The organism is Marinobacter sp. DUT-1, from assembly GCF_050379415.1.
Taxonomy (GTDB): domain Bacteria; phylum Pseudomonadota; class Gammaproteobacteria; order Pseudomonadales; family Oleiphilaceae; genus Marinobacter.
In genome coordinates this window covers 341,040-398,244 of record NZ_JBNRLS010000004.1, presented here as the reverse complement: position 1 = coordinate 398,244, position 57,205 = coordinate 341,040, and the positions used below count along the sequence as shown (strand labels likewise).

50 protein-coding genes (1 of these 50 running past the window's edge) are annotated in these 57,205 nt (G+C 59.9%); 34 read left to right on the top strand and 16 right to left on the bottom strand.

Annotation, left to right across the window (positions count from 1 at the left end; genetic code table 11):
• Nucleotides 1–129 precede the first annotated feature (129 nt).
• From cysM to ACQUTG_RS15025, 5 genes are all read left to right on the top strand, one after another.
• Complete coding sequence (cysM, locus tag ACQUTG_RS15045; protein WP_428920190.1) at nt 130–1,023, top strand: cysteine synthase CysM; 894 nt, start codon at nt 130–132, stop codon at nt 1,021–1,023.
• Nucleotides 1,024–1,046: 23 nt separating this feature from the next.
• Nucleotides 1,047–2,396, top strand: coding sequence for a 23S rRNA (uracil(1939)-C(5))-methyltransferase RlmD (gene rlmD, locus ACQUTG_RS15040; protein ID WP_428920189.1), 1,350 nt, complete (start codon nt 1,047–1,049; stop codon nt 2,394–2,396).
• 58 nt (nt 2,397–2,454) lie between these two features.
• Entirely contained in the window at nt 2,455–4,692 is a 2,238-nt protein-coding gene (gene relA, locus ACQUTG_RS15035; RefSeq protein ID WP_428920188.1) for a GTP diphosphokinase, read from the top strand.
• Nucleotides 4,689–5,540, top strand: coding sequence for a nucleoside triphosphate pyrophosphohydrolase (mazG, locus tag ACQUTG_RS15030; RefSeq protein WP_428920187.1), 852 nt, complete (start codon nt 4,689–4,691; stop codon nt 5,538–5,540). Before relA ends, mazG begins: the two co-directional genes overlap by 4 nt.
• 136 nt (nt 5,541–5,676) lie before the next feature.
• Complete coding sequence (locus ACQUTG_RS15025; RefSeq protein WP_092004802.1) at nt 5,677–6,021, top strand: pilin assembly protein; 345 nt, start codon at nt 5,677–5,679, stop codon at nt 6,019–6,021.
• 77 nt (nt 6,022–6,098) lie between these two features.
• Here ACQUTG_RS15025 and ACQUTG_RS15020 read toward each other — a convergent pair whose 3' ends face one another.
• On the bottom strand, nt 6,099–6,332 hold the full coding sequence (locus tag ACQUTG_RS15020; protein WP_428920186.1) for a hypothetical protein: 234 nt from the start codon (nt 6,330–6,332) through the stop codon (nt 6,099–6,101).
• A gap of 103 nt (nt 6,333–6,435) precedes the next feature.
• On the opposite strand from ACQUTG_RS15020, the gene ppc reads away from it, so the two are divergent.
• From ppc to ACQUTG_RS14995, 5 genes are all read left to right on the top strand, one after another.
• Complete coding sequence (gene ppc, locus ACQUTG_RS15015; protein ID WP_428920185.1) at nt 6,436–9,081, top strand: phosphoenolpyruvate carboxylase; 2,646 nt, start codon at nt 6,436–6,438, stop codon at nt 9,079–9,081.
• Between the two features lie 44 nt (nt 9,082–9,125).
• Nucleotides 9,126–10,496, top strand: coding sequence for an HDOD domain-containing protein (locus ACQUTG_RS15010; protein ID WP_428920184.1), 1,371 nt, complete (start codon nt 9,126–9,128; stop codon nt 10,494–10,496).
• A gap of 206 nt (nt 10,497–10,702) precedes the next feature.
• The gene (gene adk / locus ACQUTG_RS15005) at nt 10,703–11,356 is read left to right on the top strand and encodes an adenylate kinase (protein ID WP_113861058.1); all 654 of its coding nucleotides are present in this window, start codon (nt 10,703–10,705) and stop codon (nt 11,354–11,356) included.
• Between the two features lie 30 nt (nt 11,357–11,386).
• On the top strand, nt 11,387–12,085 hold the full coding sequence (gene tsaB / locus ACQUTG_RS15000) for a tRNA (adenosine(37)-N6)-threonylcarbamoyltransferase complex dimerization subunit type 1 TsaB (protein ID WP_428920183.1): 699 nt from the start codon (nt 11,387–11,389) through the stop codon (nt 12,083–12,085).
• Between the two features lie 3 nt (nt 12,086–12,088).
• The gene (locus ACQUTG_RS14995) at nt 12,089–12,907 is read left to right on the top strand and encodes a class I SAM-dependent methyltransferase (RefSeq protein WP_428920182.1); all 819 of its coding nucleotides are present in this window, start codon (nt 12,089–12,091) and stop codon (nt 12,905–12,907) included.
• Between the two features lie 5 nt (nt 12,908–12,912).
• Here ACQUTG_RS14995 and plsB read toward each other — a convergent pair whose 3' ends face one another.
• Complete coding sequence (plsB, locus tag ACQUTG_RS14990) at nt 12,913–15,384, bottom strand: glycerol-3-phosphate 1-O-acyltransferase PlsB (RefSeq protein WP_428920181.1); 2,472 nt, start codon at nt 15,382–15,384, stop codon at nt 12,913–12,915.
• Nucleotides 15,385–15,525: 141 nt separating this feature from the next.
• Here plsB and nudC point away from each other — a divergent pair, with 141 nt between their 5' ends.
• Nucleotides 15,526–16,353, top strand: a complete 828-nt coding sequence (gene nudC / locus ACQUTG_RS14985; RefSeq protein WP_428920180.1) for an NAD(+) diphosphatase — start codon at nt 15,526–15,528, stop codon at nt 16,351–16,353.
• Nucleotides 16,346–17,203: a glutamate racemase gene (gene murI, locus ACQUTG_RS14980; RefSeq protein ID WP_428920179.1), complete on the top strand. Its 858-nt coding sequence runs from the start codon at nt 16,346–16,348 to the stop codon at nt 17,201–17,203. The genes nudC and murI overlap by 8 nt, the downstream gene beginning before the upstream one ends.
• On the opposite strand, the gene ACQUTG_RS14975 is transcribed toward murI, so the two are convergent.
• The 4 genes from ACQUTG_RS14975 to ACQUTG_RS14960 all read right to left on the bottom strand — a co-directional run bounded on the left by ACQUTG_RS14975 (nt 17,181) and on the right by ACQUTG_RS14960 (nt 23,293).
• The gene (locus ACQUTG_RS14975) at nt 17,181–18,188 is read right to left on the bottom strand and encodes a DUF2156 domain-containing protein (RefSeq protein WP_428920178.1); all 1,008 of its coding nucleotides are present in this window, start codon (nt 18,186–18,188) and stop codon (nt 17,181–17,183) included. The two genes, murI and ACQUTG_RS14975, sit on opposite strands and share 23 nt — an antisense overlap.
• A 42-nt stretch (nt 18,189–18,230) precedes the next feature.
• A complete protein-coding gene (locus ACQUTG_RS14970) occupies nt 18,231–18,884 on the bottom strand; it encodes a class I SAM-dependent methyltransferase (RefSeq protein WP_428920177.1) in 654 nt (217 codons plus the stop codon).
• 231 nt (nt 18,885–19,115) lie between these two features.
• Complete coding sequence (locus ACQUTG_RS14965) at nt 19,116–21,290, bottom strand: EAL domain-containing response regulator (protein WP_428920176.1); 2,175 nt, start codon at nt 21,288–21,290, stop codon at nt 19,116–19,118.
• Nucleotides 21,287–23,293 carry an HDOD domain-containing protein gene (locus tag ACQUTG_RS14960; RefSeq protein ID WP_428920175.1) on the bottom strand — a complete coding sequence of 669 codons (2,007 nt, stop codon included), beginning with the start codon at nt 23,291–23,293 and terminating at the stop codon, nt 21,287–21,289. Before ACQUTG_RS14960 ends, ACQUTG_RS14965 begins: the two co-directional genes overlap by 4 nt.
• A 208-nt stretch (nt 23,294–23,501) precedes the next feature.
• Here ACQUTG_RS14960 and ACQUTG_RS14955 point away from each other — a divergent pair, with 208 nt between their 5' ends.
• The 4 genes from ACQUTG_RS14955 to ACQUTG_RS14940 all read left to right on the top strand — a co-directional run bounded on the left by ACQUTG_RS14955 (nt 23,502) and on the right by ACQUTG_RS14940 (nt 29,543).
• Entirely contained in the window at nt 23,502–24,815 is a 1,314-nt protein-coding gene (locus ACQUTG_RS14955) for a MinD/ParA family ATP-binding protein (RefSeq protein WP_428920174.1), read from the top strand.
• 232 nt (nt 24,816–25,047) lie between these two features.
• Nucleotides 25,048–26,589: a fatty acyl-CoA reductase gene (locus ACQUTG_RS14950; RefSeq protein WP_428920173.1), complete on the top strand. Its 1,542-nt coding sequence runs from the start codon at nt 25,048–25,050 to the stop codon at nt 26,587–26,589.
• A gap of 299 nt (nt 26,590–26,888) precedes the next feature.
• The gene (gene acs / locus ACQUTG_RS14945) at nt 26,889–28,838 is read left to right on the top strand and encodes an acetate--CoA ligase (RefSeq protein ID WP_428920172.1); all 1,950 of its coding nucleotides are present in this window, start codon (nt 26,889–26,891) and stop codon (nt 28,836–28,838) included.
• 39 nt (nt 28,839–28,877) lie between these two features.
• Nucleotides 28,878–29,543 carry a LuxR C-terminal-related transcriptional regulator gene (locus tag ACQUTG_RS14940; RefSeq protein WP_113861070.1) on the top strand — a complete coding sequence of 222 codons (666 nt, stop codon included), beginning with the start codon at nt 28,878–28,880 and terminating at the stop codon, nt 29,541–29,543.
• A 113-nt stretch (nt 29,544–29,656) separates the two neighbouring features.
• Here ACQUTG_RS14940 and ACQUTG_RS14935 read toward each other — a convergent pair whose 3' ends face one another.
• Nucleotides 29,657–30,640: a D-2-hydroxyacid dehydrogenase gene (locus ACQUTG_RS14935; protein WP_428920171.1), complete on the bottom strand. Its 984-nt coding sequence runs from the start codon at nt 30,638–30,640 to the stop codon at nt 29,657–29,659.
• 366 nt (nt 30,641–31,006) lie between these two features.
• Between ACQUTG_RS14935 and ACQUTG_RS14930 the strand changes: the two genes are divergently transcribed.
• The 3 genes from ACQUTG_RS14930 to ACQUTG_RS14920 all read left to right on the top strand — a co-directional run bounded on the left by ACQUTG_RS14930 (nt 31,007) and on the right by ACQUTG_RS14920 (nt 33,100).
• A complete protein-coding gene (locus ACQUTG_RS14930) occupies nt 31,007–32,233 on the top strand; it encodes a pyridoxal phosphate-dependent aminotransferase (RefSeq protein ID WP_428920170.1) in 1,227 nt (408 codons plus the stop codon).
• A 9-nt stretch (nt 32,234–32,242) separates the two neighbouring features.
• Nucleotides 32,243–32,434: a CPXCG motif-containing cysteine-rich protein gene (locus tag ACQUTG_RS14925; protein ID WP_092004739.1), complete on the top strand. Its 192-nt coding sequence runs from the start codon at nt 32,243–32,245 to the stop codon at nt 32,432–32,434.
• Between the two features lie 93 nt (nt 32,435–32,527).
• Nucleotides 32,528–33,100: a DUF1439 domain-containing protein gene (locus ACQUTG_RS14920; protein WP_428920169.1), complete on the top strand. Its 573-nt coding sequence runs from the start codon at nt 32,528–32,530 to the stop codon at nt 33,098–33,100.
• 133 nt (nt 33,101–33,233) lie between these two features.
• Here ACQUTG_RS14920 and ACQUTG_RS14915 read toward each other — a convergent pair whose 3' ends face one another.
• Nucleotides 33,234–34,493, bottom strand: a complete 1,260-nt coding sequence (locus ACQUTG_RS14915) for an aspartate aminotransferase family protein (protein ID WP_428920168.1) — start codon at nt 34,491–34,493, stop codon at nt 33,234–33,236.
• Between the two features lie 44 nt (nt 34,494–34,537).
• A complete protein-coding gene (locus ACQUTG_RS14910) occupies nt 34,538–35,692 on the bottom strand; it encodes an isocitrate/isopropylmalate dehydrogenase family protein (RefSeq protein WP_428920167.1) in 1,155 nt (384 codons plus the stop codon).
• A gap of 193 nt (nt 35,693–35,885) precedes the next feature.
• On the opposite strand from ACQUTG_RS14910, the gene ACQUTG_RS14905 reads away from it, so the two are divergent.
• Both ACQUTG_RS14905 and ACQUTG_RS14900 read left to right on the top strand, forming a co-directional pair.
• Nucleotides 35,886–36,650, top strand: coding sequence for an EAL domain-containing protein (locus tag ACQUTG_RS14905; protein ID WP_428920166.1), 765 nt, complete (start codon nt 35,886–35,888; stop codon nt 36,648–36,650).
• 34 nt (nt 36,651–36,684) lie between these two features.
• Nucleotides 36,685–37,041 (top strand): hypothetical protein, encoded by a 357-nt coding sequence (locus ACQUTG_RS14900; RefSeq protein ID WP_343815533.1) that lies wholly within the window; start codon nt 36,685–36,687, stop codon nt 37,039–37,041.
• Nucleotides 37,042–37,160: 119 nt separating this feature from the next.
• Here ACQUTG_RS14900 and ACQUTG_RS14895 read toward each other — a convergent pair whose 3' ends face one another.
• Complete coding sequence (locus ACQUTG_RS14895) at nt 37,161–38,054, bottom strand: LysR family transcriptional regulator (protein WP_428920165.1); 894 nt, start codon at nt 38,052–38,054, stop codon at nt 37,161–37,163.
• A 141-nt stretch (nt 38,055–38,195) separates the two neighbouring features.
• Here ACQUTG_RS14895 and ACQUTG_RS14890 point away from each other — a divergent pair, with 141 nt between their 5' ends.
• From ACQUTG_RS14890 to ACQUTG_RS14870, 5 genes are all read left to right on the top strand, one after another.
• On the top strand, nt 38,196–39,416 hold the full coding sequence (locus tag ACQUTG_RS14890) for an acyl-CoA dehydrogenase family protein (RefSeq protein ID WP_428920164.1): 1,221 nt from the start codon (nt 38,196–38,198) through the stop codon (nt 39,414–39,416).
• Between the two features lie 413 nt (nt 39,417–39,829).
• A complete protein-coding gene (locus ACQUTG_RS14885) occupies nt 39,830–40,651 on the top strand; it encodes an SDR family oxidoreductase (protein ID WP_428920163.1) in 822 nt (273 codons plus the stop codon).
• A gap of 30 nt (nt 40,652–40,681) precedes the next feature.
• A complete protein-coding gene (locus ACQUTG_RS14880) occupies nt 40,682–41,746 on the top strand; it encodes a phosphotransferase family protein (protein ID WP_428920162.1) in 1,065 nt (354 codons plus the stop codon).
• Nucleotides 41,746–42,435 carry a histidine phosphatase family protein gene (locus tag ACQUTG_RS14875; RefSeq protein WP_428920161.1) on the top strand — a complete coding sequence of 230 codons (690 nt, stop codon included), beginning with the start codon at nt 41,746–41,748 and terminating at the stop codon, nt 42,433–42,435. The genes ACQUTG_RS14880 and ACQUTG_RS14875 overlap by 1 nt, the downstream gene beginning before the upstream one ends.
• Nucleotides 42,436–42,452: 17 nt before the next feature.
• Nucleotides 42,453–43,223, top strand: coding sequence for an SDR family oxidoreductase (locus ACQUTG_RS14870; RefSeq protein ID WP_428920160.1), 771 nt, complete (start codon nt 42,453–42,455; stop codon nt 43,221–43,223).
• Between the two features lie 123 nt (nt 43,224–43,346).
• Here the strand turns inward: ACQUTG_RS14870 and ACQUTG_RS14865 are convergent, their stop codons facing one another.
• Nucleotides 43,347–44,222 carry a DUF6279 family lipoprotein gene (locus tag ACQUTG_RS14865; RefSeq protein ID WP_428920159.1) on the bottom strand — a complete coding sequence of 292 codons (876 nt, stop codon included), beginning with the start codon at nt 44,220–44,222 and terminating at the stop codon, nt 43,347–43,349.
• Nucleotides 44,223–44,361: 139 nt separating this feature from the next.
• Between ACQUTG_RS14865 and ACQUTG_RS14860 the strand changes: the two genes are divergently transcribed.
• Together ACQUTG_RS14860 and ACQUTG_RS14855 are read left to right on the top strand one after the other, a co-directional pair.
• Entirely contained in the window at nt 44,362–44,610 is a 249-nt protein-coding gene (locus tag ACQUTG_RS14860; RefSeq protein WP_428920158.1) for a DUF2798 domain-containing protein, read from the top strand.
• A gap of 151 nt (nt 44,611–44,761) precedes the next feature.
• Nucleotides 44,762–46,168, top strand: a complete 1,407-nt coding sequence (locus ACQUTG_RS14855) for a DUF4397 domain-containing protein (RefSeq protein WP_428920157.1) — start codon at nt 44,762–44,764, stop codon at nt 46,166–46,168.
• 49 nt (nt 46,169–46,217) lie between these two features.
• On the opposite strand, the gene dacB is transcribed toward ACQUTG_RS14855, so the two are convergent.
• Nucleotides 46,218–47,789: a D-alanyl-D-alanine carboxypeptidase/D-alanyl-D-alanine endopeptidase gene (gene dacB / locus ACQUTG_RS14850; RefSeq protein WP_428920156.1), complete on the bottom strand. Its 1,572-nt coding sequence runs from the start codon at nt 47,787–47,789 to the stop codon at nt 46,218–46,220.
• 314 nt (nt 47,790–48,103) lie between these two features.
• Here dacB and ACQUTG_RS14845 point away from each other — a divergent pair, with 314 nt between their 5' ends.
• Genes ACQUTG_RS14845 through ACQUTG_RS14830 form a run of 4 tightly spaced genes read left to right on the top strand, consistent with a single transcriptional unit; the run spans nt 48,104 to nt 51,060 of the window.
• Nucleotides 48,104–48,580 carry a hypothetical protein gene (locus ACQUTG_RS14845; protein WP_428920155.1) on the top strand — a complete coding sequence of 159 codons (477 nt, stop codon included), beginning with the start codon at nt 48,104–48,106 and terminating at the stop codon, nt 48,578–48,580.
• A 35-nt stretch (nt 48,581–48,615) separates the two neighbouring features.
• Nucleotides 48,616–49,386, top strand: a complete 771-nt coding sequence (locus tag ACQUTG_RS14840; RefSeq protein ID WP_428920154.1) for a glutathione S-transferase N-terminal domain-containing protein — start codon at nt 48,616–48,618, stop codon at nt 49,384–49,386.
• A gap of 37 nt (nt 49,387–49,423) precedes the next feature.
• Nucleotides 49,424–50,356, top strand: a complete 933-nt coding sequence (locus ACQUTG_RS14835; protein ID WP_428920153.1) for an aldo/keto reductase — start codon at nt 49,424–49,426, stop codon at nt 50,354–50,356.
• Nucleotides 50,353–51,060, top strand: coding sequence for a hypothetical protein (locus ACQUTG_RS14830; protein WP_428920152.1), 708 nt, complete (start codon nt 50,353–50,355; stop codon nt 51,058–51,060). Before ACQUTG_RS14835 ends, ACQUTG_RS14830 begins: the two co-directional genes overlap by 4 nt.
• Here ACQUTG_RS14830 and dkgB read toward each other — a convergent pair.
• The gene (dkgB, locus tag ACQUTG_RS14825; RefSeq protein ID WP_428920151.1) at nt 50,990–51,799 is read right to left on the bottom strand and encodes a 2,5-didehydrogluconate reductase DkgB; all 810 of its coding nucleotides are present in this window, start codon (nt 51,797–51,799) and stop codon (nt 50,990–50,992) included. The genes ACQUTG_RS14830 and dkgB overlap by 71 nt on opposite strands.
• Nucleotides 51,800–51,923: 124 nt before the next feature.
• Here dkgB and ACQUTG_RS14820 point away from each other — a divergent pair, with 124 nt between their 5' ends.
• Nucleotides 51,924–52,337, top strand: a complete 414-nt coding sequence (locus tag ACQUTG_RS14820; protein ID WP_428920150.1) for a GFA family protein — start codon at nt 51,924–51,926, stop codon at nt 52,335–52,337.
• 3 nt (nt 52,338–52,340) lie between these two features.
• Here the strand turns inward: ACQUTG_RS14820 and ACQUTG_RS14815 are convergent, their stop codons facing one another.
• Entirely contained in the window at nt 52,341–53,423 is a 1,083-nt protein-coding gene (locus ACQUTG_RS14815; RefSeq protein ID WP_428920352.1) for a PQQ-dependent sugar dehydrogenase, read from the bottom strand.
• A 264-nt stretch (nt 53,424–53,687) separates the two neighbouring features.
• On the opposite strand from ACQUTG_RS14815, the gene ACQUTG_RS14810 reads away from it, so the two are divergent.
• Complete coding sequence (locus tag ACQUTG_RS14810; RefSeq protein ID WP_428920149.1) at nt 53,688–55,868, top strand: TonB-dependent siderophore receptor; 2,181 nt, start codon at nt 53,688–53,690, stop codon at nt 55,866–55,868.
• On the opposite strand, the gene ACQUTG_RS14805 is transcribed toward ACQUTG_RS14810, so the two are convergent.
• Complete coding sequence (locus ACQUTG_RS14805) at nt 55,862–56,662, bottom strand: (2Fe-2S)-binding protein (RefSeq protein WP_428920148.1); 801 nt, start codon at nt 56,660–56,662, stop codon at nt 55,862–55,864. The two genes, ACQUTG_RS14810 and ACQUTG_RS14805, sit on opposite strands and share 7 nt — an antisense overlap.
• Nucleotides 56,649–57,205: the 3' end of a Fe(3+)-hydroxamate ABC transporter permease FhuB gene (fhuB, locus tag ACQUTG_RS14800; RefSeq protein ID WP_428920147.1), read on the bottom strand. It continues 1,474 nt past the right edge of the window; 557 of the gene's 2,031 nt are visible here — the last part of the coding sequence; its start codon lies beyond the right edge, outside the window — the gene reads right to left on this strand; it ends in the stop codon at nt 56,649–56,651. Before fhuB ends, ACQUTG_RS14805 begins: the two co-directional genes overlap by 14 nt.

Below are 57,205 nucleotides of genomic sequence, written 5' to 3'. Positions count from 1 at the left end.
CTGTCCCGGACCAGGCAGAAAAAGTACAGGTTATAGCCGCCGGTCATGGATATAGCGAGAAGCTGTATTGGGATGCCGGGGCCATAACGCGTATGATTCGGAGCCAAAAGTGTACCACAGGGTTTTATTATGAATTTCCCCACCATTGAAGATTATGTTGGCCATACCCCGTTGGTCCGCCTTCAGCGCCTGCCGGGCGACACCAGCAATGTCATCCTGGCCAAGCTTGAGGGCAACAACCCTGCCGGCTCGGTGAAGGACCGGCCGGCAATCAGCATGATCCAGGAGGCCGAGCGCCGTGGCGAGATCAAACCCGGGGATACCCTGATTGAGGCCACCAGTGGCAACACCGGAATCGCCCTGGCCATGGCGGCGGCGATCAAGGGCTACCGCATGGTGCTGATCATGCCGGCCAACATGAGCGAGGAACGGCGGGCCTCGATGCGTGCCTACGGTGCCGAAATCATTACCGTCAGCAAGGAAGAGGGTATGGAAGCGGCCCGCGACCTGGCCCTGGCGATGGAAGCCGAAGGCAAGGGCAAGGTGCTGGACCAGTTCAGCAACCCCGACAATCCGCTGGCCCACTACCGCACAACCGGCCCGGAGATCTGGGAGCAGACCGAAGGGCGCGTGACTCACTTTGTCAGCTCCATGGGTACCACCGGAACCATTATGGGCGTTTCCTGCTATCTCAAGGAACGTAACCCCGACATCCGGATTATCGGTCTGCAGCCTAAGGAAGGCGCTTCCATTCCCGGTATTCGTCGCTGGCCCGAGGAATACCTGCCGAAGATCTACGATGCCAGTCGCGTGGACCAGGTGCTCGATATCGGGCAGGAAGAAGCCGAGGACACCATGCGTGCTCTGGCAGCCCGGGAGGGCATTTTCTGTGGGGTGTCCTCCGGTGGCTCGATCGCAGCGGCCCTGAAGTTGTCAGAGCAGGTTGAAAACGCCGTGATCGTGGCCATTATCTGTGATCGCGGTGACCGTTACCTGTCAACAGGTGTCTTTCCCGGCGCCTGAACCAGCCAGTAAGAGATTTCAGTATGAGTAGAAGACGCAGGAAGGCTCTGCCCAAGGAGCCCGTGCGCTGTGTGATTGAGTCCCTGAGCCACGACGGCCGGGGCATTGCCCGTAATGACGGCAAGACCCAGTTCGTCGACGGCGCGCTGCCCGGCGAGACAGTGATGGCGAAGATGGTTTCCACGCGCAGCAAATTCGACGAGCTGCGCACGCTGGAGGTGCTGGAAGCGTCATCCGAGCGCCAGAAGACTCCCTGTGAGTTTGCCGACCTTTGCGGCGGCTGCAGTCTGCAGCACATGAGCGGCGATGCCCAGATCCGGTTCAAGGAAGACACCCTGCGCCAGCATTTTGCTCATTTCGGGGGCATCGAACCGGAAGAATGGGTGGCGCCCATGCGTTCCGGGGCCAGCCTCGGCTACCGGCGCAAGGCCCGCCTGGGAGTCCGGTTCGTCAAGGCCCGGGAGTCCGTGCTGGTGGGGTTCCGGGAGAAGCGCAACAGCTTCCTGACCGATATTGACCGTTGTGTGGTTATGGATCCGCGCATCGGCGAGCGCATTCTGCCGCTGCGCGAGCTGCTGCACAGCATGGATGCCTTCGACCGTATTCCCCAGGTCGAGGTGGCCTGCGGTGACGACATGGCAGTCATGGTGTTTCGCAACATGGATGAACTCAGTGCCGGGGACCGGGAAAAGCTCATCGCCTTTGGCCAGGCCCATGACTTGCATATCTACCTGCAGCCCAAGGGACCGGATACCGTGCACCGGATCTGGCCGGAATCGGCGGGTCGGGACGATGAGCGGCTGAGTTACCGCCTGGACGAGTTCGATCTGACCATGCAGTTTCATCCCATGGACTTTACCCAGGTCAATGCAGGGATTAATCGAAGCATGGTACACCGTGCCGTGGAGTGGCTGGATGTCCAGCCGGGCGAGCGCGTGCTGGACCTGTTCTGCGGGCTGGGCAATTTCACCCTGCCGCTGGCCCGTCGTGGTGGCCAGGTCGTCGGCGTCGAGGGTGACGAGGCCATGGTGGTGCGCGGCCGGGAGAATGCCGAACGCAATGGCCTGGACAACGCGACTTTCCACGGCGCGGACCTGCATGGCGATTTTACCGGTCAGTCCTGGGCAAAAGAGGGCTTTGACAAGGTCCTGATCGATCCGCCCCGCTCCGGTGCGGAGGAGATCTGCAAATATCTGACGGCGTTCGGCGCCCGTCGAATTGTCTATGTCTCCTGCAACCCGGCAACCCTGGCCCGGGATGCGGGCGTCATGGTACGCAATGGCTACCGCCTGGTACGCGCCGGTGTGATGGACATGTTCCCGCACACCACCCATGTGGAGTCTATCGCCCTGTTCGAGCGGGCCGATCGCTGAACAGGATTGAGCGCGGGCAGGGATGTCCGCGACAACGAACAGGAACAACAAGACCGATATGGTAAAAGTTCGCGAAGATTATGCTGTAACGGGTGACGGCGAAGTCGACATCGAACGGTGCGTCAGCCACATCGCCTCGCAAACCCATCTCGAAGACGTTGACCAGTTCCGCCGGGCCTGTGAGAAATCGGCCGAGATCGATCTGCAGGCCTTCCGGGAAGACCGGCTGTGGGCGCCAGGCTCCAGCAGTTTCCGGATCGGACTGGAGATGGCCCAGGTGCTGGCGGAGCTGCACCTGGATCAGGCCAGTCTGGTCGCCGCCATCCTCTACCGGGCAGTGCGCGAGGAGCGGGTACCGCTGGAGGAAATCCGCAAGGAATTTGGCGATGAAGTGGCGGGGCTGATCAACGGTGTCCAGCAGATGGCGGCAATCTCCTCCATCCACCACCCGCTCAAGGGTAATGTGCTGGGCCAGAGTGAGGGCCAGCTGGATAACGTGCGCAAGATGTTGGTCACCATGATCGATGACGTGCGTGTGGCCCTGATCAAGCTGGCAGAGCGGACCTGTGCCATCCGGGCGGTCAAGAACGCGCCGGAAGAGAAACGCATGCGGGTCGCCCGGGAAGTTTTCGACATCTACGCGCCCCTGGCACACCGCCTCGGTATCGGTCACATCAAGTGGGAGCTGGAGGATCTGTCCTTCCGTTACCTCCACGAATCCGCCTACAAAAAGATTGCCAAGCTCCTGGACGAGAAACGCCTCGATCGGGAGGGCTACATCCGCCGGGTGATCGAAACCCTGCAGACGGAGCTTCGGGCCTCCGGCATCGAGGGCGAGCTCTCCGGCCGGGCCAAGCACATCTACAGCATCTGGCGGAAGATGCGCCGCAAGGGCATCGACTTTTCCCAGGTCTATGACGTGCGCGCCGTACGTATCCTGGTGCCCGAGGTGCGGGACTGCTATGCCGCGCTGGGGATCGTGCATTCGCTCTGGCGCCACATTCCCAACGAATTCGACGACTACATCGCCAATCCGAAAGAGAACGGCTACCAGTCGCTCCATACTGCGGTGATCGGGCCCGAGGGCAAGGTCATGGAAGTGCAGATCCGGACCCACAAGATGCATCAGGAAGCGGAACTGGGGGTCTGTGCCCACTGGCTGTACAAAGGTACCGACAAGCACAACAAGTCCACCGGTTACGACGCCAAGATCAACTGGCTGCGCCAGGTGCTGGAGTGGCAGGAAGAGCTGGGCGATCTGTCCGGTCTGGCCGATCACCTGAAGTCCGATGTGGCTTCGGACCGGGTGTATGTGTTCACCCCGGAAGGTCACGTGGTCGACCTGCCACAGGGCGCGACGCCGGTGGATTTCGCCTATCGGGTGCATACCGAAATTGGCCATGCCTGCCGGGGTGCCAGGGTCAACAGCCGGATTGTCCCGCTGACCTATCCGCTGAAGACCGGGGATCAGGTATTTATCCTCACCTCCAACAACCCGGCGCCGAGCCGTGACTGGCTGAACCCGAGCCTTGGCTATATCCAGACCTCCCGGGCCCGGGCCAAGGTGACGCACTGGTTCAAACAGCAGGACCGGGACCGCAATATTATCGACGGTCGCGCCATCCTGGAGGACGAGTTCAAGCGCCTGTCCCTGTATGACGTGGATCTGGAGGAGCTGGCCCGGAAAGTGAACTGCCATAGCTCCGCCGACATGTTCGCGGCAGTCGGGGCCGGGGATTTGCGCCCGACCCACGTGGCCAATGTGGCGCAGCAGATGCTGGAGCCCCGGTCCGCCCAACTGGGCCTGAAGCTGACCACCCAGCGCAGAAAGCCCTACGACACCGAATCGGATATCCAGATTCTCGGGGTGGGCAAGCTCAAGACCCAGGTGGCGAAATGCTGTAAGCCCCTGCCCGGGGATGCCATTGGTGGTTATATCACGGTGGGGCGGGGGGTGACCGTGCATCGCCAGGATTGCCTGACCTTCCTCAATCTCCGGGAGTTCGAGCCGAACCGGATCATCGAGGTGAACTGGGGCGGCAAACCGGCGGCGGTCTATCCGGTGGATATCGAGATTGAGGCCTACGACCGTTCGGGATTGCTGCGGGACATCACCCAGGTACTCTCTGCCTCCAAGAGCGATGTGCTGGCATTGAATACCCAGACCAACAAGGACGAGAATACCGCGACCATGACCGTTACCGTGGAAATCTCCAGTCTGGAGCAGCTGGCGCGGTTGCTGGCGCAGATCCGTAACCTGCCAAACATCATCGACGTGAGGCGCAAGCGCGGATGAGCTACACCATTGACGATCTCAAGACGCTGATGGCCCGTCTACGGGACCCCGAAACCGGTTGCCCGTGGGACACAAAGCAGACCTACGGCACCATCGTACCGCACACCATCGAAGAGGCCTACGAGGTGGCAGATGCCATCGAACGTGGTGACTACCCCCACCTGAAGGACGAGCTGGGCGACCTGCTGTTCCAGGTCATCTTCTATGCCCAGCTCGGGCGGGAGGACGGCCACTTCGATTTCGATGCCATTGTCGATCACCTGGTGCGCAAGCTGGTAAGGCGTCACCCCCATGTCTTTCCCGAGGGCACACTGGAGAGCCGCATTGACCCCGATAACCGGCCCGGTGAAGCCTGGATCAAGGAAAGCTGGGAGCGCATCAAGGCCGAAGAGCGTGCCGACAAGCCCGAGACCGGGGAGTCGGTCAGTCGCCTGGACGGCATCGCCCGCACCCTGCCGGCCATGGCCCGGGCAGAGAAGCTCCAGCGTCGGGCCGCCCGCCACGGTTTTGACTGGCCGGACATCTCGCCGGTGTTTGACAAGCTCCACGAGGAAATCGATGAACTCAAGGAAGCCTGGCAGGACGCCGAGACTGGTACCGGTGATCGTGATGCTGTCGAGGATGAACTGGGGGACCTGCTCTTTGTCTGCGTCAACCTGGCACGGTTCATGAAGGTAAATCCGGAGCAGGCCCTCAAACGCACCAATCATAAATTCGAGTCCCGGTTCCGGGCCATCGAGCAGGTGCTGGCGCAGGAGGGTCGCGACATGGACGAGGAGTCCCTCGAGGCGCTGGATGCCATCTGGCAGGCGGTAAAAGGCGTCGAGAAGGATCGCTCCGGGCACTGAGGACCTGTCTCCGGTAAGTACAATCCGTTACCAATCCGGTGGTTCCCAAACCCGAGGCTTCGTCTACACTTCCGGTAACGGACGCACGACTTCAGTGCGCCGGATGCTATCAATAAGATGCAGGAGTGCAGGCACCATGAAAATCAAAGATCTGGTCAACTACTGGGATAAGCACGCACGGGGACGGCTGACCCGAGACGCCTATTTTATGGCGCTGTCTGACCAGCATCACAAGCGACTTGAGAAACTTGCGGCGCTCTATCCGATGAAGTCTCCGCAAGACCTGATGCGGGATCTCATTTCCGCAGCCCTGGATGAACTGGAAACCAGCTTTCCGTATGTTCAGGGTACCCGCGTGGTGGCTTACGATGAGGATGGGTTCGAGATCTACGAGGATCAGGGGCTGACCCCGAAGTTTGTCAGCCTGAGCCAGAAGCACATCCAGCGCCTCAAGGCCCGCCAGCTGGAATCTGTGGCCTGACCACGGGAAGAGTTCCAGCCTGAGTTGCTTTTCCGGAGTGGTGTTCCCGCCACTCCGGCACAACTGCCTGCCCCTGTTTATTTATCCTTGCTTTCCAGCCTGTCCTTGATCGGGCTCTGACGCACCAGGTCGTCCAGAGCAGCGCCGATCATGTCATTCAGAATGTCGGCCTCGGTACGATCCGGGTACAGTTCCGCCAGGGCGGCAATCCTGGCAGCATCCTCCAGCGGCAAACGGAGGTTGTAGTCGTGGGTGCGTTCCACGGGCTCTTTATCCTTCTCCCAGTGCTTGGGAAGATCAGTTACTTTCATGAATACTCCTTGCGACCACAAGCGGTTACGCCAATAGACTTTCTCGGCTGATTCTTAGTATCGTAAGTTTACTTCGCCTCCGTCAATTCAAAAGGACGTCAATGTGACTGAGCTACATCCGGATCTGCGCGAAAACGTACGCATGCTGGGCGAACTGCTGGGGCAGAGTATCCAGCGTTACCCCGGCCAGCACTGCTATGACCTGATCGAGGAAATCCGGGCGGCGGCGAAAGCCGATCGCCGGCAGGAAAGCGGCTCCGGCCAGCGACTGGTGAGCTTGCTGAGAAAACTTGGCGACGATGAGCTGCTGCCAGTCACAAGGGCCTTCAACCAGTTTCTCAACCTGGCCAACCTCGCCGAGCAGTACCATGGTATCCGCCGCAAGCGTGGGCACCAGTCCGATCTGATGGTGGAATCCCTGGGTGAAGTGTTTGACCGGCTAAAATCCGGGGGGGTGCCCGCGGAGGAGCTGCACCGCCGGGTTGCCGACCTGCGCATCGAGTTCGTGCTCACCGCCCATCCCACCGAGGTGGCCCGCAGAACCCTGATCATGAAGTACGACGAGATGTCCGACTGCCTGTCCCAACTGGACCACGACGATCTCATGCCGGCAGAACGGGACGAGATCGTCGCGCGATTGTCCCGGTTGATTGCCGAAGCCTGGCACACTGATGAGATCCGCCATGAGCGGCCGACGGCGGTGGATGAGGCGAAATGGGGATTTGCCGTCATCGAGAACAGCCTCTGGCAGGCGCTGCCGGACTTTCTGCGCAGTCTTGATACCTCCCTGTCCGATGCCACTGGCAAGGGTTTGCCGCTTCAGGTGTCACCCATCCGTATCGCCTCCTGGATGGGGGGTGACCGGGATGGTAACCCGAATGTGACCCACGAAGTGACCCGCACGGTGTTCCTGCTCGGTCGGTGGATGGCAGCGGACCTGTTCCTGCGGGACATCCAGTCACTGCGGGCCGAGTTATCCATGTGGCAGGCCAGTGACGAACTGAAAGCAGTGGTCGGCGAGTCCCGGGAGCCCTATCGCCAGGTGCTGGCGGAACTACGGGAACGGCTGGTGAAAACCCGTGACTGGGCCGAGGCGAAGGTGCATGGGCAAGCGGCGGATGCGGACGGCATCCTGTTCGAAAACGAGGACCTCACCGGGCCTCTGGAGCTCTGCTACCGTTCCCTGATCGACTGCGGCCTGGAAGCCATTGCCGACGGGCCCTTGCTGGATACCATCCGGCGAGCCCACACCTTTGGCCTGCCGTTGATCCGCCTGGATATCCGGCAGGAGGCCTCCCGCCACGCCGAGGCCGTGGCTGAAATGGTCGACTACCTTGGCCTCGGCGACTACACCAGCTGGACCGAGGACGAGCGTCAGGCCTTCCTGGTCAAGGAGCTTCAGGGTCGCCGGCCGCTGGTACCCCGGAACTGGGAGCCATCGGATAACGTCCGGGAAGTGCTGGCCACCTGCGAAGTCGTGGCAGCACAGACGCCCGAAGCACTTGGTTCCTATGTGATCTCCATGGCCAGCAAGCCCTCCGACGTGCTGAGCGTGATCCTGCTATTGCGGGAAGCGGGCATGAAGTTTCCGATGCGGGTGGTGCCCCTGTTCGAAACCCTGGATGACCTTCGGGGGGCCCCGGATGCCATGGCTGCCCTGTACGAGGTGGAGTGGTACCGTGAGTACTGCCAGGGGCGTCAGGAAGTGATGATCGGCTATTCCGATTCGTCCAAGGATGCCGGCCAGCTGATGGCCGCCTGGGCCCAGTACCAGGCCCAGGAAAAACTGACCCACGTGGCCAGTCAGTACGGTGTTCACCTGACACTGTTTCATGGTCGTGGTGGCACAGTCGGCCGGGGCGGTGGTCCCGCCAATCGCGCCATTCTGTCCCAGCCGCCCGGATCGGTGAACGGCAGTTTCCGGATCACGGAGCAGGGCGAAATGATCCGCTTCAAGTTCGGCCTGCCGCGCCTGGCGGTGCAGAGCCTGACGCTCTACAGCACGGCGGTGATCGAGGCGACCCTGGCGCCACCACCCGAGCCCGAGGACAGCTGGCGCCAGACCATGGACTGGCTGACTGAACGGTCGCTTGAGGCCTATCGGGACGTGGTTCGGGAGAATCCCGACTTTGTCCCCTACTTCCGTCAGGTGACACCGGAACAGGCGCTTGGCAAGCTGGCCCTGGGCAGTCGGCCGGCCAGGCGCAAGCCCTCCGGCGGTGTCGAGAGCCTGCGGGCCATTCCCTGGATTTTCGCCTGGACCCAGATGCGGCTGATGCTGCCAAGCTGGCTCGGCAGCGATGTGGCACTGGAGGAGGCCGCTCAGGAGAACCGGCTGCCGGAACTGCGGGAAATGATGCAGGGCTGGCCGTTCTTCCGCACTTACGTGGATATGCTGGAAATGGTGCTGGCCAAAGCCGACCTGCGGATTGCCAGCTATTATGAACAGACCCTGGTCGAGGACCGCAGATTGCAAACCCTGGGGGAGGGGCTGCGTGAACGCCTTGCCGGCTGTATTCGGCGTGTACTGGAGCTCAAGGAGCAAGAGGCATTGCTGGAGCAGGAGCCGGTCTTTGCCCATTCCATGAGAGTGCGCAATCCCTATACCGACCCCCTGCATTACCTCCAGGCTGAGCTTTTGAGGCGCGACCGGGAGAGTGAAGGCAAGGGCGAGGTTCCGGAAATGGTGGAGCGGGCCCTGAAAGTGACAATGGCTGGTATCTCGGCCGGTATGCGGAACACCGGCTGACCGGGGCCCGCCAACGGTCAGGCATAGACAAAGGAGTACCGGGTGTGGCGCTTGCTGCCAGGCTGGAGAACTATCTGAGTGAACAGGGGCTGGCCTACCGGGAGCTGGCCATCGAGCCCGTTCCGAACCTCGATGCGGCGGTGATTGCCTCAGGCAGATCCCAACACGATTTTGTCCAGGCCACGCTGCTGATTGATATTGATGGCGTGGTCATGGCGGTTCACCGGTTTGATAGCGCACTGGATATTCCGGCGGTCCAACAGCTGACGGGGCGCCGGCTCCAGCCTCTTACCGCCCGGCAGAGCCGACGGCTATTCGAGGACTGCGAGCCTGGATTCGTGCCGCCGGTCGGGTGCGCCTACCGGGTGCCGGTGCTGGTGGATGAGGATGTTTTGGATGGCGAACGGGTGCTGTTTTCCGGGGGCCGAAACGATGCCCTGGTCGAGATTGATGGGGAGACCCTGAAACTCCTGTTGGCGGACGCCTTCCGGGCCCGGCTGGTCATCCATGGCCAGGGTGGCGGTGACCGAGGGGCGCTGACCCTGGACGAAGTGGCTGGCAAGTTGCGTAATATCTACCGGCTTCCACCCATGCCCGCCCTGGCACCCCAGATCCTTTCCATGGCAACCGGTGCAGGTGCCGTTGCCGAAGATCTCGCCGACGTCATCGAACTGGATCCCAGTCTGACCGCACAGATCCTGCGTTACGCCCGGTCCGGCCTGTTCGAGACGTCCGGCCAGGTCGACAGGGTACGCGATGCCGTCACCCGGGTTCTCGGGGTTGATCGGGTGGCGCATATTGTTCAGGGCAGTGCCCTGGTCGGTGGCTTCGGCATTCCCCGGGATGGCATCCTGGGCATGCAGGCGTTCTGGTCCCATGCCCTGTACTGCGGGTTCCTGTGTCAGCGGATTGCGCCCCGGTGTGGTGCCGACCGGGACATGGCTTACCTGTGCGGTTTGCTTCACAATTTTGGCCTGCCGTTGCTGGGGTATCTGTTCCCGGCGGAATTCGAGGAGCTCAGTCGCCTCCGGGAGAGCAATCCCGAAGCCAGCATGAAGTCCCTTGAAGAGCAGGTGTTCGAGCATGGTAGCGATGAAGGTGTGCTGGCGGTCGGCCATGGTGCCATTGGCGGTCTTTTCCACCGGTTCTGGCAGTTGCCCGAGCCGGTCATCAAGGCCGCCGGCATGCATCAGTACCAGGGCTACACCGGAGAGCATGAAACCTATGTCCTGATCGTGCAGCTGGCAAACGGGTTGTTGAAATCCAGGGGCATAGGGGATGAGTTCAACGAGGATAATATTCCGGTACTGCTCGGTTCTCTTGGCCTGAGGCAGGACTCGGTGTACGACTTCGAGAAGGATATCGACAGCCTGTCCCCCGACCTTGACGCACTGACGTCTTCCCGCCCATCCTGAGGGCCTTCCCGGCGCTTCCAGAAGTCTGGCACTGCTGCTTTTCGGTGCATGATACTGAGGTCGACTTTCTATGGGCAGGCTGACTTCGTATAATGCGCGTTCGCCGTTCCGGGCTTACATCTGTCCCGCGAGAGAGGTTGTCGCAAAGGCAGGCGTTTTTGCCGCAGCTTTTCAAACGATAATGACTAAAACGGGAGCACAGCGTTATGCGAATCATCATGTTAGGCGCGCCAGGCGCAGGTAAGGGGACTCAGGCACAGTTCATCACTGAGCGCTTCGATATTCCCCAGATTTCCACTGGCGACATGCTGCGGGCCGCGGTCAAGTCCGGTTCCGAGCTGGGCAACCAGGTCAAGGAAGTCATGGCCTCCGGTGGTCTGGTGTCCGACGATATCATCATCGCCCTGATCGAGGAGCGTATCCAGCAGCCGGACTGCAAGAACGGCTTCCTTTTGGACGGTTTCCCGCGCACCATCCCCCAGGCAGAAGCGCTCAAGGACCAGGGTATTGCCATTGATTACGTCGTAGAGATCGCGGTGGATGACGAGGAAATCGTCAGCCGCCTGTCCGGCCGTCGTGTCCATGAGGGCAGTGGCCGTATCTACCACGTCAAATACGATCCGCCCAAGGTGGAAGGCAAGGACGACGAAACCGGCGAGCCGCTGGTCCAGCGCGAGGACGACCAGGAAGAAACGGTTCGCAAACGCCTGAAGATCTACCATGAGCAGACAGCTCCACTGATCGGCTTCTACCAGGACTGGGCCGAGAAGGATTCTTCTGCTGCACCGAAGTACGTGCGGGTGGAAGGTGTTGGTAGCCTGGACAGCATCCGCGACCAGATCCTGTCCAAGCTCCAGTAATCCATCATTGACGTTGAGGCGTTCACTGCCGTGAAACTGCTGGCACTGGATACGTCATCAGAGGGCTGCTCCGCAGCCCTTCTTGTTGATGGCGAGATAACCGAGCGATTCGAGGTTGCTCCCCGGGGTCATACCCGGCTGCTCATGCCCATGGTGCGGGAGCTGCTGGCGGAGAAGGGCCTGGTGCCCGCGGATCTGGATGCCCTCGCATTTGCCTGCGGGCCGGGCTCGTTTACCGGTTTGCGGATCGCCACCGGTGTGGTGCAAGGCCTTGCCTGGGGCCTCAACCTTCCTGTGGTTCCGGTCTCCTCGCTCGCTGCCGTGGCCTATGGCGCTATGGAGTCCCTCGATATCGCCGAGGGCGATGCCGTGGCTGTGGCTTTCGATGCCCGCATGGGGGAGGTGTACTGGGGCTGCTACCGTCGCGACGACGGCCTGCCCGAGCTGCTCGGCGAGGAACGGGTCTGTCCGCCGGAGGCGGTCAGCCTGACCGGCAAGGCCGAGCACTGGTATGGTGCGGGCCCCGGCTGGCAGTTCCGGGAGCAGATGCCGGCAGAAGTGTCTGGTCCGATGGTATCCGTGGCGCCGGACCTGCTGTTGCGCGCCAGTTGGGTGGCGCGCCTGGCCGAGAAGCCGGCAGCAGACGGCCACACCGTTCCCGCTGAACAGGCGCAACCGGTCTACATCCGTGATGAGGTGGCCTGGAAAAAGCTGCCTGGCCGCGAGTAAGCCGTGGCGACCTCTCGTCCTGATCTTTCATCTTCTTCTCTGGCTATTGCCCGGAGTCCCCTGGGTGATCACACCCGGGCGAAGGAACTCAGCGAACGCCTGGGGTTTCCCTATCTCGGGGTGGTTCGTCCCCGTGACATCGCCGATGTGCCGGTACTGCTTTTTCTGGATGAGCAGGGACTTTGTCTCCAGCTGACCGGGAAAGGGGCCCCTGGCCCGGTCCGGGTCGAGTTTGTTTCCGGCAAGATGGGCTACCGGCGTGAGCATGGTGGCGGTGCCGGCCAGCTGGTTGCCCGAGCGGTCGGCCTACAGAAGACGAAGGCCAGGCTTCACGTGCTGGATGCGACTGCGGGCCTGGGTCAGGATGCTTTTGTCCTGGCCAGTCTCGGGTGCGAGGTGACCCTGTTTGAACGCAATCCGGTTATCCACGCCTTGCTGGAGGATGGCCTGTCCCGCGCCGCACTGAACGTCGAGTGCGCGCCGATCGTTGCCAGGATGAATCTGGCCGCCGGCAGCAGCATCGACTGGCTGCGACAGGCTGACAGTGGATCGGTGGATGTGGTCTACCTGGACCCCATGTTCCCGCACCGGGACAAGTCGGCCCGCGTGAAGAAGGAAATGGAGGTGTTCCGAACGATCGTGGGCGATGACGAAGATGACTCCGAGTTGCTCGAGGCAGCCCTGAACGTGGCTACCTACCGGGTGGTGGTCAAGCGTCCCCGGAAGGCTCCTGCCATCGAGGGCCCCGAGCCCAGCACGCGGGTCGAAGGCAAGAGCAGCCGCTACGATATCTATGCCCTCAAGGCGCTACCGGCGTCCTGAGCCGGTCAGGCGCCGAGCATGGTGACCTGCTGGATGGCCTGACGCTTCTCCACGCTCAGCACCAGGCGGGCGTCGTCCGCCACTTCCTCCAATCCCTCGCCATAGTTGATCAGACCGTTGTCATCGGTGGTGATGACGCCGTTCTCCTGCATGTTGGCAATGAAGTTCCGGAACAGGGTCTTGTCGAAGAATTCCGGTGCGTTCAGGCCGAACAGGATTGACATGCGCTCCGCCAGCAGGGTGCTCTGTTCTTCCAGTTCGGCAGCGCTGATCTTGCCTGAGCCATACTTGCGCAGGATGCCCAGGGCGATGTGGTAACGCTCCAGGGTCTGGATGATGAACCGGGACAGCACCCGCAACCGCAGCATGGCCTCGGTGCCTTCCTCGGGGCGACCAATACGGCCGTCCTCCAGGGCCTCGAGCAGCCCCTGTTCCACCAGGATATCAATCCAGTGATTGATGACGCCTTCTACCTCGTCGGCAGAGTACTTCAGGAACAGTTCGGATTGCAGGTAGGGGTAGGCCACGGTCGCCAGGAACACGATCTTGTCCCGGCGCAGGGAGTCCTTGTTCTCGAACAGGCTTGCAACCAGCGATGGCAGGGCAAACAGGTGCTGGATATTGTTGCGGTAGTAGGTCATCAGGATGGCATTGCTGCCTTCAAGGGCAATGATGTCACCCAGCTTCTGGGGCTGTCGGGTAACCAGTCCCATGTCCTCGCAGTAGGCGACCCAGTCCTTGCCGGATCCTTCCGGCAGGGTGACGGTTTCAGCATAGGGGTAGGCTTTCAACAGACCGGCGTACTGGTTCATCAGGCGGATCAGCTGGCTTTCGTCCATGGCCAGGCGATCGGTTCCGAGCAATACCGTGGCGGTCATGCCAATCGGATTTACGGCAACCGACGCATTGATGTTTGAGGCCACCCGGAGCGAGAGCTGGTCAACTGCCCGGGTCAGCCAGGCTGGCCGGTACTCGGCATCGTAGGCTTCCTCGCGCCAGCTCTTGTGGACATCGTCGAGGACGTCGGCCAGGGGAATGGCATCACCGAAGTTCACCGCAACCCGCCCGAAAGAATTGGTGAGCTTGCGGACGGTCTTGGCGAGCCCGAACACGCTCTCTTTCTGTTTCTTCTTGCCACGCAGCTCGCCGAGGTAGGAGCGGCCTTCCATCACTTTTTCATAGCCGATGTACACCGGCACAAAAACGATGGGCTTGCGGTGATCTCGCAGGAAGCTTCGGACAGTCATGGAGAGCATGCCCGGACGGGGTTGCAGCATCCGTCCGGTCCGGCTGCGCCCGCCCTCCACGAAGTACTCCACCGAGTAGCCCCGGGAGAACATCACGTGCATGTATTCGTTGAACACGGTGGCATACAGCGGATTGTCCCGGAACGAGCGACGCATGAAGAACGCGCCGCCCCGGCGCAGGATCGGCCCGACGACCGGCATGTTCAGGTTGATGCCGGCAGCGATGTGCGGGGGCATCAGGCCGTTCTTGTAGAGTACGTAGGACAGCAGCAGGTAATCGATATGCGAGCGGTGGCAGGGTACGTAAACCACGGCGTTGTCCTGGGCCACTTCCTTGGCGACCTTGATGTTGTTCACAGCGATGCCGTTGTAGATGCGATTCCAGAGCCAGGACAGCACCACCTCCAGAAAACGGATGGTCACAATGGACATGCTGGCGGCGATTTCATCCGCATATTTGTAGGCCTTGGCCCGCACTTTCTCCGGCGGGATATCGTCCCGGGCAGCGGTTTCGCGAATCGCTTCCTTAACTGCCTGGGTACGCACCAAACCCTCCACCAGGGTGCGGCGATGGGACAGGTCCGGACCGAGCACGGCCTGGCGCACGCGGCGGAAATGAGTACGGAGGAGTCGGGCGAGCTTGCGGTTCGCCCGCTCCTCGCTGTGCCGGTATTCGTCAATGACCTGCTTGAGCGACAGCGGCTGGTTGAACTGCACGTAGGTATTGCGCCCGTGCACCATGATGATCAGGAACTTCTGCAGGCGCCCGGCCACCGACCAGGTGTCGGACAGCAGGAGTTTGACCAGGGATTTCTCCTTGTCCGGAGACCGGCCCCAGAACATGGACACCGGCACGATCTGCACGTCCCGGTCCGGATGCTCCAGCCCATAGCGGACCAGCGACTTGAACTCGTTGGTGGGCACCGGTGTCTGACGACCGCCACTGAACAGGCCGCCGATGCGCCGATAGAGGAAGAAAAATGAATGGGAGGGCCCGTTTTTCACCGGCAGGGCTTCGGTGGCACCTGGGAGCCCGGCGCGGATGACCTCCTGTTCCAGCACCAGCCGGCTCGACAGAGAGCTGTACTGGAGCACGTAGCATACTGGTTTGTCCGGATCGAGGCCCAGGGATTCGGCATTGTTTCCGCTGACGTCTGTCCGTACCCACAAGAACAGGATCTTGCGGAGAATGGTCAGAATCAGGCTGCGAATGCCCTGGTAAAGTCGCATAAATTGACGCTCCGGTGACTGAAAACAGGCGCTAAGTTTACTTGGTTGCGTACGGTGCGGAAAGTCGGCCCGTGATTCTTGGCACTTGCCGCAATGTGGTACATTTCTCCATCACCGTTTTTTTGCAAAGCGACCCATTGGATGAACTATTCAGACACAGACTGGAAGCCCGGTTGGAATACCGCCAAACCGGAACCGGAAGACCTGGTGTTGCTGGTTTCCGGAGCGCATATCCTGAAGCCCGAAGAAGGCTGGCTGGTAGCCCGGGATGATCCCCGGATCGCCGGTGTGGGTGCCGATGCGGTGGCCCTGGGCTCCATCCGTGACCGGGCCGTCTATGTTTCCGAAGTGCCGGAAGATACCGCGGGCTTCGAGGTGGTCAACCTCCGGGAGGCGATCCTGATGCGAGAGGATGTGCCCGCGGCTCTGGTGAGCACGGGGTTCCAGGTCTGGCAGTGGTGGCGGGATCACCGTTTCTGTGGCCGCTGCGGGGGAGAGACCGGTTTCCATCCCCGCGAGCGGGCAAAGTGGTGCGACACCTGCAGCATTCCCTGGTATCCACGGCTTGCGCCCTGTGTGATCGTGGTCATTCGCCGGGATGATCGCTTCTTGCTGGCGAAGAATGCCCGGGTCAAACGTCATTTCTACAGTCTGATCGCCGGTTTCGTGGAACCCGGGGAGAGCCTGGAGGAAGCAGTGGCCAGGGAGGTCATGGAGGAAACCGGTCTGGCCGTCACCAATGTGCGCTATTGTGAATCCCAGCCCTGGCCGTTTCCTCACCAGCTCATGGTTGGTTTTTTCGCTGACTACGCCGGCGGTGAGCTGGTGCTTCAGGAAGACGAATTGTCTGATGCAGGCTGGTACCGCCCCGGTGATACACCGCCGGTGCCTCCGCAGACGACCATTGCCGGCCGGCTGATCCGGCTCATGGAGCGGGAGATAACCGAGGCAGGAGGCACCCGTGACTGACCCTGCGGCGCCGTGCATCCTGGTTTTTGATTCCGGCGTGGGTGGCCTCAGCGTCGCCCGGTGTATCCATGAGGCCCTGCCGGGTGCCGAACTGGTCTACCTGGCGGACAATGCCGGCTTCCCGTACGGCGATCAGCCGGAACCGGTGGTGATCGAGCGTTGCACCACACTGATTCGCCGGACGCTTGAGGAAATACCCTGTGACGTGGTGGTGGTGGCCTGTAACACCGCCAGTACCGTGGTTTTGCCCCGGTTGCGGGCGCTGATTGATGTGCCGGTGGTGGGGGTGGTGCCGGCGATCAAACCCGCAGCTGGCCGTTCCGCTAACCGCCGGATTGGTGTGCTGGCCACCCCGGCCACGGTTCGCCGGCCGTACCTGGATCGGCTGATCGATGAGTTTGCCGGTGATTGTCAGGTTGTGCGGGTCGGGCACCCGGCTCTCGTGTGCTGGGCGGAACAGCTGGTACGTGGCATTCCGGTGCCGGAGGCAGAGCTGGGGGACGCGCTGGCTCCCCTGAAACGGTCAGGCGTGGATACGGTGGTGCTTGGCTGTACCCATTACCCTCTGCTGCTGGATGCGTTGAAAGCCGTGTTACCGGATATTCGTCACTGGGTAGATTCCGGTGACGCCATCGCCAGGAGGGTGCAGTTCCTGCTCGGTGAGACCGGCCGGGATCTGGAGACCATCGCCGGAGGCGAGCACCTCGAGCCGGTCCGAGCGGTGTTGCTGTCCGGAGAGGTGCCCCACGGATTGGCGGAGTTCATGGCATCGCTGGGCCTGGCGGTGCGGCGAATCGATGGGCGCTGGGGTGGGCTGGCTGACCCGGTCACAGCAACCGGGTCAGCTTGAACATGGCCAGAAATTCCATGGCGGGTATGGCCCGACGGTGGCAGCAATAGGTCTTGAATACCTCTCCCCGGAACCGTGATTTGGTGAACTCCAGTCCCTTGAAGTTGTATAGAAAGTTGCCTTTTTCGTATACCAGGTGGAGCAGGCGCTTGAGCAGTCGGCTTTCCTGGTGTTCCGTGGTGCGGTCCAGCGACAGCGGGATCAGTCCCAGATCCAGGTAGGGCACACCTTCGGCCCTGAACACTTCCATGGCATGGGCCATCAGCGTGTAGAAAATGCCCTGGCGGAAATCGGCATTGGCCCGGGAGATGTTGGGCACGTAGCTGATGATCTCGTTGTTGCGGTAGATCGGGTCGAAGTAGATGAACCCCACTGCCTTGCCATCCTGGTAGGCATAGAAGTGCCGTTCATTCTCCCGGTACGCCATCTCCATCGGCCGGATCAGGAAGCGGATTTCGTTACTTTTGCATTTCCGGGTACGGATCCAGGCTTCCGAAATCTCCCGGGTGTGATCGTCGCTGAAACGCTCCTTGACGGTAATCCCGTTCTTCTCTGCCTGGTTCAGGGCCGTGCGCAGAATCTGCTTTTTCTTGCCGCTGAGGCTCCAGCGGGACAGGTCAATCCGGGATTCGCTGCCGAACTGGGTTCCGAACAGGCCAAAGCGCTGGTGCAGGAAATCCACGACCGGTCGTGACACTTGTATGTAGCTGGCATTGGGGTAGCGTTCGTGGAACCTCTCCAGGAGCTGCCCAAAGTTCTCGGGCGCACAGACCGGATCGGACAATACAAAGGTGCCACCCCATTTACGCATGAATGCGATGTAGCCGATGCCCGGCAAGTCAAAGAAACGCATGCCCGGCTGCAGGGTTGAAAAGGACTGGGAGTGGGTACCGTGCTTCTTCAGGTAGCTCACCCGTTCGGCAAAACTGAAGTTCCCGCAGTCCAGTTCGCGGGCGCTGTCGAGTGCAAGAATCTGATCCGTCATGTCTCTGCTCCCGGGTTATTGTTCTTGGGCAATGTCTTGGAGTCAGGCCTGCTTGCGCCCTAGGATGGACCAGTAGCAGTCCATGTTCAGGAGCTTGAAGTGCTTCTTGTCGGTGACCTTGAGGCCGAGCCGCTGCATGTGTTCCGGGTAGTTGTAAATCTTGTGGAAGGCATTGTTGGCAAATAGCCAGAACACGAACACGGCCATATACCAGTAGAGCTTTTTGAACAGGCGGGAGAGCAGGTTGCCGGTGGGATAGCAGAAGTCTCCGACCACCACCCGGGCATCGGCCTTGCCCAGGCGGATCAGGTGCTCCAGTACTTTCACCATCATGTCCTCGTCGAACACGTTGAGGAAGAAATTGGCGACGACCATGTCGTACTGCTCGAATTCCTCAACCCTCATTATGTCACTGTGAATCTGGCGGATACTGAGGTGCGGTGCCTCTTGTACCTGGGCTTCGCCAAACTTGCGCAGCATGGTTTCGGACAGATCGACCACGGTGACGTCGGCGCCAAGCTCGGCGGCACGGATTGCGTCCCGGCCATGGCCGACACCGGCGAACAGGATGCGGTCGCCCGGACGGACGGTTTCCACATCCAACATGGCGGTCTTGCAGCGATGAATGTTCCTGCCGCTGTAGAGGTTGCTCAGGAAATCGTAGACGGGGCCAATGTATTTATACTTGTCGCGCATGATCACTGCTGCCTGTACCTGTTCGGGGGATGCTGAAGCGTTATTGTCTTTATTGACCCTGATTTCGTAACAGGGAGTTCCGTTTCAGCGCCTTGAGCTTCGAGAGTAGAGAACAGGTGGGGGGAATTATGTGCAGTACTGCGCATTTCCGGATACACAAAGTAACGCAACGCAACACTTTGCAAACCCGATCAAGGTTTTTGCTAGGAGTGTCAGACAATCAGCTTGTTATCAGAAGGAGACGGCTTTGACGGCCCTCTCTTCCAGCGTCTTGAAAACCTCCTCGGCGGGTCGGGCGGGTCCGTAGAAGAAGCCCTGCACCTGATGGCAGCCCAGGTTGCGTAAATACGCAAGCTGCTCGTCGGTCTCCACACCTTCAGCCACGATTTCCAGCTTCAGGCCGTGGGCCATGGCAACGATGGCGTTGACAATGCAGGCTCCGTCCTCCCCGCTGCGGATGGCCCGGACAAAGGACTGGTCAACCTTAAGGGTATGGATGGGCAATCGGTGCAGGTAATTGAGGGACGAATAGCCCGTGCCGAAATCGTCGATGGCGATGCGCACACCGACTGTCGCCAGCTCACGCAACTTGTGGCTGATCTGGTCAAGATCGCTCATGATCACGTTTTCAGTGATCTCGATCTCCAGATTGTCGGGCGGGAAGTGCTGTTTGGTCATCCGCCTGACAAGATTGTCCACGAAGCGGGGATGCTCCACCTGGGTCGGGGAGAGGTTCACCGCCAGGCGCAGGTCCGCATGGCCGTTCCGGATCCAGTCGCCCACATCCCGGAAGGCGTGGTCCATGACCCATTCGCTGAGCTGCACGATCAGTTTGGTTTCCTCGGCCAGCGGCAGAAAATCCCCGGGATACAGCAAGCCGCGTTCCGGGTGCTGCCATCGCACCAATGCTTCGAGACCGACAATACGATTGCTCCTGGAACAGACCTGGGGCTGGTAGAACACTCGGAGTTCCTCGCGCTCCAGGGCAAGACGAAGGTCTCGCTCCAGGTTCAGTCGATTGGCGGTATCCACGCTCATGGTCTGGGAATAGAACCGGTAGCCATCCTTGCCACGGCCTTTGACGTGGTACATGGCGATATCGGCACTCTGGATCAGCTGATCCAGATTTTCCCCGGCTTCGGGGTAGACCGCGATCCCGATGCTGACACCGACGAACACCTCGTGCTCGCCCAGCTGGAACGGGGCCTGGAGCGCACGGATCAGCTTTCTGGCGATCTGCCGGGCATCGTCATTATCGTGGATCGCCGGCAGCAGCAGGGTGAACTCGTCCCCGCCGAAGCGGGACAGAGTGTCCCCCTTACGCAGGCACTTCTCCAGTCGCTGGGTAACCGCCTGGAGCAGGCGGTCACCCATGGCATGGCCGAGGGTGTCGTTAATGACCTTGAAGCGATCAAGATCCAGGAACATGACCGCCAGTTTCTCTTTGCCCCGCCGGGCCTGGGCGATCGCCAGTTCCAGACGGTCCTTGAACAGGGCGCGGTTGGGCAGGCGGGTCAGCAGGTCATGATAGGCCTGGAAATTGATGAACGCTTCGGCTTCCTTGCGCTCTGTCACATCCCGGGCGGTGCCATAGTACCGCGCGGATTTGGGGGTCGCACCGATCTGGCTGTCACCGGTGTGTGGCCAGGTCTGGGGGTCAATCGGAAAGGCCGTGATTTCAAAATGCCGGGTAGCCTGCTGGCTGCCGCGGGTTTTGAGTCGTACTTCCAGTGTCCGTGGGTTATCCGCGGTAATGTTGGCTCCCTTGAGGGCATAGGTTCCCTTTGACACGTCCCGGTCGTCGAGAATTTGCCGGAAGTGCTGGCCGCAGAGCTCTTCCGGTTGATAGCCAAGCAGGGACTCGACCTTGCTGTTGATGAAACAGATATGGCCTTCCTCATCGAGCATGAACACGATGTCCGGAGAGGTGTTGACGATATAGCGGTGCAAGGCTTCGGATTTCTCCAGTCGCACCTGGATATGTTCGTGTGCCCGCATGAGGGATTGCTTGTTGATGACACTCTCGACGGTTGCCAGCAGTTCCTCGGGGTCGAAGGGTTTGCGGATATAATCCAGCGCTCCCCGGCGCAGCGCCCGGCTGACCGCTGCGAACGAACTTTCACCGCTGACGACAATGGTGCCGCAGTCCGGTTGCTTGTCGGTCAGTTCCGCCATGACGTCGAAGCCGTCCACTCCGGGCATTCGAAGGTCCAGAAGTGCGAGGTCAAACGAGTGTTGATCAATCAGCTCACAGGCTCTTTCGCCACCTTCCGCTTCGGTTACCTCGTAGCCCTGGCTACTTAGCAGGGAGGCAAGCGAACTGAGAAGCCGGGGCTCATCGTCCACTACCAGTAGCCTGGCCGGTAAACCCTGACTCGGGGGCTGATCAGCGTGTTCAGGTTTCATTGGTCGGTACCCGTCGTTTGGTCATCAGTCGATTTCTTTTTATGAATCGTTGCCGGCAGCAGGATGCGGAAAGTGGTTCCATCCTGTCCCGTCCGGCAAGCGATGATGCCTTCCATGTCATCAACGAGTTGCTTCACAATGCTCAGGCCCAGACCGCTGTGGCCCTCTCCCTTTGTGGTTTTCACCGGCGCAAACAATTTGTTCCTGACTGCTTCCGGAATGCCCGTGCCGGTATCGGAGATTTCAAGTTCCACCCAGGTCCGCTGGTTTTGCCACACCGGGGCCGAGGTTCTCAAAGTGACGGTGCCGCCGCTCTCCGGCAATGCCTCGGCGGCATTGCGCAGCAGGTTGATAATGACCTGTCGCAGAGCCGAGGCGGGACCGCTGACCAGGGCGGGGTTGTCGGTCAGATCCAGCCTGAGCCGACATTTGCCGTCATCAAAGAGGCTGTCCTCGACAATGCGACTGAGGCTATCAAGCTCGTCATTGAGCGAGATGCCACCCGCATGTTCCGGCCCCGGTTCTTTCTGGCCCATCTGCTGCAGCAGATCGCCCGCCCGGTCCAGTTCCTCGCGGATGATGTCCAGTTCCTGGTGCACGTCGGGATCATCGAGCCGGTTTCGTAACTGGTAAATGTATTGGCGGATGATGGTCAGCGGGTTATTAACCTCGTGAACCTGTTTGCGGAGCTGCTGGCGGTCCAGCTCCTGCTGCAGGTTCTCCGCGGCCCCGGTAATTTGTCCGGTGGCGTGGCGGGTGGCGACGATCTCGCCGAGCCGGTGACTGAAAAGGCTCGCCAGTTCCAGTGTGCTGTCCTGCCTGGTTTCATCGGAGCCCAGTGCAAAGACGCCGGCACATCCGGTGCCGGCGTTGACCGGTATCGCTACCAGGGATGGCGTTCGCAGCAGAGAGAGCAGTTGGCGATCGAGTATCGTGCGGCTGCGCCCGGCAAGCGTGACCGGGCTGCCTGTATTGAAAGCCTCGGTCAGTACGCTGCCGCCCGGTTTCGCTGAAATGGTGAGCTCCGGAATGTCTACTCCCGTCCCTGCGACCAGTGCCAGGAGGTCATTTTTGGCTGTGAAGCAAAGGACGGGAGATCCGGTGATCAGCCCCAGGCTGTTCGCCGCCTGGGTAATAAGGCTGTCGGCTGGTTGCGCCGAATCGGCGAAGTCCAGGGCCTGGCTGACAATGGCGTGCTGCAGGATCGCCCCTTGCAGTTCGCGGATGGCCTTTTCGCCGTCATAGCTGTCGTCAAGGACTATCCCGAGGGATCGGGCGATACCGGCGACTTCGTGGGCGATACGCCGGTTGATCTCCCGGGTCAGCTCTTCGCTGAGACCGAAGACGATGCCGGCAGCGGCGATGCCCTCGGCATCGGACAGGGCGAGCCGGGTGGCCAGACTGATCAGCTTGACCAGATGCCCGGCATCCCTCGACTCCTCCGGCGGGGCCTGCTGATAACGCATGGCATCCGCGGCCATCGATCCCAGGCCCCATGCGCTGACCAGATCCGCAGCTACATCGCATTGATTGTTCAGGTAATGCTGGCGGGCATCTGCGGTGCTGGTTTTGATAGCAACCAGTTCGCCGACGTTATGGAGCATGCCGAGCATGTACGCTTCTTCGGGATAAGGGTAGGCGGTGAGTGTCGCCAGCGCCCGGGCCGTCAGCGCGGTGGTCAGGGAGTGCCGCCAGAAGTCCCGGATCTGCCGCCAGTCGTTGCTGTCCAGTCCGAACTGTAACTGGTTGAGGGCGGCCGTCAGCACCAGAGTGCGCAGTCGTTGAGGGCCGAGTCTGACCAGGGCCTGTTCAATGGACTGGATCCGGCCTTCCTGGATGTCTGTTGTCGAATTGGCGAGGGAGAGAACGCGGACGACAAGGGCGGTATCGGCAGAGATGATGTCACTGATCGTCTGGAAACCGGCGCCCTGGTGACAAGCCTCAAGCGCCCGCAACGTCACCTCCGGGGGACTCGGTAGCTGTAGATCTGGCGCTAGTTCCATAGGCATGCCTTGCCGAACCCTGATCAGACGTCGTTTCCTGACGCCGTGTTCATTCTTGTTATCCCGAAAATCCTAAACAATCGCTTTCGGTTATTAAATGGTCATTGTTGTTTTAATGAGCAATATATTATCTCATCTGTGATATGTGTAGACTTTTTACAGGTTAGTTTGTTATTCGCTGTTTTCCCAGGGACGAGAACACATTCAAATGGCCCTTGATCCGGATACTGACAAGCACAATTCGAACCACTCCCACACCGTTGCTATTGCCGGTGGCGGGAGTGGGGCTGGCAAAACCACCGTGGCGCTGAACCTGGGCCTTACCCTGGCAAGGCAGGGTAAACGGGTGTTGTTGCTGGACGGCGACACCGGGCCCTCCAGCCTGAGCACGCAACTGGGACTGCAATCAGGCAAGGATTTTGCCGACGTGCTTGAAGGACGGTGCCGTCTGGAAGAGGCCCTGGCGAAAGCGGATTATGACCTGGCCATCCTGCCCGGGGCTGCCGGGCTGCACCAATGCCTGAACATGGTTCAGCGGGATGCCGCGACCGTGCTGGAAGAGCTGTCCGATCTGGAGCGGGCTTATGACTATGTGCTTGTGGATGCCGGCAGCAGCACGGACCTCGCGGGACTGCACATGGTGGCCAGCGCTGCGCTGTCCTGCATGGTGGTAACGTCGGATCCCGAGTCCGTGAAGCAGGTGTTTTCAATGGTCCGGAACCTGAGAAAGCGCGGGTACCGGCGGGTCCCCAGCGTGGTCGTCAACATGGCTTCCGGAGCCAGTCAGGCGCAGTCGATTTTCCAGCGGCTGGACGGTGCCGTCGGCCGTCATCTGGGGGATTCCCTCCATTATCTCGGCGCGATCTGGCGTGACGAAACCCTGCGCCAGTCGGTGGTGACCGGAGTTCCGGTGGCAACGTTGCCGGTATCCGATCCTTCCTGCCGCCAGTTCCATACCCTCGCGGACATGCTGGACGTCCGCCTTTCCCGTCTACCGCCCGAGAAATCTGGAGTGGCGGGTTACTGGCAGTCGGTTATTCGACGCCGGCAGAAAACGGAATTGCACCATCAGGAAGAGACCGTCGAGCGCCCCCGGAGCGAAAAAGAACGTCTCTCTGCCACCATGGATGAGCTGGATTCTATACTCGGCCAGCGCCTGGACCCCATGCTGCGTTATGACGCATTCAACCGTTTTTTTGCACTGCTGGGGCGCAATCTCGATGCCGATAGCATTGAGTTTATCCAGACCGGTCTGGCAGCAATGCCCTGGGAGAAAATGCCGTCCGGGGACCGACAACACATGGCCACTCATTTAAGGCATCTGGCCGGCCAGATTGCGCCTTCGGAGAATGAAAACCCCGAGCCGGCCACTGTGCCTGCGGCAGCACCCGAGCCCTTGTTTGACCGTATCAGCCTTGGTGAACAGGAGCGTCTCGTGCGGGCTCTGAGGGAGCAGCCGGCTGATGTTTCCATTGATCAGTTGCTTCGCGCCCTCGCCATTCACGGTGCTGACCGCTCCTGAGATGTGTCTCAGGTGTGCCCGTTTTCTTGTCATTTCTTTTGTATTTTATGTGTCGTAATTTTGCGGTTTGTCACCGTGTTGTCACGGGGGTTGTGCAAAAATTGTTCGCAAAGACAGGCATGGTGGCCCGTAATATGCAACCGATCCGGTGAAAGGTTGGATGTGATTCGGGGCTACCGCCCCGGCAGGTATTGATCCGGCTAATCAGCTCAGTCAGAGAAGGAGTTCGTCCATGGCAACACAGCAAATCACCCCCGAAGCATCTTCATCGAAGGTACTCGATGCACTTCGAGGCAAGCAGGTTCTGGTTACCGGAACCACCGGTTTCCTGGGCAAGGTTGTCCTGGAGAAGCTGATCCGGACAGTGCCGGACATTGGTGGCATACACCTGCTCATTCGGGGGAACAAACGCCACCCGGATGCCCGTAGCCGGTTCCTCAACGAAATCGCTACGTCATCCGTCTTCGAGCGCTTGCGTGTCGAGGATCCTGAGGGTTTTGAAGCCTTTATTGAGGACAAGGTCCATTGTGTTACTGGAGAAGTGACCGAATCCTGCTTCGGCTTGCCCCTGAAGGATTTTGACGCTCTGGCCAACGGCCTGGATGCCGTAATCAATTCTGCCGCGAGTGTGAATTTCCGGGAGGAACTCGACAAGGCACTGACCATCAACACTCTCTGTCTGGACAATATCGCCGAGCTGGCGCTCAGAAACCGCGAACTGGCGGTGATTCAGGTTTCCACCTGTTACGTGAACGGGATGAATGCAGGGCAGGTGACCGAGTCCGTCATCAAGCCTGCCGGCGAAGCGATCCCCCGCAGTGAAAACGGTTATTTTGAGATCGACGAGCTGGTCAACCTGCTCGAAGACAAGATTGCAGACGTGCGCTCGCGCTATTCCGGCAAATTGCTCGAAAAGAAACTGGTGGAACTGGGTATCCGGGAAGCCAACCGCTACGGCTGGAGTGACACCTACACCTTCACCAAATGGCTGGGTGAACAGCGCCTGATGAAAGCGCTGTCGGGCCACCCGTTGACCATCGTTCGCCCGTCTATCATCGAGAGCGCGCTGGAAGAGCCGGCGCCAGGCTGGATTGAAGGTGTGAAGGTGGCGGATGCCATCATTCTGGCTTATGCCCGCGAAAAGGTAACCCTGTTTCCGGGCAAGCGCTCCGGTGTCATCGACGTCATTCCGGTGGACCTTGTCGCCAATGCCATTATCCTGGGTCTGGCCGAGGCGCTGTCCGAGCAGGCAGGGCACCGCATCTACCAATGCTGCAGTGGCAGTTCCAACCCGATCTCTCTGGGCGAGTTCATCGACCACCTGATGGCTGAGTCGAAGAGCAACTATGCCGAGTATGACCAGCTGTTCTATCGCCAGCCCACCAAGCCTTTTGTGGCGGTGAACCGCAAGCTGTTCGACACTGTGGTTGGCGGTGTCCGTATACCGTTGAGGCTCACGGATCGGGTGCTCAAGCTACTGGGCCACACCCGGGAGCTGAAAATGCTCCGGAACCTGGATACCACCCGTTCGCTGGCGACCATCTTTGGCTTCTACACGGCCCCGGATTATATTTTCCGGAACGATGAACTGATCGCCCTGTCAGCCCGCTTGGGCGGTTTGGATCAGGCCCTGTTCCCGGTGGACGCCCGTCAGATTGACTGGTCGATGTACCTGCGCAAGATCCATCTTGCCGGTCTCAACCGTTATGCGCTCAAGGAGCGAAAACTGTACAGCCTGCGCGCGGCCCACGACCGCAAAAAGAAAGCGGCCTGACCCGGCCGGGTATACGGATCCGGTCGCAATGACCGGGTCCGGTCATTTTTACTGGCGATTTTCCTGTCTCGGACTATCCTCAAGATAGCTTCTCAGTTTGTGTTTTTTCCAGCCGTTTCTTGCAGTTTGCCGTCAGTTTGGGACTAAAAGTGCAGGCACATTAGGACGTTAGTCTAATTCATTGTGTGGTGGCACACATGTTGAACTACGACTATCCGTCTTCTGGGCCGGAGAGGCCCGATCGCTCTGTTTTTAAAAACCGACAATGACAACAGACTCTAACTAAAAGGGGGAGCACAATGACTGATAAACAGCTATATCCGGTAAGCCCGGAAGTGGCCGAACGGGCCCTGGTAACCCGGGAACAGTATGACGAGATGTATCGTCAGTCAGTCGAAGACCCGGATACCTTCTGGGGTGAACACGGTAAGCGGATTGACTGGATCAAGCCTTTCACCAAGGTCAAGAACACCTCTTACGACTACAACAACCTGTCCATCAAGTGGTTTGAGGATGGTGTCCTGAACGCCTCCGCCAACTGCCTGGACCGTCACCTGGCAGATCGCGGCGACCAGACTGCGATCATTTTCGAGGGTGACGATCCCTCTGAGTCCCGCAACGTTACCTACCGTGAACTGTACGAAGAAACCTGTAAGTTCGCCAACGTGCTGAAAGATCAGGGCGTCAAGAAAGGCGATGTGGTTACCATCTACATGCCGATGATCGTGGAAACCGCGGTTGCCATGCTGGCCTGTGCCCGTATCGGCGCGATCCACTCCGTGGTCTTCGGTGGCTTCTCACCGGAAGCACTGGCGGCCCGGGTCGTCAACGGCAAATCCCGCTTCGTTGTTACTGCTGACGAAGGCCTGCGTGGTGGCCGTGCGATCCCCCTGAAGAAGAACGTGGATTCCGCACTCAAGCATGAAGAAAACGCCAACGTCGACAAGGTGATCGTTGTCACCCGTACCGGCAACAAGGAAGTACCCTGGACCGAGGGCCGTGACCTGCGTTACGAAGACCTGATGAAGTCCGCCTCCGCCGAGTGCGAGCCCGAGCCGATGAACGCGGAAGATCCGCTGTTCATGCTCTACACCTCCGGCTCTACCGGCGCTCCGAAGGGCGTGCTGCACACCACCGGTGGTTACATGGTTTATACCTCCATGACCCACCAGTATGTATTCGACTACCACGACGGTGACGTCTACTGGTGTACTGCCGACTTCGGTTGGGTCACCGGCCACAGCTACATCCTTTACGGCCCGCTGGCCAACGGTGCCATCACCCTGCTGTTTGAGGGCGTGCCCAACTATCCGGACAGTTCCCGTATGGGTCAGGTGGTCGACAAGCACAAGGTCAACATTCTGTACACTGCGCCGACCGCTATCCGTGCACTGATGGCCCAGGGCGAGTCCTGCATGGACGGTACTACCCGTGAAAGCCTGAAACTGCTGGGTTCTGTAGGCGAGCCGATCAACCCGGAAGCCTGGGAGTGGTACCACCGCGTTATCGGTAACAGCAAGTGCCCCATTGTGGACACCTGGTGGCAGACCGAGACCGGCGGCATCCTGATTTCTCCGCTGCCCGGCGCCGTGGACCTGAAGCCGGGTTCCGCAACGCTGCCGTTCTTCGGTGTCCAGCCGGCGCTGGTGGATAACGAAGGTAACATCCTGGAAGGCAAGACCGAGGGTAACCTGGTTATCCTGGACAGCTGGCCTGGCCAGATGCGCACCATCTACGGTGACCATGAGCGTTTCGTGCAGACCTACTTCAGCACCTACAAGGGCATGTACTTCACCGGTGACGGTGCCCGTCGTGATGAAGACGGTTACTACTGGATCACTGGCCGTGTGGACGACGTACTGAACGTCTCCGGCCACCGCCTGGGCACCGCCGAAGTCGAAAGCGCACTGGTTGCCCACGACAAGGTGGCGGAAGCGGCCGTGGTCGGCTACCCGCACGACATCAAGGGTCAGGGCATCTATGTCTACGTAACCCTGGTGCAGGGCGAGGAGCCCAGCGAAGAGCTGAAGAAGGAACTGGTCCAGTGGGTACGCAAGGAGATCGGTCCGATCGCTTCTCCGGATGTGATCCAGTGGGCGCCTGGACTGCCGAAGACTCGTTCTGGCAAGATTATGCGTCGGATTTTGCGTAAGATTGCCGCTAATGAGCATGATCAGCTGGGCGATACCTCTACTCTGGCAGACCCGGGTGTCGTGGACGAGCTGATCAGCAGCCGGGCGTTCAAGTAACGCCGGCGGTCAGCCAATAACCTGTAAGGAATCTGTTGAATGACACAAACAATTATCGTCGCTGATGATCACCCGCTGTTCCGAGCAGCATTGAAGCAGGCGGTCAGTCAGGCGGTGCCGGATGCCAAGACGGTTGAAGTCGACAGCATCAAGTCACTGCAGGCGGCGGTAGAGTCGCACCCGGATGCGGATCTGGTTCTGCTGGACCTGAACATGCCGGGCGCCCACGGCTTCTCCGGGCTCGTGTTCATGCGCGGGCAGTATCCGGGGTTGCCGGTGGTGGTTGTGTCAGGATCGGAGGAACTGCAGGTGATGCGTCGTTCGATCGACTACGGGGCGTCCGGCTTCATTCCGAAGTCGGCGCCACTGCCGACCATTACCGAGGCGATTCAGGCAGTCCTGGAAGGGGATGTCTGGCTGCCGGAGGGTGTGGCCGAGAAAATCGAACGGATGCAGTCCGAGTCGACGGATTTCTCCGAGCGCCTGGCGTCCCTGACGCCACAGCAGTTCCGGGTACTGGGTATGCTGGCCGAGGGGCTTCTGAATAAACAGATCGCTTATGATCTGGATGTGTCGGAGGCGACCATCAAGGCCCACATCACAGCGGTGTTCCGGAAGTTGGGGGTTCGTAACCGGACCCAGGCAGTGATCGCGATCCAGCAGATGGAGATCGATCCTTCGGATCAGTCGCTTTCCGGTGGTTGATTGACGTTGGGGTCAGATGAAAGCTTTCAGCTGACCCCGGATTTGACCTGAAAAACGGGAGCCCCTGGGCTCCCGTTTTTGTTTCTGCGGCCTGTTAACCCCCTGGGCTGCCGTTATTTGCTGCCGGCGTAACCGAGTCTCTTGTCGACCAGGTTGAACCGGTCACGGCCTTTGTGCCACAGATCGAAGTTTTCGAGGAACTGGTCGGTCAGGGCGCGTTTCCAACCGATGAAATCGCCGGCCATGTGGGCGGTCATTATGACGTTTTCCATATCCCAGAGTGGGTGTCCCTTGGGCAGAGGTTCTTCCTCGAACACATCCAGAGCGGCGCCGGCGATTTCCCTTTCTTCCAGCGCGACGATCAGATCATCGGTTTTCACGATGGGGCCGCGGCCGATGTTGATGAGTCGGGCGCTGTTACGCATGGCCTTGAATGCTTTGTGGTCGAACAGGCCCTCGGTCTGCGGCGTGAGGGGCGCAGCAATGACCACAAAATCATAGTGCGGCAGCTGATTGAACAGGTCATCGTTGCCGTGCACCGCCACGAAATCCGGATCGTCGTGGCGCGGGGTGCGGGCAATGCCATGGGGCTGGAGCCCTGCCGCCCGGACCAGGCGGCCGATCTGACGGCCAATGGAGCCGGCGCCGACCACCAGCACCTGCTTGCCCTCGGCCCGCTCGGTGTCCCGGTGTTTCCATTCATGCCGGTGCTGGAGGCGGATCGAATTCGGAAAATCCTTGGCGAACATCAGAATGGTGCAGAGTACGTACTCGGCGATCGTCCGGTCAAAGATGCCCCGGGCATTGGTGACGACCACATCGCTTTCGATCAGGCCCGGGAACATGAGGGCATCGACGCCGGCACTGGTGGCGTGGATCCACTGGAGTTTGTCGGCACAGGGCCAGGCAGCTTCCAGGGCTTCGGTCCTGAAATCGGTCACCATCATCACGTCCGTGCCCGGCAGGGTGTCTCTCAGCGTCTGTTCGTCACAGGCAAACCGGACTTCGGCCCGGGCTTTTAACGCATCCATCCCTGGTGGCTGCTGTTCGCCAGGGGCTGTCAAAACGGTTACAACCGGTTTGCTTTGCTGAGTCATTGGGCCTCCGCCTCGTTATCGGTGAACAATGAAATTGCTGCGGTGGGTCGGGTATACCGCTTCCTACAGTCTGGTTTGACGATGGAGTGCGGTCAACCTGGGAAAGTCTTCAATAAGATGGGGTCAGATGAAAGTTTTCATCAGACCCCGGGGGATCGGATCAGGGGTCTGAAGAGAGCCTACTTCTGACCCCAGGTTTGCTTTGCCGCAGGGCCGAAATCGTGCGGCTTCAGGGCCCGGAATCACGCGCCCCGGGGCCGTATTTTTACTTATCCCATCTTTGTTGGTTTTTGTCTTGTACCGCCTGTTGTTACTGACTAACCTGCAGAGGTAGGTCTTTTCCCGTCCCGTCCCGAGGAGGTATTTATGGCAGAAGCTCCCAACCGCGAAACCGGCCAGGCCAAGCCACGCAAGATCAAGTATCGCAAGGCGAAGGCCAGCTGGAACCCTGCCATGCAGGCGATTCCGGTATCCGGTATTCGTCGTCTGGTGAATATGGCCTCGAGCATGAAGGACGTGATCCATCTGTCCATCGGCCAGCCGGATCTGCCCACGCCGAAGCACATCATTGATGCCTATGTCGACGCGCTCAATGCGGGTCAGACCGGCTACACCATGGACGCCGGCCTGCCGGAGCTGTTGGTGGCACTGCGAGACTATTACGGTCGCCGTTACAACCGGAAACTCACCCGGGACAACATCCTCATTACCAGCGGCGCCACCGAGGCCATGTACCTGGCGTTGTCGGCCACCTCGGCACCGGGCCGGCAGTTCATCGTCACGGACCCGTCGTTCCTGCTGTACGCTCCGCTGATCCGGATGAACGGTGGCGAGGTCAAATATGTACCAACCCGGGCCGAGAACAACCATCAGCTGGATCCGGATGACGTCATCCGTGCCATGGGGTCCCGGACCTTTGCGTTGGTCCTGAACAACCCGAACAACCCCACCGGGGCGGTGTATCCGCGCAGTACCGTCGAGACCATCCTGGAGGAGTGCGCCTACCGGGGTATCCAGGTCTATGCCGATGAAGTGTATGACCACCTGATTTTCGATGACGATGATTTTGCCAGTGTCCTCAACTGCTCCATGGACCTGGACAACATCATGTGCATCAGCAGTTTCTCCAAGACCTACAGCATGGCGGGCCTGCGGGTTGGCTGGGTGATTTCCAGCCAGGCGGCGATCAAGTCACTGCGCCGTTACCACATGTTCACCACATCGGTAGCCAATACCCCGGCCCAGTTCGCCGGAGTGGCGGCCCTGACCGGTGACCAGCAGTGCGTGAAGGACATGGTCGATATCTACCGTGAGCGTCGGGACAAGGTGGTGGAACTGATCGATCAGACTCCCTACATGACCGGGTACAAGCCAGGAGGCGCATTCTTTGCCTTTCCGGACCTGCCGCCCCATGTGGACGGCTCGGATCTGGCACTGCGCATGCTCAAGGAAACCGGGGTCTGCGTGGTGCCGGGGGATGCGTTTGGCGAAGAATGCACCAATGCCCTGCGCATCAGTTTCTCTACCACCTGCGAACGGCTTGAAGAAGCGTTTGACCGGGTCATCCCCTGGATGGCCAAGCAGCAACTGTAAGGAGCCTGCGTGTCTGCCCTGGAGTCTGTGCTCATCCAGTGCCCCTACTGCTGGGAGACGCTGGACATCAGCGTCGACCCGTCAGTAGCAGAGCAGGAGTACGTGGAGGACTGCCAGGTCTGCTGCCAACCGATCCTGCTGCATGTAACCATTGACGAGAACCTCACGCCGCACGTTGAAGCCCGGGCCGAGAATGAGTAGGTCCGGGTCGTTCCTGACCAATCTTTAATACCCTGTGGTTGCCCGATCCTGCCCCCTGGCGCAGGATAAGAGCATCTTTCGGAGGAACCATTCATGAAAACATTACCAAACCATGCCCTGTGGGCACTTCTGGCTATTGTGGCACTGCTCTCAAGTGGCTGCGCCAGCATCTCCCCCTACGCGATCTCAGAGGGGGAACTGGAGAGCCATCTGAAAGATGTGGTGGCGGAGTATGACCGCAAGCAACTGCAGAGTGGTTCCCCACTGAGTCTCAGCCTGGATGATGCCGATATCACGCTGGGCCCGGACGGCCGGGATGTTGCTGTGATCGATTTGCGCGGCCAGGTGGCCCTGAATGCACTGATGACAAAGCTGCCGGTGGACATTGCCCTGAAAGTGGAGGGTGCTCCCTACTACGATAGCCAGGAAAAGGCCGTTTATATCCGTCGGCTGCAACTGCTGGAAAGCAGTATCGACTCTCCGTTCTTCAAGGGTGATCTGGCGCCGGTGACCGATACCGTGATGCGGGTGGTTGCCCAGATGCTGGAGACCATGCCGGTGTATCGTCTGGATGAGGCCGACTTTGCCCAGCGGATGTTCGGGATGGTCCCGATGGATGTGCGGGTAGCGCCGGGGCGGCTGGAATTCGTGATGGACAACGAATAATAAAAATGGGGTCACTAACGTGGGGTCAGATGAAAGCCTTCATCTGACCCCGTCTTGGGTCTATCTACAAAGTTTAAAAAGGGGTCAGAAGAAAGCGTTCTTCTGACCCCGACTTACGGCCGGGCTTTAAACTTCAGGCAGTCGCCTTCAGCGCCTCTTCGAAGATTCCCGTCGCCTCGTCGATCTGCTGCTGGTTCACAATCAGCGGCGGCAGCCAGCGAACGATCTCGTGATAGGGCCCGCAGCGCAGCATCAGCAGCCCGCGTTTCTCGCACTCCTTGAGAAGGTTGCCCGCCCGTTCGCCATCCGGACAGTCGCCACGCCGCATTTCCACACCCACCATCAGCCCCTTGCCGCGGATATCCGCCATCTCGGGGTAGTCCTTCTTCAGGGCATGGAGGTTGTCCCAGAGGCGCTGGCCCATGCTGGCAGCATTTTCGACCAGGCCTTCCTCCCTGATCACATCGATGGTGGCAATCGCCGCAGCCGCAGAGACCGCATTGCCACCGTAGGTGCCTCCCTGTGATCCGGGCCAGCCCTTGGCCATGGTTTCCTCGGAAGCTGCCAGCGCGGAGATCGGGAAACCGCTGGCCAGGCCTTTGGCAATCATGATGGCGTCCGGGGTGACACCGAAGTGCTCATGGGCCCAGAACTTGCCGCTGCGGCCGAAGCCCGCCTGAACCTCATCGAATACCAGCATGATGCCATGCCTGTCGCAGCGTTCCCGCAGGCCCTGCATGAAACGGGCATTGGCGGGCACGTAGCCGCCTTCACCCTGAACCGGCTCGATCAGCATGGCGGCGGTTTCCTTCGGGGCTGAATAGGTCACAAAGATCCGGTCCAGTTCCTTCAGGCAGAAATCCGTGGCCTCTTCGATGCTCCAGCCATAGTGGAAAGCATGGGGGAAGGGGGCAACGACCACACCACCCATCATCGGACTCACGCCGGCCCTCAGGCCGACACTGGAGGTGGTCAGGGAAAGCGACCCCATGGTTCGGCCATGGAAGCCACCATGGAACACGATGATGTTCGGACGCCCCGTAACCTGTCGCACCAGCCGGATGGCACCCTCTGCCACTTCTGTCCCGGCATTGGAAAAGAAGAAGGCGTTCAGGGGATCCGGAGTCAATTCACCGAGCTTTTCAGCCAACTCAGGCAGCCTCGGATTCATCACCGTGGTGGCCTGGGCATGGATCATGGTGGCCACCTGTTTCTGGGCTGCCTCCACAACTCTGGGGTGGCAGTGACCGGTACTGGTTACCCCGATTCCCGACGTGAAATCCAGGTAGCGCTTGCCATCCGGATCAATAATGTAGGCGCCTTCGCCCTTGGCGGCAGTGATGCCGGTGGCCTGCTTGAGCAGGGGGGATAACTTGCCTTTGTGCTCGGTCACAGTGCACCTCCAGAAGTGAGTGGAATACCTCTTTTGCAGACTAGTCAGGCCTCCAGCCGTTTACAAATGGCCTGGCCTATTTCGTGGGTGCCGCGACGTTTGCCCGCATTCTGGGCGAGGTCTGCGGCGACCGCGCCGAACAGTTCCTTCCCTGCTGCGCCCAGATTCGGGTCTTTGCGACCCAACCATTCCAGCATGCGGGCGGTGGTGAACAGCATCGCCGTCGGATCCGCCAGACCCTGTCCAGCGATGTCCGGGGCACTGCCATGGGTGGGCTCAAACATGGATGGCATATCCGTGTCTGTGGGATTCAGGTTGCAGGACGGCGCGACGCCCATACCTCCGGACAACACGGCTGCCAGGTCGGTGAGGATGTCCCCCTGGAGATTGCTGGCGACGACCACGTCGAACGCCCACGGGCTCTGGACAAATTTCATGCAGGCGGCGTCCACCAACTCGTGATGGGTCGCGACATCCGGATATTCCTTACTGATGGCCTCAAAAGCCTCGGTGTACATGTCTCCCCAGTAACGCAAAGCATTGCGCTTTGTTACCAGGCACACCTGGCTTTCGCAGGTGCGACCGTCCAGAGTCCGGAAACTGCGGGTCCGGCCGTCCCGCACCCGCTCTTCCGCACGCATTCGTGCCTGCTCAAAGCCGTAACGGATGATCCGGTCGGTGGCTTTGCGGGTGAACACCTCCATCTGAGTCGCCACTTCATCCGGCGTACCCTGGCGCAGGCGGCCGCCCTGGCTGACATACTCGCCTTCGCTGTTTTCCCGGATGACCAGCATATCGATATCCCTGGCGCGTTCATCGGCCAGGTACTGCCGCGCGCCCTCCAGGAGGCGGGCAGGGCGTTCGCAGACCCATTGGTCGAACCCTTTGCGCATCTCCAGAAGCGGCGCCAGGGAAATGCTGTCCGGCAACAGGTAACGATCAGGGTCATCCATGGGGCCGGGGTCACCGAGGGCGCCGAGCAGTATGGCATCGTATTTTTTGAGTTGCTCCAGTGCGTCCTTGGGCCATGATTCACCGTTCTCCTCGTGCCAGGCATGAGAAGGCCACGGGAAACGGGTCCATTCCAGTGCGAGGCCGTGCTTGGCACGCAAGGTTTCAAGGCAACGTACTGCCTCCGCTACCACTTCCGGACCAATGCCGTCGCCCGGTGTAACAGCAATACGTGTAGATTGGACCATTCTGGAGACTCCTTTTCATAAAAGACGCGTATAAGTACAAAAGTCAGTGTAGTCACCCGTACCGGGGATGCCACCGCTTGTCCTCAGGGATTGCGTACGTGGTTTTACCAACGGAAAACCGACAACTATAGTTTGGAGAAATATGTTCAACAGACATGCGGCCGCCGCCTGTACTGAGAAACCAGGAGTAGATGTGGAGCGACCTGAAGTTCTCTTTGATGCGTCCCACTGCGATCAATGCGCCTGCGGAGAAGGCCTGGATTTTTCGTTCAGCTTTGCCTTCCAGCCAATCGTGGACGTCCTCAACCGCTCAGTTTTCGCTCACGAAGCCCTGGTCCGGGGAACCGAAGGCCAGGGGGCTCACCATGTGCTCTCCCGGGTCAACGACCAGAACAGGTATGCCTTCGACCAGGTCTGCCGGGTCAAGGCGGTCAAGCTCGCCTCACGACTCGGCATGGATTCGAGGCTCAGCATCAATTTCATGCCCAATGCCGTGTACCAGGCGGAGTATTGCATCCGGACGACGCTGGCGGCGGCCAGGACCTACAACTTCGACACCAGCAAGATCATTTTCGAGCTGACCGAAAACGAAAAACTGTCCTCCGTCCAACACCTGGTGTCGATTATCGAGGCCTACCGGGAAATGGGTTTCAGCACTGCGATTGACGATTTCGGCGCCGGCTACTCCCGCTACAACATCATGATGGCCAGCCCGCCGGACCTCCTGAAACTGGACATGGGGCTGGTGCGGAACATCAACGCCGAACCCAACAAACAGGCGGTTATCGCAGGTATCATTGCGATGATGGAGCGCCTGGGAGGTCGCATCATTGCGGAAGGGGTGGAAACCAGGGAAGAGTATTTCTGGCTGCGTTCACAGGGCATCAACCTGTTCCAGGGGTACCTGTTTGCCAAGCCGGGTTTTGAGTGCCTGCCGGAACCCGAGTATCCTGCCTGATCCGGGCCTCTACTGAACCTGAAGGGACACGAAAGTGCTGTATCGCATCATCACCATTATTGGCGCACTGGTCTTTGTCGCCGCCCTGTTCGGGCTCATCTGGTTCTTCTGTAAAAAGTTCCTGGAGCACCATGGCGTGACCGATCAGGTATCTGACCGGGCCACTGTCCTGGCTACCTGGACCTTTGCCGGTATCAGCGTCGGCCTGGTATTCGCCGTGGCCGGTGCTTTCATACTCGGCCCTTGGGCCTTCTACCGCACCTTGCGTGGCCATGGCGTAAATATTTCCGATGCCGCGGCCGTCTGGTGGGGACTGGGGATTGTGGTGGCGTCTCTGGGGATTACCGCCGCTGGCTTCTTCGGGTTCCTGGCGGCGGTGGGGGCTTACTGAAGATGAGGTCAGATGAACGCCTTCATCTGACCCCAATTTCATCCCACCCGAGCTGCTGCCGGCCCCACTCCGGGGTCAGAAGAAAGCCTTCTTCTGAGCCCTCCTTTAACCACCCCACTTTAACTGACGCTCCGAAGCTGCTCTCTCAACCACACCAACGCCGGTTCCTTCTCATAAGCCTTGTGCCAATACAGGTGTACATCCAGAGAGGGTAGATCAGCCGGTGGATCCATGAGTGCGAGGGACGAGCTCTCCGCGATGATGCGGGCATAGGTTTCCGGCATGGTGAGCAGCAGGTCTGTGCCTTCGACTACCCGGCAGGCCGCGAAGTAGTGCTGACACCGCAGGCGTATGTTCCGGTGCACCCCCAGGCGTGACAGCTCAAAATCCTCGATGCCCGGTCCCTCCGTGCGGGACGAAACGAGTACATGCTGGGCCGAGAGATAGCCTTTCATGGTCAGTGCATCGCCGGCAATGGGGTGGTCCTTGCGAGCGAGAACTACCAGTCTATCCCTGCGCAGGAGTTCATGGCCGGTCTGGCTGCTCACCGGCAAGAGTACATCCACCGCAAAATCCAGTTTGCCGGCTGCCAGCTGCGTTTCCATCTCCCGCCGGGCGATGCGGCGGGAAACGATCTCCAACTCCGGGTAGGCATCGAGCCGTTGCATCAACTGCGGAAGAAACGTGGATTCAAGTACATCCCTTAAGCCGAGCGAGTAGGTCTTGCGCTGGTTGGCCGGGTCGAAGGCATGGAACTGGTTCACTGCGCTCTGAATCTGCGTGAGCCCCGGTCGCATCGATTCCAGGAACCGGCGGGCCAGGGGTGTGGGAATCATCTGGTTGCCCTGGCGGGTGAACAGGGGATCGTCGAAGTGATCCCGCAACCTGGACAGGGAATGGCTCACTGCTGGCTGGGTCAGGTGCAGGGCTTTGGCAGCTCGGGTCAGGCTACCTTCCCGGTAAATGGTGTCGAACACATGCAGCAGGTTCAGGTCCAGGCGATTCAGGGCCATGATTGGGATCCGTTGTTCTGAATAAGTCCGGATAATGATAAACGATAAGAATAATTCAGTCGCCTAATACCTTGGTCCTGCCTAGACTGGTCTCAACAAGCGCTCGATGCGCGGGCTTTTCAGAATCAGTGAGGACAGGCAATGGACTTCAACATCTCCGAAAAAGGCCAGGATTATCTCAACCGCGTGAAGCAATTCATGAGGGACGAGATTTATCCGATCGAAGAACAGTACCACAGGGAACTGATGTCCCTGGAAAACCGCTGGGTGGTGCTCCCGATCATCAAGGAGTTGAAGGAGAAGGCCAGGGCCCAGGGTCTGTGGAACATGTTCTTCCCGGACGAGAAATACGGCTGCGGCCTGCTCAACTCGGACTATGCCCTGATTGCAGAGGAAACCGGGCGGAGCTTCATCGCCCCGGAGATCTTCAACTGCAACGCCCCGGATACCGGCAACATGGAAGTGCTGATTCACTATGGCTCCGACGAGCAGAAAGCCGAGTGGTTGCCCGGGCTCTTGAGTGGTGAGATTCGTTCCGCGTTTTGTATGACCGAGCCCGCCGTCGCTTCATCCGACGCCACCAACATGGAAGCCACCGCCATTGTCGAGGGTGACGACGTGGTGCTCAATGGGCGCAAGTGGTGGAGTACCGGTATCGGTCACCCGGACTGCAAAGTGGGTATCTTCATGGGTCTGACAGATCCCGATGCCCATAAGCATCGCCAGCATTCCATGGTGCTGGTGCCGCTGGATACTCCGGGGGTGAAGATCGAGCGGATGCTGCCGGTGTTTGGCGCCTACGATGAGCCCTACGGCCACGGTGAGGTCCTGTTCGATAATGTCCGCCTGCCCAAGAGTGCAATCATCGCCGGCCCGGGTCGCGGCTTCGAAATAGCCCAGGGCCGCCTGGGGCCGGGGCGCGTACACCATTGCATGCGGGCCATCGGTGCGGCGGAGCGCACGCTGGAACTGCTGATCAAACGGGCCACCACCCGGGAAGCCTTTGGCCGCCCGATTGCCAAGCTGGGTGGCAACCCGGACATCATTGCCAATGCACGTATGTCTATCGAGCAGGCGCGTCTGTTGACTCTCAAGTGTGCCTGGGCGCTGGATACCAAGGGCATTATGGGGGCGCTGCAGGAGGTTTCCATGATCAAGGCGGTGGTGCCGCAGATGCTGCAGACCATTGTCGATCAGGCCATTCAGATTCATGGTGGTGCCGGTGTCAGCGATGATGACTTCCCGTTGACCCAGTTGTTTGCCTATGCTCGGGTATTGCGGTTGGCGGATGGGCCGGATGAGGTTCATCGGGCTATGGTGGCTCGGCTTGAGCTTCGGAAGTATAAGCAGCAGGCCTCCTGACCTTGGGGCTGGAGCCAGCGGGATGGGGCGTCTCAAACCCGCTCCTTCGGCACCCCTGCGGGGTCCGGCCCGCAATCACAGATTGCGGTCGTTCGGCTGTCGCATGAAGCTTCGCTTCATAAACGCTCGGCCTCACCCATGTGACGCTTGAGCTCCGCCATCCATGGCTCCGCACAGTTTCAGACGCCCCATCCCGCTGGCTCCGACGTACATTGGAGTTGCCTTTGAGGTGATTCCTCCGAAAGACTGGGAGCTGCTGGCGGGTAGGCCCTTCCAAAACCTTGCGGAGCCATGGATGGCGGAGCAGAGCGTACAGGGACGTATTCACAGCGTGTTTTGGAAGGGCCTACCCGGCAGCAGCTCTTGCACTGACGTTTGGGACCATTCACTGAGACAAAAACGGTAAAACAACGATGACACAGAGAGTATTCATAACCGGAGGGGCCAGTGGTCTCGGCCGGGCGATTGCATTGAGGTATGCCAAAGAAGGCGCCAAAGTCTGTATCGGTGACATCAACCCGGAGCAGGGTGTGGCCGTCGAGCAGGAGATCAATAAGGATGGTGGCGAAGGCTACTTTGTCGAATGTGATGTGCGCCGGCTGACGGACTTCGAGAAAGTGCGGGATGACCTGGAGAAGAAGTGGGGCGGTGTGGACGTTGTCGTGAACAACGCCGGTGTTGCCTCTGCCGGGTCTATTGAGGACACCACTATGTCCGACTGGGAGTGGATCCTCGATATCAACGTGCTGGGCGTGGTGCGTGGTTGTAAGGCCTTTACGCCGCTGTTCAGAGAGCAGGGCTCCGGGGCATTTGTGAACGTGGCCTCCATGGCCGGGCTGATGCTGGCGCCGTTGATGGACAGCTACAATGTCTCCAAGGCTGGGGTGATCGCCTTGTCCGAGACCCTGAGTCAGGAACTCAGGGACGCTGGCATCCACGTCAGCTGCGTGTGCCCGGCGTTCTTCCAGACCAATCTGGCCAGCACCATGCGCTCGGACATTCCCGGCATCCAGCAGAATGTGAACAAGCTGATGAAGCGCTCCAGCATTACGGCCGAGGACGTCGCCGAGGACATTTTCCGGAGCGTGAAGGACAAGAGCTTCTGGGTGCTGCCTCATGCGAAAGAACGCCGGATGTGGGTGTTGAAGCGCCACGCGCCTTGGGCTTTTGACTGGCTGATGCATCAGGAAAGCAAGCGCTGGATGAACAAGATGGGCGGCAAAGCCAACGCCTGAGTGGCCGGAACAGACCACAGGAGAACCTGAATGACACAGATCGACCAGGCGGTGGATATCCGCGAAGGCGAAGAGCTGGACGTAGCCGCTGTTGACCGATTCATGAAGCAGGCGATGCCAGGGCTGGAGGGGCAGCCCTCGATCAAGCAATACCCCGGTGGCGCCTCCAACCTGACCTATCAGGTGGATTACGGCGACCAGTCCTACGTGCTGCGTCGGCCGCCGTTCGGCAAGATCGCCAAGTCGGCCCACGACATGCTCCGGGAGGCGCGGGTCATGCAGGCGCTGAAGCCGGAATACCCTTACGTGCCGAATATCGTGGCGATCTGCGACGATCATGACGTTCTTGGTTGTGATTTCTACGTTATGGAGCGCCTGAAGGGCATTATCCTGCGGCAGGATTTCCCGAAGGATTTCGAACTGAGCGAGGCCGACACCCGCAAGCTTTGCCTCAACGTGATCGACAAGCTGGTGGATCTGCACCTGGTGGACGCCAGGGCCGCAGGTCTGGACAAGCTGGGCAAAGGCGCCGGTTACGTGCAGCGCCAGATCGGTGGTTGGAGCGACCGGTTCCGCAAGGCCCGGACTGACGATGTGGGTGATTTCGAGGCGGTGATGAGCTGGCTCAATGACAAGATGCCGGAAGACATTGCCCAGGTTGTGATTCATAACGATTTCCGCTTCGACAACGTGGTGTTGAACCCGGACAACCCTTTTGAAGTGATCGGTGTGTTGGACTGGGAAATGGCTACCATCGGCGATCCGCTTATGGATCTGGGTAACAGCCTGGCCTACTGGATCGAGGCGGACGATGAGGGTCCGTTCCAGATGCTTCGGCGTCAGCCTACTCACCGGCCGGGAATGCTGTCCCGCAAGGAAGTGGTGGAGTACTACATGGAAAAGTCGGGTTTCCATGCCGATAATTTCGATTTTTACGAAATTTACGGTCTGTTCCGGCTGGCGGTGATCATCCAGCAGATTTATTACCGCTTCTACCATGGCCAGACCAAAGACAAACGTTTCGCCGCCTTCGGCCACGCCGCCAATTACCTGGAGAAGCGCTGCCAGCGGCTGATCAGCGAGAGCACTCTGTAATGGCGACCATCTATCTGATCCGGCATGGCCAGGCCAGTTTTGGCAAGGACAACTACGACGAGCTGTCCCCCAGGGGGTGGGAGCAGGGGCAGGTGCTTGGACGCTGGCTGGCGAATAAAGTCACGCCCAACGCGGTGTTCGGCGGCAATATGGAGCGTCACCGGGAAACGGTTGAGGCCGTCGCCTCCGGGTTCGGTCGGTCGTTGCCGGATATGCAGGCGGTTGAAGGGCTGAACGAATTCGATCACATGCAGGTGGTCGAGCGGCTGAAGCCGGAATGGGCGGACCGGCAGGTCATGGCCCGGGATATGGCCGCCTTTCCCAAGCCTGCGCGGCTGTTCCAGCAGGTGTTCGAGGAAGCGATGGCGCGTTGGATCAGCGGTGAGTTTGACGATGAATACGCCGAGACCTGGGGCGCCTTTCAGGCACGGGTCATTGCCGCACTGGATGAGCTGATCGGTTACGCCGATGGCGGTGATGTCCTGGTTTCCACCTCTGGCGGCCCGATAGCTGTCATTGCCCAGCATTTGCTGGGGCTCTCCGATGAGAAGGCGCTGGCGGTGAACAACGTCATCGCCAATACCAGCGTTTCCCGCATTCTCTATTCCGGCCCGCGTCGCAGCCTGGCCGTCTTCAACAACTACAGCCACCTGGAGGCGGAAGATCCCGCCCTGGTGACATTCCGATAACGCATTAGGGGAAATCCATGAGTACCAAGAACCTGTTTGATCTGTCCGGCAAGGTGGCTCTGGTCACCGGCGCCAGCCGCGGTATTGGCGAGAGCATTGCCCGGACCCTGGCCCATTACGGGGCCCACGTCATCGTCAGCAGCCGCAAGATCGACGGCTGCGAGCAAGTGGCCAGCAGCATCCGTGACGAGGGCGGCAGCGCCGAAGCGGTTGCCTGCCACATCGGGGAAATGGAACAGATCGAGGCTATCTGGGAGCATATCGACAAGGCCCACGGCAAGCTGGACATCCTGGTCAACAATGCCGCCGCCAACCCTTATTTCGGTCCGGTGGAGGACACCGATCTCGGCGCCTTCCAGAAAACCGTGGATGTGAACATTCGCGGCTACTTCTTCATGTGCGCTCGCGGTGCCCAGATGATGAAGAAACACGGTGGTGGCGCGATCGTTAACGTGGCGTCCGTCAACGGCGTGAACCCCGGCCATTTCCAGGGTATCTATTCGGTTACCAAAGCGGCGGTTATTTCCATGACCAAGTCCTTCGCCATGGAACTGGGCCAGCAGAACATTCGCGTCAACGCACTGCTGCCGGGCCTGACCGACACGAAGTTCGCCAGCGCTCTGACCACCAACGAGGCGATCAAGAAACAGGCCATGGCCCATATCCCGATGAAACGCGTGGCCGATCCGGACGAGATGGCGGGGACGGTGCTTTATCTGGTGTCTGGAGCTTCGAGTTATACCACCGGGGCTTGTATTAATGCCGATGGTGGATATCTGACCATTTGATGCGGGAGTAGTCGGGGTCTGATGAACTTGTTCATCTGACCCCGGTGCCGCGGGCTTAACCTCGAGTTTTGGCTTTGAAAACGGGGTCAGATGAAAGCTTTCATCTGACCCCACCTTCACCCTTCAGGCTGCCGAACAGGTCAGCGCCCTGAAATCCCCCCGAAGCTCCACCGCTCTCTCTTCCAGATGCGCCAGATGCGAAGGCGCTCCGGCTTCGATCAGCTCATACATCAAATCCGCCATCGCCACCCGGCTCTCGGCCATCATCTCCTTGTAGGGCTCTCCGCGCACCTCTTCCGAGTTCATCAGCAGATAGCGGATTTGCTCCCCAAATTTCGGTGAGTCCCGCTCCTCCAGGGCTTCCAGCAGCGCCAGTTGCCAATTCCGGCGGCCCTCCAGCCAGATCTCGGTCTGCCGACCCCGGCTTTCCGACCACTCACGGGCAATTCGTTGTTGCCGGGGGTTCAGGGGGCCAAGCCAGTTTTCGATACGCTCAATCGTCCGCTCAGCCCGGGCTTCGACTCGTGCCTCGGGAGAATCCAGCAGGAATTTCTCCTCCATCTCCCCATGGTTCCGGGCCATGTTCCTGGCCAGCTGGGCGACCTGTTCGTCGCTGAGCGAGGCGAGCAGGTTGGTGGCGGTCGGCGCGGCCTGCTCAAGCAATCCGGGCAGGAAATCGAACAGGCGTTGCTGGTGGTAGCTGACCCTTGCACGATCCAGGTCGCCCGACCGGGCGTCCCGGACCAGTTCGTGCAGCCATTGGCGATAGCGGGGCAGTTCCGCGGTGCAATGCCACTGGCGGAGGTTGTCGAGGTCCCTCGCCAGTTGCTGTTCCTGCTCGCCGGTCAGGGTCACGTAGTCGTCGACCCACCAGTTGACGCCCCAATCCGCGTACCGGTAAGCCGTGCGTGTTGAGCTGCACGCCGAGAGTAACGCGATGGTCAGGAATAACACGGTTGCCCGAATCATGGCGCCCGTTTGGTAGGCGAGAGAACTCATCTCGGTGCCTCAGCGTAAAGCCCAATGGAAAAACATTGCATGCTCATTATCATGCATCCCTGTCATAGGTATTACGAATCAGGGCCTGGAACGGATGGAGCTGGCACGAGCCCGCCATGCCCTGACTTACGGAGATTCAATGTCCAAGCAAAAGTTCGCACGTGTTCGCCAGTTTGTCTTTGCGTTCTACATGTCCGGCATCATGTCCCTGATGATGTCAGGAATCATCACGTTTATTAACACCGGGCTCATCGAGGGTTTCCTGACGCGCTGGGGCTCTGCCTTCCTCGTGGCCTGGGGCTCGGCATTCCCGCTCGTAATTTTCGTCGCTCCGCTTGCCGGGCGGCTGACTGCGCGAACACTTCGTGTGCTGGTGGATGAGAACTAGCTTCCCGTGCCGTAAGCTCTATTGTCAAAAAATGTAAATCTGTTTGTTGCACCCATCCGTAGATTGTTTTTCGTACAGTTCATGGAATGAATCTGTGCAGGTTCGAACCATCAAACCCTGTTTGCAACCTCGCAAGTGAGGATGAGTGACAATGAATACAAAATTTGCTTTGCCTTTGGTGGTGGCCAGTAGTGTGTTGTTGGCCGGGTGTTTCGATGGTGACGACGATCCGGCGAAAACCAGCGTCCGGGTCATCCATGCTTCTTCTGATGCGCCAGCAGTCAATGTGCGTGTGAACGATCAAACGGTGGTTTCGGGGGCTGACTACAAGCAGGCCGCCGTTCTGACCCCGAATGCCGGTACGGCCTCGATCGCGGTTGATGGCATCTTGCCGGGCGGTGAGACCGCCACCGTGATTGATGCGGATGCTTCTCTTCGATTCGATACCAAATACGATGTGATTGCCGTGGGTAAGGTGGGCGACCAGACCATCGCCCCGCTGATTCTTGCTGACGACGGCGAACGCGAAAGCGCCGATTCTGTCCGCCTCCGGGTCGCGCATTTGTCGCCCGACGCTCAGGAGGTCGCCGGCGGCCCAGTTGATGTCTATGTGACGGCGGCCGGTGCAGAACTTCCTGCCGAAGCTACCTTCTCGTTTGCTTTCCAGGAAAGCGTTGGCCCGCTGGAAGTTCCTGCCGGTGAGTATCAGATTCGGGTTACTCCGACCGGGTCGGATACAGTTGTCTATGACAGTGGGGCCGTGACCTTGCCAAGCGGGGCTGATCTTCTGATCGGTGCCATTGATAACACGGTGTACGGCGCGTCTCCCGTCAGCTTGCTGGTGATCAACGGCGGCGAAACCAATGAAATACTGTCAGCGGATACCGGAGCCGGAATCCGGGCTGTGCACAACTCTTCTGATGCGGGCCCTGTCGACCTGTACGTCAATCGCACCCCGGGAACGGATGAGCCAAATGTCAGTGGGCTGCTGTATACCGAGACTGTGCCGGCCGTGGCCTCACTGGGCAGTTACGTAGGCCTGGAAACCGGTGAGAATAATGTGGCCATTACGGCCGCGGATGGAACTGAAGCAGTCATTGAGGCAGCGCTGGATCTGGAGATCGGTGATGTCCTGACTGTGATTGCCGCTGGTACAGCCGCTGATTCGAGTCTTCAGGCCCTGGCTTTTGCCGATGACAACCGTAGCATTGCCACGGCAGCCAAGCTGAGGGTTATCCATGGCGCATTCGAGGCCCAGGTGGTGGATGTTTATCTGCTGCCAACAGCTGCAGGAGGTGCTGCTGAAACCGCTATCGACGGCTCCACGGCTCCTGCACTCGATGACTTCCAGTTTGGTGAGTCTTCCGGATATCTGCAGGTTGCGGCAGGGGATTACGTGGTTATCGTCACCGATACCGATGGAAATCAGCTGCTGAAGACAGGCAGTATCCCGCTGGCAGCGGGCGGCGTGTACACCGCGATTGCGCGTCTGAGCGAGTCCCCGGAACCGGGTGCTGTTGCCGACATTACTGGCATTGATGATGCTTCAGCCTTGTAATTCTCGACAGACGTAAAGTGAAATGCCCCGGCTTCGGCCGGGGCATTTTTTATTGAATCGTTGTATCCGATGGCTCTGTGCCAGCCCTCGAAATCGCCGTCCCCGTAGGCGGCCGGTAATGCAGCGAGTAAAGCACCCGATCCAACACCGATTTGCCGTTCCACGCCGGGTCGTTGTTCACGATACCCACCACCGCCCAGGTAGTGTTGTTTTCGTCCCTGGTAAAGCCGGCGATCGAGCGAACGTGCTCCAGGTAACCGGTCTTGATCCGGCCTGTGCCTTCCATGCCGGCTCGCTTCAGGCGGCGGGCCATGGTTCCGTCCATGGCGGTGATTGGCATTGAGGCCATCAGGTCGGAGGCGAATGGACTGTTCCAGGCATGCTGAAGGATCTGTACGCCCTGGCGGGCCGAAATGCGGCCATGGCGGGTCAGGCCGGCACCGTTGTCGATCACCATGCCCGCGGTATTGATGCCTTTGCCCTCAAGCCATTCGTAGATCACGCGGATACCGGCAACGCGGTCATCCTGTTCGTCTTCTTTCCGGTTCTCGGCACCGATGGAGAGCAGCATCTGGCGAGCCATGACGTTGCTGCTCCATTTGTTGATGTCCCGAACCATGGTGACCAGGTCCGGAGAGGTGGTTCTCATCACCAGTCGGGCATCTTCGGGCGTCTTACCGGTCATGCTGGCCCCGCTGATGGTCACGCCGGTTTCCTTGAGTACCGAACGAATCAGGGAGGCGGTGTACTGCTCATGGGATAGCAGGGACATGTAGGTGGTGGTCCGGCAGCCCTGCGGCAGTTCGCCGGTCACACGCACGGTGACCTGCATGTTGTCGTCGAATACCGGCTCCCAGTTGAAGTCACGGCGGCCGGGGCACGGGCCCTCCGGGATGGCTGTGACCCGGTTGTCGATCCGGACTTCGCTGAGGTCCGGGGTCGTCCAGGCCTGGGTGCCGCGCTCGTCGGCCCGGACCTGGAAGTGCAGCAGGTTAAGGTTGGTCAGATAGGCGGAAGGCTCCACCAGGAACGGCCGGTAGGGGTTGTCGCCATTGTCCTCGAATTTCGGGAAGCCGCCATCCACGCGGAAATAGCTGCCATCCAGAACCAGGTGGCCATCAATATTGGTCACACCCATCTGCCGGAGTTCACGCATGGTGGACCACAGGCGCTCGAGGGTCAGTTTCGGGTCGCCTTCGAACCGGACGTACAGGTTGCCCTTGAGCGTATCGCCGACCATCTGCCCATCGGTCAGGAAATCGGTATTCCAGTGGTGGGTAGGGCCGAGAATTTCCAGGGCGGCGTAGGTGGTAACCAGCTTCATGATGGAGCCCGGGCTCATCAGTTCGTCAGCGTTCACATACTGCTCGATGCCCGGGCCGTTCAGAGGGACCGCCGCAACGCTCAGGCCTTCCTTGTTGTTCAGTGCCTTGAACGCGTAATCCCGCACTTCCGTGCTCCAGAGTCGGGTTGGGGAGTCTTCGCTGCCCGGTGGCCCCGCTGCAGCCAGTGGGGCGCCCGTAGCCACGACCGCGGCAATTCCCGCAGACAACATAAACCGATGCCAGGACCTCCTCAGTCCTGCCTGGCTGACGCTGCGTCGCATGACCCTGTTCTTCATGATGTCCATCCGTTGAGTTCTTATGACTAAACAATAGCCGATCCTGGCCGGATGTACTATGCAGAAAAGCTCTACATGACGTTAAAAATTGCCAGTAGAGACGTTGTTTATATTGAATTTTTGTGACGCTCTGTAAGGGGCCTTTGGAATCAGTGGGTTAGCTGTACAAAAGTTAATCTTGTGGATGTCAATGACTTTGTGTGCGTTTTTTACCGCAGGTTTCACGGCATTTCAGTCATGGAATTTCAGACTCAATCAGCGTTTCCTAGTTCAGTGAAATAATGACGACAACAAGACAAGAACAGGAGGGAGCCATGATTGGTATACCGATCGGGTTGATCACAGCCAACGCCGTTGAGTGGGTATTCCACAAACACGTTCTGCACGACCTGGGGCGTAATCGGAACAGTTTCTGGGCGTTCCATTGGCATGATCATCACCGCCATGTCCGCAGGAACGGTTTCCTGGACGAGGACTACCGGCACCCGCCCCTGACCTGGAATGCCCAGACCAAGGAAGTCGCGGCCCTGGTTGCGGGAGCTGCTGTGGTGACCCCCCTGCTGCCGGTGGCTCCGTTCTTTGTCGGCACACTCTATTACAGTGCCTGGAACTATTACCGGGTGCACAAGAAATCGCATCTGGATCCGCAGTGGGCCAGAGAGCATCTGCCATGGCACTATGACCACCACATGGGACCCAACCCCAACGCCAACTGGTGTGTGACCAAACCCTGGTTTGACCACATCATGGGGACACGGGAGCCAATGGCAAACCGGGAGGCGCCCGCATAATGGGCACTCCAACATCCCGAAACCAAGGACAAACCATGCTGAACGCGTTAAAGCATAACGTGAATGTGCTCGAATCCGTGGCAACCTCCAGCTTCACGGCCTGGCGGGGTTGCCTGGTGGTGAAGGCGGCGGAGCAGCCGGAACAACCGATCATTCTTTATGACATGGAAGGCTGCCCCTATTGCCGGCGGGTACGGGAAGCTTTTACAGCCTTGAACCTGGACGTTGAGATTCGCCCATGCCCCAAGGGCGGTCGGGTTTACCGGGCCGAAGCAGAAGCGATTGGTGGCAAGCAGTTGTTTCCGCTTCTGGTGGATGAAAATACCGGCCAGGTGATGTACGAATCCGGAGATATCATAGAGTACCTGTTCCGTCAGTACGGGAGCCGCCCGGTTCCGGGCTACTACCAGGCCAGGGTCTGGCAGCCGGTGTTTGGTTCTTTGGGCTCGGTTGCCAGCGAAATGCGCGGGCTGCGGGCAGCGCCGGGCAAGCGTCCCGAGCAGGGGCTTCATCTGTGGAGCTTCGAGGGCAGTCCGTTTTCGCGGCTGGTCCGGGAAAAGCTGTGTGAGCTGGAGATTCCATACACGCTCCACAATCTCGGCAAGGAACACTGGACCGAAATCGGGCCCGCAAAGCAGCGCATAAAACCCGGGGAATACAAGCCTTTACCCGGAGGTAAGCGGGATGCCTTTTTCCGGCAGCACGGGCGGGTTCAGGTCCCTTACCTGGAAGATCCCAACACCGGCACGTCCATGTTCGAATCGGCGCGTATATTGAAGTATCTGGAGGAACAATACGGCGGTTGAGGCTGTCATTTAAGGCAGATTCCAAGGGAGGGCCACCATGCTGGAGCTATCAAGGCGACGATTCCTGATCGGTGTCGGGCTGAGTGGCCTGGTTGTGGCTTCACCCAGACTGCTGGCTGCCACCCCGTCCTCCAGCGAGCAAGACTTCCATGTCCGGCCAATTCCCTCTACCGGGGAATCGGTCCCCGCTATCGGCATGGGGACCTGGATTACCTTCAACGTGGGAAGTGACCAGTACCTGATCGACCAGCGTACCCGCGTGCTCGAGGCCTTTCTTGAGCGCAAGGGTACTGTTATCGACTGTTCACCCATGTATGGCAGCTCTGCTGATGTCATCGGCGCCGCGCTGGACAAGCTTGGTGCCCATGACCGCATCTTTTCAGCGACCAAGATCTGGACCAGTAATGGTTCTGAAACCCGGGAGCAGGCCACCACGTCCGTGCGGCGATGGGGCATTGAGCGCTTTGACCTGCTGCAGGTTCACAACCTGCTGGCCTGGCAGGAACACCTGGCGACCCTGAAAGCGATGAAGGCCGAAGGCAGGGTCCGTTACATCGGCATTACCACCTCCCATGGCCGCCGGCATCGTGAGCTGGCGCGCGTCATGGAAACGGAACCCCTGGATTTCGTTCAGTTGACCTACAACGTGCTGGATCGGGAAGCCGAGGAACGGCTGCTGCCCCTGGCCCGGGAACGGGGCATTGCGGTGATCGTGAATCGGCCATTCCAGGGCGGTTCCCTGTTTCGCCGGTTCCAGTCCGAGCCGCTGCCGCCTTGGGCCAGTGAGGCCGGCGTGGGTAACTGGGCCGAGTTCTTCCTCAAGTTCATCATTTCCCACCCCGCCGTCACCTGCGCTATTCCGGCCACGACCCGGGTGGAGCATATGCAGGAGAACATGGGGGCCATGTACGGTCAGTTGCCTGACGCCAGGCAGCGCAGGATGATGGCGGATTACGTGAGGCAGCTGTGAACGGGGCAACCTGGCTGAGCTATTCCTTGCAGGACTTCGTGATGTTCGGCCCGGAGGTATTCCTGAGATTGTTTGCGCGGATCAACCAGGACCTCTGGCCCTGGCTATTGTTGTGGCCGCTTGCCGGCCTGGTACTGCCCTGGTTCGGCCGACAGGCCGCCGAGTTGCCGAGGCGGTTGGCAATGGCTCTTACAGGGCTGGCGTGGATCGGCTGCGGCTACCTGTTCCTGGTGCGCTATTACGGCCCGGTGAACTTGCCGGCCACCGGATTCGGCTGGGCCTTTGTGGTCCAGGGGCTGTTATTGCTGCTTCTGAAGGGAAGGGCACTTCCCGGACCGATGGCGTGGCCGGTGGCTGTTTGCTGGTGGCTGGCGGTACTCCTGTTGCCCTGGCTGTCGGTACTGGAGATGCCCGATTTGTGGGCGCTCGCCCTGTTCGGACTTGCGCCCGGGGTGACTGTTGCCGCCACCGTGCTGATGTTTGCCCGGCAACCGGCGCCACTAAGGTGGTTGCTGTTGGTGTTGCCCCTGGCCTGGACCCTGTTCAGTGCGGCCACCTACTGGGCCCTGGGTACCTTCTGGTTGCTGGGCTTTCCGGCGGCCACGCTGGTGCTGCTAGTTGTCGCGCTCAGGGTCAATCCCAGTCCGGTGCAAAACCCGGATTCGCAATCCGTTCACCCCGGTCCAGGGCGTCAATCGCCTTGATTTCATCCTCGGTCAGTTGAATCTCGAGGGCATCCAGGTTGGCCTTCTGGTGGGATGGTCGGGTAGAGGAGGGGATCGGCACCACGCCCCGTGAGGCCACCCAGGCAATGGCAATCTGCGCCGGTGTGGCGTTCCGCTCGCTGGCAATGCGCTGCAACGTCTCGTCCTCCATGACCTTGCCCACGGCCAGGGGCATGTAGCCTGTCACCGTAATGCCCAGTTTTTGAGCGTGTTCCACGACTTTGCGGTTGGCCAGGAACGGATGGACTTCCACCTGGTTGGTGAGGATGGGTGAGTCGCCAAGGATTTTCTTCGCCTGATCCATCTGCGCACAGGTGAAATTGGAGATCCCGATGTGCTCGGTCAGGCCCTCGCGCTGGGCGTCCCGGAGAGCGCCCAGGTATTCCTCCATCGGCACTTCGTTGTCCGGGGAAGGCCAGTGGATGAGCGTCAGGTCGACGTGGTCGGTTTTCAGACGGGCCAGGCTGTCGTGGAGGCTGTTGATCAGATCGCTGGCGTGCAGATTGTCGTGCCAGATCTTGGTGGTCAGGAAGATATCGCGGCGGGGAATGCCGCTTGAGGTGATGCCGTCGCCCACTTCCGCCTCGTTTTCATACATCTGTGCGGTGTCGATGTGCCGGTAACCCAGCGACAGGGCGCTCTTCACCGCCTCCCGGGCATCATTGCCCTTCAGGCGAAAAGTACCCATACCGATCTTCGGAAGCGTGGTAAACGACATGATCTCTGTCCTCCTGTTCCAGTTCTGTACTAACCCAGATGATGTTACCAGGGTGGTTCTTCAAGTGGCTCGCCGGTATTATCCCGCCGGAGATTTAAACAAGTCCGAAGCGCGAGAGTGATTCATGTATACCGGCCAGTGCCTGTGTGGCGACCTCACCTTTGAATATGACGGCCCTCTCGGCCCGATTTCCCTGTGCCATTGCAGCCAGTGTCGGCGCGCCCATGGCAGTGCCTTCTCGGCCAGCGCGCCGGTGCAGGCGGTGAGGTTCCGGATTCTCTCCGGTGAAAACCGGGTGACTGAATACGAGTCCAGCCCCGGCAAGTACCGCGCCTTCTGCAGCCGTTGTGGCAGCCAGTTATACAGCCGGGTAGATGCCATCCCCGGTATTCTTCGCCTGCGGGTAGGCGTGATCAACGAACCCTTGGGCAAAGGCCCGGCCCAGCACGTCTATGTCGGCTCGAAATCCGACTGGTTCACTATTACCGACGACCTTCCCCAGTACGAAAAGACCGACAGGACCAACGACCCCCACTGAGGGTCAGTTCACAGGAACGGTCCGGTAAACCTTGCCCTGGGGTGAGTCGGTCAACAGCCAGAGAGCGCCGTCCGGGCCCATGCGCACATCCCGGATGCGCTCGCCAAGGTCCGTCAGCAAGTCTTCCTCCTCGGTGACGTCTCCATCCCGGATTTCCAGGCGTACCAGCTTGCGCATTTTCAGCGCCCCCACGAACAGGTCACCCTGCCACTCCGGAAACAGGTCGCCGGTATAGAACGCCATGCCCGAGGGTGCAATCGATGGATCCCAGTAACGCAGGGGCTGTGCCATGCCTTCCTTCTTGGTATGCATGGTGATCGGCAGGCCCGAGTAATCAATGCCATAGGTAATCTCGGGCCAGCCATAGTTGGTTCCGGCGGACAGGATATTGATCTCGTCACCACCCCGGGGGCCATGTTCGTGGGTCCAGATCTCGCCGGTGTCCGGGTGAATGGTCATGCCCTGGATATTGCGGTTGCCGTAGGTGAAAAACGTATCCTGGGCACCGGCCCGGTCCACGAACGGGTTGCCCGCCACCGGCTCACCATCAATCGTGACCCGGTGCACGCCACCGGCGTCGTCACCAAGATCCTGGGCCCGATCCATTTCGCCCCGATCGCCGACGGAAATGTACAGGTTGCCATCCCGATCAAACTCCATGCGCCCCGCAAAGTGGCGGGAAGTGTTGGAGCGGGGCAGGGCCTCAAATATGACCTCCACATCTTTCAACTCGCTGTCTTCCAGCCTTGCCCGGGCAGCCCGGGTGGTCATGCCCTCTCGGGTGCGGTGGGCATAACTCAGGAACAGGGTCTGATTGCTCTCGAATTCCGGATGTAACAGCACATCCAGCAGCCCGCCCTGGCCGGAAACCACCAGGTCCGGAACACCTGAGACTGGTTCCGGCACAAGTGTGTCATCGCGGATGATCCGGAGTCGTCCGGCCCGCTCCGTCACCAGTTTGTCGCCGTTTGGCAGAAACGCCAGGCTCCAGGGGTGCTCCAGCCCTTCGGCAACGATCTCCAGCCGGAAATCCGCCTCATCCGATGAGAATGTCAGCTCGGCAAGGGTTGATACCGAAAACAACATCAACCCGCTGGCCACAGCCAGTTGTCTGCTGGTGAACATGGGAACCTCCGGCCTGCATGGCGAGTGGTCTGGAAACTCGGAAGCAACTGCCTCTTCAGCATAGCAGTTGACCCGCTCCACTGCCCTGAACGGGTGTTCCTGAATATAGGGTGCGAAGGCAGCGTTGGATTACCGTGATTTGAGGTTTTAAATCATAATGATTCGCATTAAGATGTGCGTCGAATAATGATCAACCTGCAAAAAAACTCACTCACGGAGAAAATGATGTTCCGACTTCCCGAGCCGGCATTCCGCCGAAAGGCCCTGGTATCCGCCATGATGTGCGCCACTGTCCCGGCAATGGCAGTGGCCCAGGAGAGCAATCCTGCCACCCTTCAGGTGCTCGAAGTATCCGCAGAACGGGGTCAGACCCCTTCGGAATTCACTGAACGCTATGCTCCCGAAGCGACTACTACTTCCCTGAAGATGGAACTGTCCCACCGCGAGACGCCTCAGGCAGTCACCGTGGTAACCCGGAAACAGATGGACGATTTCGCCCAGAACGACATCAATGATGTTCTGGAGGGCACCACCGGTGTCACCGTTGAATCCGTGGAGACAGACCGGACCTACTACACCTCCCGCGGCTTCGACATCAACAACTTCCAGTATGACGGCGTCGGTCTTCCGGCGGTGTATGACAACGTCCAGGGTGAGCTGGATACCGCCTTCTTCGATCGGGTTGAGGTACTGCGGGGCGCCAACGGCCTGATGACCGGCTCCGGTAACCCGGCGGCGACCGTAAACTTCATCCGCAAGCGCCCCACTGCTGACACCAATGCCTCGGTGGCGGTGACCGCCGGTTCCTGGGACAAGAAGCGCATTGTCGGTGACGTCTCCGGCTCGGTTTCGGAATCCGGCAACGTACGCGGCCGGGTCGTGGCAGGTTATGAAGACAAGGATTCCTATCTGGATCGTTACAGCAACGAAAAGCAGATGTTTTATGGTGTGCTGGAAGCGGATCTGACCGACACCACGCTGCTTACCCTCGGCCATGCCATCCAGAGCTCCGATACTGACAGCCCGCTGTGGGGCGCGCTGCCGCTGTTCTACACCGACGGCACCGCCACCGACTTTGCCCGTTCCACCAGCACTGCGTCTGACTGGTCCTACTGGGATAACACCCAGCACAACAGCTTTGTGGAGCTCCAACAGGAGCTGGCCGGCGGCTGGCGTGCCAAAGGCTCGGTGTTCCGGCTGGAGAATGACAGTGATTCCGAGCTGTTCTACCAGTTCGGCACCCCGGATCCGGACACCGGTGAAGGGCTGATGGCGTACCCGAGCCAGTACGACCTGAATACCGAGCAGTGGGTGGTGGACGCCTACGCCACCGGCCCGTTCGATCTGGCCAACCGGACCCACGAACTGGTGGTCGGCGCCAGCTGGTCCCGCTCCGAGACGGTGGACGAATCCCGCTATGGCCAGGGTATCGGTGATCCACTGCCGCCGTTGAATGAATGGGATGGAAACTATCCACGCCCGACTTTCGACAACGGCGTGGCAGGCTCCGACTGGACCGACCGTGAAACCGCGACCTATGCCGCGGCGCGCTGGACCCTGGCCGACAGTCTGACCGCCATCACCGGCCTGCGCCTGACCTGGCTGGACAGCGAAGGCACCAGCTACGGCAACTCCAAAGAGACCAGCTACGACGCCGTGGAGACCCCCTACGCCGGCCTGATCTACGACATCAACGACAATCACTCGGTTTACGCCAGCTACACAGAGATCTTCTCTCCGCAGACCGAGCTGGACATCAATCGCGACCGCCTGGATCCGATCGACGGCGTCAACTACGAGCTGGGCCTGAAGAGTGAATTCCGCGAGGACCGCATCAACACCACGGTGGCCCTGTTCCAGGTCGAGCAGAAGAACGTGGCCGAAGCCGCAGGCACCTACGACGACGGTACCCAGGACGTTTACTACCGTGCGGTTGACGGGCTTGAAAGCCAGGGTGTCGAACTGGAAATCGTCGGTGCCGTGACCGACCGCATCCAGCTCTTCGCCGGCTACACCTTCGTGGATATCGAGGATGCTGACGGTAACGAGGCCAAGTCCTTTGTGCCGGAGCACCTGGCGCAGCTGCGCGGTACCTGGAAAGTACCGGGTGTTGACGGCCTGGAGCTCGGAAGCCAGATCCGCTGGCAGTCCGAGATCAGCCAGGAGCAGGGCGTGGCCACCACCGGCCCGAACGCCGGCACCACCATCGTGACCGAGCAGGATGCCTATGCCGTGTTGGACCTGATGGCCAGTTACGACTTTGCCCGCAACTGGAACGCCACCCTGAACGTCAATAACGTCACTGACGAGAAGTACATCGAGAGCCTGAAGAAATTCGGTACCTCGGCCCAGGGCTTCTACGGCGAGCCGGCCAACGCCAGCCTGACCGTTTCCTGGGTCTACTGATCCGTAGTAAAGGGCGGGGAGTTGATCCCCGCCATTCTCTCTTTTCGATAGACCCCGCAGGTACCGCAGTAACCACCTTCCGGTAACAGGTACCTAAGGCAGCAGCCCTTCCGCTGGGGGATTGCCGTTCTCTGCTCTGCGAACACCGCCGGAATCCAGTCGATGAACCGATTGGCGTCATTCCGGAATGTTTCCAGCCATTGTTGCGCCAGATCGCACACCGAAGCTGGATCCGCCAGGTTCCACACCGCCGAGAAAGGCGCGCCCAAACCCAGGCCGACACTGCTCCAGTAGGCGCCAGGGCTCACTCCCAGTTGCTGCCTGAACACCGGATACCAGGCTTGCGTTTGCGCTGCCATACCGCGCTGGAAACCCTGTTCGCTTGCCATGGGTTGGCCCGGAGTCTGGAACCATCGTGACACGGTCTGTCCCGTCTCCTCGATGGGCGCCAGGTAGATTCGGGCCGGATCGGCAACGGGCGCCTCGCCATCCCGGAACAGACGTAATGTGAGGGGGGCAAGCACACTGAGCGCCAGATCCTGTTGCAGTACCGACGCATAAGCCCGGACGGTTTTGCGATCTTCGGCATCGGGGTAATCCCGACCGATCTGCTGCACGAGCAACTCGGGCTGATCGAGGCACTGGGCCAGGGAAAACAGACCCTGGCGTTCCGGTGCCGGGGCTTGCAGAGACTGAGCGAAGATAGTCGCACGGTCGAGTCCGGAGGCTTGCAGGAGCCGATCATAACGATCGACCCAGCCTTCGTCCTCTGTCGCGGAATCAGGCCCGACCATGGCGGCTGAGTCCCCAGAGGAAATAGATGCCGCCCACCAGGGCCGCAAGCAGGCCGGCGGGCAATTGGTTGGGATACACAATAATGCGGGACAGATAATCCGCCACACCGAGCAGCGCGCCACCGACCAGTGCGGCGGCGATCAGCTGCCGGCCCACGGTCTGCTGGCCCAATACCCGGGCCAGGTGCGGCGCGATCAGGCCGACAAAGCTGAGCGGGCCGATCACGACAGTGGCGGCCGCCGTCAGCAGTGCCGCCAGGAACAGCAGTAACAGGCGGACTCGGGCCACCGGAAGACCCAGCGATGAGGCAGACTGCTCACCCAGCGGCAAAAGGGTCAGGGGCCGGACGACTGTGGCCAGAGCCCCGCAAATGACCAGAATGAACACCAGCAGTCCGATGGCTTCCCCTTCGGAAACCAGCCAGGTGGAGCCATACATCCAGTTCAGCAACTTGGAGGCCTCGGTCCCGCCGGAGGCCATCACCAGACGAAGTCCGGCATCCATGAACACATAGAGGGCAAGGCCGCCCAGCAGTAACTGGT

What these genes read in the sequence shown, in the direction of transcription:
- ACQUTG_RS14965 (WP_428920176.1), bottom strand. Translation starts at nt 21,290, where the DNA reads ATGAAACCTGAACACGCTGATCAGCCCCCGAGTCAGGGTTTACCGGCC.
- ACQUTG_RS14885 (WP_428920163.1), top strand. Translation starts at nt 39,830, where the DNA reads ATGACACAGAGAGTATTCATAACCGGAGGGGCCAGTGGTCTCGGCCGG.
- acs (WP_428920172.1), top strand. Translation starts at nt 26,889, where the DNA reads ATGACTGATAAACAGCTATATCCGGTAAGCCCGGAAGTGGCCGAACGG.
- ACQUTG_RS14940 (WP_113861070.1), top strand. Translation starts at nt 28,878, where the DNA reads ATGACACAAACAATTATCGTCGCTGATGATCACCCGCTGTTCCGAGCA.
- plsB (WP_428920181.1), bottom strand. Translation starts at nt 15,384, where the DNA reads ATGCGACTTTACCAGGGCATTCGCAGCCTGATTCTGACCATTCTCCGC.
- cysM (WP_428920190.1), top strand. Translation starts at nt 130, where the DNA reads ATGAATTTCCCCACCATTGAAGATTATGTTGGCCATACCCCGTTGGTC.
- ACQUTG_RS14875 (WP_428920161.1), top strand. Translation starts at nt 41,746, where the DNA reads ATGGCGACCATCTATCTGATCCGGCATGGCCAGGCCAGTTTTGGCAAG.
- ACQUTG_RS14815 (WP_428920352.1), bottom strand. Translation starts at nt 53,423, where the DNA reads ATGTTGTTTTCGGTATCAACCCTTGCCGAGCTGACATTCTCATCGGAT.
- ACQUTG_RS14870 (WP_428920160.1), top strand. Translation starts at nt 42,453, where the DNA reads ATGAGTACCAAGAACCTGTTTGATCTGTCCGGCAAGGTGGCTCTGGTC.
- ACQUTG_RS14970 (WP_428920177.1), bottom strand. Translation starts at nt 18,884, where the DNA reads ATGCGCGACAAGTATAAATACATTGGCCCCGTCTACGATTTCCTGAGC.
- ACQUTG_RS14920 (WP_428920169.1), top strand. Translation starts at nt 32,528, where the DNA reads ATGAAAACATTACCAAACCATGCCCTGTGGGCACTTCTGGCTATTGTG.
- rlmD (WP_428920189.1), top strand. Translation starts at nt 1,047, where the DNA reads ATGAGTAGAAGACGCAGGAAGGCTCTGCCCAAGGAGCCCGTGCGCTGT.
- dacB (WP_428920156.1), bottom strand. Translation starts at nt 47,789, where the DNA reads ATGAAGAACAGGGTCATGCGACGCAGCGTCAGCCAGGCAGGACTGAGG.
- ACQUTG_RS14840 (WP_428920154.1), top strand. Translation starts at nt 48,616, where the DNA reads ATGCTGAACGCGTTAAAGCATAACGTGAATGTGCTCGAATCCGTGGCA.
- ACQUTG_RS14890 (WP_428920164.1), top strand. Translation starts at nt 38,196, where the DNA reads ATGGACTTCAACATCTCCGAAAAAGGCCAGGATTATCTCAACCGCGTG.
- ACQUTG_RS14845 (WP_428920155.1), top strand. Translation starts at nt 48,104, where the DNA reads ATGATTGGTATACCGATCGGGTTGATCACAGCCAACGCCGTTGAGTGG.
- ACQUTG_RS14835 (WP_428920153.1), top strand. Translation starts at nt 49,424, where the DNA reads ATGCTGGAGCTATCAAGGCGACGATTCCTGATCGGTGTCGGGCTGAGT.
- ACQUTG_RS14910 (WP_428920167.1), bottom strand. Translation starts at nt 35,692, where the DNA reads ATGGTCCAATCTACACGTATTGCTGTTACACCGGGCGACGGCATTGGT.
- ACQUTG_RS14955 (WP_428920174.1), top strand. Translation starts at nt 23,502, where the DNA reads ATGGCCCTTGATCCGGATACTGACAAGCACAATTCGAACCACTCCCAC.
- ACQUTG_RS14855 (WP_428920157.1), top strand. Translation starts at nt 44,762, where the DNA reads ATGAATACAAAATTTGCTTTGCCTTTGGTGGTGGCCAGTAGTGTGTTG.
- ACQUTG_RS14880 (WP_428920162.1), top strand. Translation starts at nt 40,682, where the DNA reads ATGACACAGATCGACCAGGCGGTGGATATCCGCGAAGGCGAAGAGCTG.
- nudC (WP_428920180.1), top strand. Translation starts at nt 15,526, where the DNA reads ATGAACTATTCAGACACAGACTGGAAGCCCGGTTGGAATACCGCCAAA.
- ACQUTG_RS14975 (WP_428920178.1), bottom strand. Translation starts at nt 18,188, where the DNA reads ATGACGGATCAGATTCTTGCACTCGACAGCGCCCGCGAACTGGACTGC.
- ACQUTG_RS14895 (WP_428920165.1), bottom strand. Translation starts at nt 38,054, where the DNA reads ATGGCCCTGAATCGCCTGGACCTGAACCTGCTGCATGTGTTCGACACC.
- ACQUTG_RS14865 (WP_428920159.1), bottom strand. Translation starts at nt 44,222, where the DNA reads ATGAGTTCTCTCGCCTACCAAACGGGCGCCATGATTCGGGCAACCGTG.
- ACQUTG_RS15025 (WP_092004802.1), top strand. Translation starts at nt 5,677, where the DNA reads ATGAAAATCAAAGATCTGGTCAACTACTGGGATAAGCACGCACGGGGA.
- ACQUTG_RS14950 (WP_428920173.1), top strand. Translation starts at nt 25,048, where the DNA reads ATGGCAACACAGCAAATCACCCCCGAAGCATCTTCATCGAAGGTACTC.
- dkgB (WP_428920151.1), bottom strand. Translation starts at nt 51,799, where the DNA reads ATGTCGTTTACCACGCTTCCGAAGATCGGTATGGGTACTTTTCGCCTG.
- adk (WP_113861058.1), top strand. Translation starts at nt 10,703, where the DNA reads ATGCGAATCATCATGTTAGGCGCGCCAGGCGCAGGTAAGGGGACTCAG.
- ACQUTG_RS14935 (WP_428920171.1), bottom strand. Translation starts at nt 30,640, where the DNA reads ATGACTCAGCAAAGCAAACCGGTTGTAACCGTTTTGACAGCCCCTGGC.
- ACQUTG_RS14820 (WP_428920150.1), top strand. Translation starts at nt 51,924, where the DNA reads ATGTATACCGGCCAGTGCCTGTGTGGCGACCTCACCTTTGAATATGAC.
- ACQUTG_RS14930 (WP_428920170.1), top strand. Translation starts at nt 31,007, where the DNA reads ATGGCAGAAGCTCCCAACCGCGAAACCGGCCAGGCCAAGCCACGCAAG.
- mazG (WP_428920187.1), top strand. Translation starts at nt 4,689, where the DNA reads ATGAGCTACACCATTGACGATCTCAAGACGCTGATGGCCCGTCTACGG.
- relA (WP_428920188.1), top strand. Translation starts at nt 2,455, where the DNA reads ATGGTAAAAGTTCGCGAAGATTATGCTGTAACGGGTGACGGCGAAGTC.
- ACQUTG_RS14860 (WP_428920158.1), top strand. Translation starts at nt 44,362, where the DNA reads ATGTCCAAGCAAAAGTTCGCACGTGTTCGCCAGTTTGTCTTTGCGTTC.
- ACQUTG_RS14805 (WP_428920148.1), bottom strand. Translation starts at nt 56,662, where the DNA reads ATGGTCGGGCCTGATTCCGCGACAGAGGACGAAGGCTGGGTCGATCGT.
- ACQUTG_RS14960 (WP_428920175.1), bottom strand. Translation starts at nt 23,293, where the DNA reads ATGGAACTAGCGCCAGATCTACAGCTACCGAGTCCCCCGGAGGTGACG.
- ACQUTG_RS14810 (WP_428920149.1), top strand. Translation starts at nt 53,688, where the DNA reads ATGTTCCGACTTCCCGAGCCGGCATTCCGCCGAAAGGCCCTGGTATCC.
- ACQUTG_RS15020 (WP_428920186.1), bottom strand. Translation starts at nt 6,332, where the DNA reads ATGAAAGTAACTGATCTTCCCAAGCACTGGGAGAAGGATAAAGAGCCC.